General features: G+C 69.4%; 49 protein-coding genes and 3 pseudogenes. 40 read left to right on the top strand and 12 right to left on the bottom strand.

What is annotated here, in order from left to right:
• The 3 genes and pseudogenes from ACIBLC_RS40075 to ACIBLC_RS40065 form a co-directional block, all read left to right on the top strand.
• Positions 1 to 188: pseudogene (locus ACIBLC_RS40075) on the top strand (pyridine nucleotide-disulfide oxidoreductase); the annotation flags it as partial.
• 246 nt (positions 189 to 434) lie between these two features.
• Positions 435 to 803 carry a hypothetical protein gene (locus ACIBLC_RS40070; RefSeq protein WP_399216431.1) on the top strand — a complete coding sequence of 123 codons (369 nt, stop codon included), beginning with the start codon at positions 435 to 437 and terminating at the stop codon, positions 801 to 803.
• A 25-nt stretch (positions 804 to 828) separates the two neighbouring features.
• Complete coding sequence (locus tag ACIBLC_RS40065) at positions 829 to 1,569, top strand: hypothetical protein (protein ID WP_399216430.1); 741 nt, start codon at positions 829 to 831, stop codon at positions 1,567 to 1,569.
• A gap of 121 nt (positions 1,570 to 1,690) precedes the next feature.
• On the opposite strand, the gene ACIBLC_RS40060 is transcribed toward ACIBLC_RS40065, so the two are convergent.
• The gene (locus ACIBLC_RS40060) at positions 1,691 to 2,176 is read right to left on the bottom strand and encodes a hypothetical protein (protein ID WP_399216429.1); all 486 of its coding nucleotides are present in this window, start codon (positions 2,174 to 2,176) and stop codon (positions 1,691 to 1,693) included.
• Between the two features lie 842 nt (positions 2,177 to 3,018).
• On the opposite strand from ACIBLC_RS40060, the gene ACIBLC_RS40055 reads away from it, so the two are divergent.
• Together ACIBLC_RS40055 and ACIBLC_RS40050 are read left to right on the top strand one after the other, a co-directional pair.
• Positions 3,019 to 3,546: a hypothetical protein gene (locus tag ACIBLC_RS40055; protein ID WP_399216428.1), complete on the top strand. Its 528-nt coding sequence runs from the start codon at positions 3,019 to 3,021 to the stop codon at positions 3,544 to 3,546.
• A gap of 387 nt (positions 3,547 to 3,933) precedes the next feature.
• Positions 3,934 to 4,281, top strand: a complete 348-nt coding sequence (locus ACIBLC_RS40050; protein ID WP_399216427.1) for a hypothetical protein — start codon at positions 3,934 to 3,936, stop codon at positions 4,279 to 4,281.
• 475 nt (positions 4,282 to 4,756) lie between these two features.
• Here ACIBLC_RS40050 and ACIBLC_RS40045 read toward each other — a convergent pair whose 3' ends face one another.
• Positions 4,757 to 5,659 carry a helix-turn-helix domain-containing protein gene (locus ACIBLC_RS40045; RefSeq protein ID WP_399216426.1) on the bottom strand — a complete coding sequence of 301 codons (903 nt, stop codon included), beginning with the start codon at positions 5,657 to 5,659 and terminating at the stop codon, positions 4,757 to 4,759.
• 673 nt (positions 5,660 to 6,332) lie between these two features.
• Between ACIBLC_RS40045 and ACIBLC_RS40040 the strand changes: the two genes are divergently transcribed.
• From ACIBLC_RS40040 to ACIBLC_RS39960, 17 genes are all read left to right on the top strand, one after another.
• The gene (locus ACIBLC_RS40040) at positions 6,333 to 6,932 is read left to right on the top strand and encodes a hypothetical protein (RefSeq protein WP_399216425.1); all 600 of its coding nucleotides are present in this window, start codon (positions 6,333 to 6,335) and stop codon (positions 6,930 to 6,932) included.
• On the top strand, positions 6,932 to 7,552 hold the full coding sequence (locus ACIBLC_RS40035; protein ID WP_399216424.1) for a toxin: 621 nt from the start codon (positions 6,932 to 6,934) through the stop codon (positions 7,550 to 7,552). The genes ACIBLC_RS40040 and ACIBLC_RS40035 overlap by 1 nt, the downstream gene beginning before the upstream one ends.
• Positions 7,552 to 8,745 (top strand): DUF6545 domain-containing protein, encoded by a 1,194-nt coding sequence (locus tag ACIBLC_RS40030; protein ID WP_399216423.1) that lies wholly within the window; start codon positions 7,552 to 7,554, stop codon positions 8,743 to 8,745. Before ACIBLC_RS40035 ends, ACIBLC_RS40030 begins: the two co-directional genes overlap by 1 nt.
• Complete coding sequence (locus ACIBLC_RS40025) at positions 8,738 to 10,147, top strand: NAD(P)/FAD-dependent oxidoreductase (RefSeq protein WP_399216422.1); 1,410 nt, start codon at positions 8,738 to 8,740, stop codon at positions 10,145 to 10,147. The genes ACIBLC_RS40030 and ACIBLC_RS40025 overlap by 8 nt, the downstream gene beginning before the upstream one ends.
• Positions 10,148 to 11,499: 1,352 nt before the next feature.
• Positions 11,500 to 12,768 (top strand): MFS transporter, encoded by a 1,269-nt coding sequence (locus ACIBLC_RS40020; RefSeq protein ID WP_399216421.1) that lies wholly within the window; start codon positions 11,500 to 11,502, stop codon positions 12,766 to 12,768.
• 32 nt (positions 12,769 to 12,800) lie between these two features.
• Positions 12,801 to 13,187, top strand: coding sequence for a hypothetical protein (locus ACIBLC_RS40015; RefSeq protein WP_399216420.1), 387 nt, complete (start codon positions 12,801 to 12,803; stop codon positions 13,185 to 13,187).
• Between the two features lie 167 nt (positions 13,188 to 13,354).
• Positions 13,355 to 14,620 carry an MFS transporter gene (locus tag ACIBLC_RS40010; protein ID WP_399216419.1) on the top strand — a complete coding sequence of 422 codons (1,266 nt, stop codon included), beginning with the start codon at positions 13,355 to 13,357 and terminating at the stop codon, positions 14,618 to 14,620.
• Complete coding sequence (gene egtD / locus ACIBLC_RS40005; protein WP_399216418.1) at positions 14,617 to 15,633, top strand: L-histidine N(alpha)-methyltransferase; 1,017 nt, start codon at positions 14,617 to 14,619, stop codon at positions 15,631 to 15,633. Before ACIBLC_RS40010 ends, egtD begins: the two co-directional genes overlap by 4 nt.
• Positions 15,634 to 15,684: 51 nt before the next feature.
• On the top strand, positions 15,685 to 16,998 hold the full coding sequence (locus ACIBLC_RS40000) for an ATP-grasp domain-containing protein (protein WP_399216417.1): 1,314 nt from the start codon (positions 15,685 to 15,687) through the stop codon (positions 16,996 to 16,998).
• The gene (trpA, locus tag ACIBLC_RS39995) at positions 16,995 to 17,861 is read left to right on the top strand and encodes a tryptophan synthase subunit alpha (protein ID WP_399216416.1); all 867 of its coding nucleotides are present in this window, start codon (positions 16,995 to 16,997) and stop codon (positions 17,859 to 17,861) included. Before ACIBLC_RS40000 ends, trpA begins: the two co-directional genes overlap by 4 nt.
• A 19-nt stretch (positions 17,862 to 17,880) precedes the next feature.
• Entirely contained in the window at positions 17,881 to 18,912 is a 1,032-nt protein-coding gene (locus tag ACIBLC_RS39990; protein WP_399216415.1) for a GNAT family N-acetyltransferase, read from the top strand.
• 88 nt (positions 18,913 to 19,000) lie between these two features.
• Positions 19,001 to 20,029, top strand: coding sequence for a hypothetical protein (locus ACIBLC_RS39985; RefSeq protein WP_399216414.1), 1,029 nt, complete (start codon positions 19,001 to 19,003; stop codon positions 20,027 to 20,029).
• A 55-nt stretch (positions 20,030 to 20,084) separates the two neighbouring features.
• On the top strand, positions 20,085 to 20,627 hold the full coding sequence (locus ACIBLC_RS39980) for a hypothetical protein (RefSeq protein WP_399216413.1): 543 nt from the start codon (positions 20,085 to 20,087) through the stop codon (positions 20,625 to 20,627).
• A 368-nt stretch (positions 20,628 to 20,995) separates the two neighbouring features.
• The gene (locus tag ACIBLC_RS39975; protein ID WP_399216412.1) at positions 20,996 to 22,345 is read left to right on the top strand and encodes a hypothetical protein; all 1,350 of its coding nucleotides are present in this window, start codon (positions 20,996 to 20,998) and stop codon (positions 22,343 to 22,345) included.
• 137 nt (positions 22,346 to 22,482) lie between these two features.
• A complete protein-coding gene (locus ACIBLC_RS39970; RefSeq protein ID WP_399216411.1) occupies positions 22,483 to 22,704 on the top strand; it encodes a hypothetical protein in 222 nt (73 codons plus the stop codon).
• A complete protein-coding gene (locus ACIBLC_RS39965; protein WP_399216410.1) occupies positions 22,704 to 23,078 on the top strand; it encodes a fic family toxin-antitoxin system, toxin component in 375 nt (124 codons plus the stop codon). The genes ACIBLC_RS39970 and ACIBLC_RS39965 overlap by 1 nt, the downstream gene beginning before the upstream one ends.
• An 88-nt stretch (positions 23,079 to 23,166) precedes the next feature.
• The gene (locus tag ACIBLC_RS39960) at positions 23,167 to 23,775 is read left to right on the top strand and encodes a hypothetical protein (RefSeq protein ID WP_399216409.1); all 609 of its coding nucleotides are present in this window, start codon (positions 23,167 to 23,169) and stop codon (positions 23,773 to 23,775) included.
• A gap of 95 nt (positions 23,776 to 23,870) precedes the next feature.
• Here ACIBLC_RS39960 and ACIBLC_RS39955 read toward each other — a convergent pair whose 3' ends face one another.
• Complete coding sequence (locus tag ACIBLC_RS39955; RefSeq protein WP_399216408.1) at positions 23,871 to 24,080, bottom strand: hypothetical protein; 210 nt, start codon at positions 24,078 to 24,080, stop codon at positions 23,871 to 23,873.
• Between the two features lie 103 nt (positions 24,081 to 24,183).
• Here ACIBLC_RS39955 and ACIBLC_RS39950 point away from each other — a divergent pair, with 103 nt between their 5' ends.
• The 4 genes from ACIBLC_RS39950 (at position 24,184) to ACIBLC_RS39935 (ending at position 27,760) form a co-directional block, all read left to right on the top strand.
• Positions 24,184 to 24,654 carry an NUDIX hydrolase gene (locus tag ACIBLC_RS39950; protein WP_399216407.1) on the top strand — a complete coding sequence of 157 codons (471 nt, stop codon included), beginning with the start codon at positions 24,184 to 24,186 and terminating at the stop codon, positions 24,652 to 24,654.
• Positions 24,655 to 25,004: 350 nt separating this feature from the next.
• Complete coding sequence (locus tag ACIBLC_RS39945; RefSeq protein ID WP_399216406.1) at positions 25,005 to 25,826, top strand: hypothetical protein; 822 nt, start codon at positions 25,005 to 25,007, stop codon at positions 25,824 to 25,826.
• Between the two features lie 172 nt (positions 25,827 to 25,998).
• A complete protein-coding gene (locus tag ACIBLC_RS39940; protein WP_399216405.1) occupies positions 25,999 to 26,613 on the top strand; it encodes a hypothetical protein in 615 nt (204 codons plus the stop codon).
• A gap of 286 nt (positions 26,614 to 26,899) precedes the next feature.
• Positions 26,900 to 27,760, top strand: coding sequence for a hypothetical protein (locus ACIBLC_RS39935; RefSeq protein WP_399216404.1), 861 nt, complete (start codon positions 26,900 to 26,902; stop codon positions 27,758 to 27,760).
• Between the two features lie 128 nt (positions 27,761 to 27,888).
• Here ACIBLC_RS39935 and ACIBLC_RS39930 read toward each other — a convergent pair whose 3' ends face one another.
• Together ACIBLC_RS39930 and ACIBLC_RS39925 are read right to left on the bottom strand one after the other, a co-directional pair.
• Positions 27,889 to 28,338, bottom strand: coding sequence for a hypothetical protein (locus ACIBLC_RS39930; protein ID WP_399216403.1), 450 nt, complete (start codon positions 28,336 to 28,338; stop codon positions 27,889 to 27,891).
• A 112-nt stretch (positions 28,339 to 28,450) separates the two neighbouring features.
• A complete protein-coding gene (locus ACIBLC_RS39925; RefSeq protein WP_399216402.1) occupies positions 28,451 to 29,221 on the bottom strand; it encodes a GntR family transcriptional regulator in 771 nt (256 codons plus the stop codon).
• A 130-nt stretch (positions 29,222 to 29,351) separates the two neighbouring features.
• Between ACIBLC_RS39925 and ACIBLC_RS39920 the strand changes: the two genes are divergently transcribed.
• The 11 genes and pseudogenes from ACIBLC_RS39920 to ACIBLC_RS39870 all read left to right on the top strand — a co-directional run bounded on the left by ACIBLC_RS39920 (position 29,352) and on the right by ACIBLC_RS39870 (position 39,204).
• Positions 29,352 to 29,636 carry a hypothetical protein gene (locus ACIBLC_RS39920; RefSeq protein WP_399216401.1) on the top strand — a complete coding sequence of 95 codons (285 nt, stop codon included), beginning with the start codon at positions 29,352 to 29,354 and terminating at the stop codon, positions 29,634 to 29,636.
• Entirely contained in the window at positions 29,633 to 30,454 is an 822-nt protein-coding gene (locus ACIBLC_RS39915) for a hypothetical protein (protein ID WP_399216400.1), read from the top strand. The genes ACIBLC_RS39920 and ACIBLC_RS39915 overlap by 4 nt, the downstream gene beginning before the upstream one ends.
• 169 nt (positions 30,455 to 30,623) lie before the next feature.
• Positions 30,624 to 31,085, top strand: a pseudogene (lexA, locus tag ACIBLC_RS39910) (transcriptional repressor LexA); the annotation flags it as partial.
• Positions 31,086 to 31,254: 169 nt separating this feature from the next.
• Complete coding sequence (locus ACIBLC_RS39905) at positions 31,255 to 32,382, top strand: tyrosine-type recombinase/integrase (RefSeq protein ID WP_399216399.1); 1,128 nt, start codon at positions 31,255 to 31,257, stop codon at positions 32,380 to 32,382.
• A gap of 4 nt (positions 32,383 to 32,386) precedes the next feature.
• Positions 32,387 to 32,719 (top strand): helix-turn-helix domain-containing protein, encoded by a 333-nt coding sequence (locus ACIBLC_RS39900; RefSeq protein ID WP_399216398.1) that lies wholly within the window; start codon positions 32,387 to 32,389, stop codon positions 32,717 to 32,719.
• Between the two features lie 174 nt (positions 32,720 to 32,893).
• Positions 32,894 to 35,146, top strand: a complete 2,253-nt coding sequence (locus tag ACIBLC_RS39895) for a hypothetical protein (RefSeq protein ID WP_399216397.1) — start codon at positions 32,894 to 32,896, stop codon at positions 35,144 to 35,146.
• 107 nt (positions 35,147 to 35,253) lie between these two features.
• On the top strand, positions 35,254 to 35,664 hold the full coding sequence (locus tag ACIBLC_RS39890; RefSeq protein WP_399216396.1) for a DUF6153 family protein: 411 nt from the start codon (positions 35,254 to 35,256) through the stop codon (positions 35,662 to 35,664).
• A 122-nt stretch (positions 35,665 to 35,786) separates the two neighbouring features.
• Positions 35,787 to 36,413, top strand: coding sequence for a DUF305 domain-containing protein (locus ACIBLC_RS39885; RefSeq protein ID WP_399216395.1), 627 nt, complete (start codon positions 35,787 to 35,789; stop codon positions 36,411 to 36,413).
• Positions 36,414 to 36,577: 164 nt separating this feature from the next.
• The gene (locus ACIBLC_RS39880; RefSeq protein ID WP_399216394.1) at positions 36,578 to 37,099 is read left to right on the top strand and encodes a DUF4396 domain-containing protein; all 522 of its coding nucleotides are present in this window, start codon (positions 36,578 to 36,580) and stop codon (positions 37,097 to 37,099) included.
• Between the two features lie 160 nt (positions 37,100 to 37,259).
• Complete coding sequence (locus ACIBLC_RS39875; RefSeq protein ID WP_399216393.1) at positions 37,260 to 37,649, top strand: four-helix bundle copper-binding protein; 390 nt, start codon at positions 37,260 to 37,262, stop codon at positions 37,647 to 37,649.
• A gap of 835 nt (positions 37,650 to 38,484) precedes the next feature.
• Entirely contained in the window at positions 38,485 to 39,204 is a 720-nt protein-coding gene (locus ACIBLC_RS39870; RefSeq protein WP_399216392.1) for a hypothetical protein, read from the top strand.
• Between the two features lie 120 nt (positions 39,205 to 39,324).
• Here the strand turns inward: ACIBLC_RS39870 and ACIBLC_RS39865 are convergent, their stop codons facing one another.
• Entirely contained in the window at positions 39,325 to 39,696 is a 372-nt protein-coding gene (locus ACIBLC_RS39865) for a hypothetical protein (RefSeq protein WP_399216391.1), read from the bottom strand.
• Between the two features lie 152 nt (positions 39,697 to 39,848).
• Entirely contained in the window at positions 39,849 to 39,995 is a 147-nt protein-coding gene (locus ACIBLC_RS39860; protein WP_399216390.1) for a hypothetical protein, read from the bottom strand.
• An 80-nt stretch (positions 39,996 to 40,075) separates the two neighbouring features.
• Here ACIBLC_RS39860 and ACIBLC_RS39855 point away from each other — a divergent pair, with 80 nt between their 5' ends.
• Positions 40,076 to 40,645 carry a TetR/AcrR family transcriptional regulator gene (locus tag ACIBLC_RS39855; protein ID WP_399216389.1) on the top strand — a complete coding sequence of 190 codons (570 nt, stop codon included), beginning with the start codon at positions 40,076 to 40,078 and terminating at the stop codon, positions 40,643 to 40,645.
• 135 nt (positions 40,646 to 40,780) lie between these two features.
• Positions 40,781 to 41,026 (top strand): annotated as a pseudogene (locus ACIBLC_RS39850) (LexA family protein); the annotation flags it as partial.
• Between the two features lie 176 nt (positions 41,027 to 41,202).
• Here ACIBLC_RS39850 and ACIBLC_RS39845 read toward each other — a convergent pair.
• Positions 41,203 to 41,475 (bottom strand): DUF6207 family protein, encoded by a 273-nt coding sequence (locus ACIBLC_RS39845; protein ID WP_399216388.1) that lies wholly within the window; start codon positions 41,473 to 41,475, stop codon positions 41,203 to 41,205.
• Positions 41,476 to 41,547: 72 nt separating this feature from the next.
• Here ACIBLC_RS39845 and ACIBLC_RS39840 point away from each other — a divergent pair, with 72 nt between their 5' ends.
• Complete coding sequence (locus tag ACIBLC_RS39840) at positions 41,548 to 41,907, top strand: hypothetical protein (RefSeq protein ID WP_399216387.1); 360 nt, start codon at positions 41,548 to 41,550, stop codon at positions 41,905 to 41,907.
• A 153-nt stretch (positions 41,908 to 42,060) separates the two neighbouring features.
• Here ACIBLC_RS39840 and ACIBLC_RS39835 read toward each other — a convergent pair whose 3' ends face one another.
• From ACIBLC_RS39835 to ACIBLC_RS39820, 4 genes are all read right to left on the bottom strand, one after another.
• Complete coding sequence (locus ACIBLC_RS39835; protein WP_399216386.1) at positions 42,061 to 42,486, bottom strand: hypothetical protein; 426 nt, start codon at positions 42,484 to 42,486, stop codon at positions 42,061 to 42,063.
• A gap of 89 nt (positions 42,487 to 42,575) precedes the next feature.
• Positions 42,576 to 43,559 (bottom strand): hypothetical protein, encoded by a 984-nt coding sequence (locus tag ACIBLC_RS39830; RefSeq protein ID WP_399216385.1) that lies wholly within the window; start codon positions 43,557 to 43,559, stop codon positions 42,576 to 42,578.
• Entirely contained in the window at positions 43,556 to 44,152 is a 597-nt protein-coding gene (locus ACIBLC_RS39825) for a hypothetical protein (RefSeq protein WP_399216384.1), read from the bottom strand. Before ACIBLC_RS39825 ends, ACIBLC_RS39830 begins: the two co-directional genes overlap by 4 nt.
• A gap of 216 nt (positions 44,153 to 44,368) precedes the next feature.
• Entirely contained in the window at positions 44,369 to 45,385 is a 1,017-nt protein-coding gene (locus ACIBLC_RS39820) for a DNA polymerase thumb domain-containing protein (RefSeq protein ID WP_399216432.1), read from the bottom strand.
• Positions 45,386 to 45,442: the final 57 nt, after the last annotated feature.

The raw sequence follows: 45,442 nt of genomic DNA, 5'->3' as shown, positions 1-45,442 counted from the left end.
TCACCGCCACCGGCAACGGCCGCATAGCCCGCCGCTTCACCGACGTCTCGTCCCTGGAACGCGGCGCCCACGTCCTCCTCACCCCCCGTGTCCTCCGCGCCGCCGTCGCCGGCCCCCTCAAGCCCCAGCTCACCGGCCCCCCGCTCACGGCCGAGGAGTGGAAGGCCGCCACCGGCCACATCAACTGATCCAGAAGCCCGTAGCCCCCTCGCCACGACGACGGCCGAATCGTGGCGGGGCAGCGGGGCCTCTGTCTGCACCGTCACGGCGTCCACCTGCCGGAGCATCGCCGCCGGGATGCCCTCCCCTGAGGTTCGGCACCTGGGGCTGACAAGGTGCCCCCACGAGTACGAAACAGAGGGGGATTCCCTTGACTGTGCACGTATCGATCGATACAGTCACGGCGTATCGATCGATACGTGGAGGGGGTTGTTGTGGATCTCAACGTCACGTACACCGTGGAATTGCCCGGGGACAGCGAGCCGCGCACGATCACACCCGTAGTGAAGCGGCGCACGTGCCCTGACGGCGAAATGCTGATCATCATCACAGGCCTGGCGCCGCTGCTCGCAGACCATGTCGATGGCATCGCGGATGGTGGAGACCGCCTGCAGGTGCTCACCCTGCTCCAGCGGGCACGCATCGTCCTCAGCGACCGGAGCGACCCGGAGTGGGAGGTGCTGCCGCCGAGCGGTGTCACCGTCCGGGAACAAGGGCGCATCCGGGTCCAGTACCAGGACAACACTCTGCTGCCCGTCGACCGCCTCCTGGACCTCGCGGTCCGGCTGCGCGACACCCTCTGACCGCCTCACCTCACGGAGCACGCCCATGGACGTCGCCACCGAAGCCCGCGACAGCGGCCTGTATGTCCTTCAGCAGACAGGGATACAGCAGTGGAGGGAGGATCACGGCACATGGCGTGCCCACGGTGTCCGTCTGGATCTTATGGACGGTCCCCGCCGCCTGGCCGTGTGCAAGCTCGAAGTGGTCCAGCGCGAGGCGGAGGAGCGGGCGGCCGCGGTCGTCGACGGCATCCGGCCGTGGGCGTCTGCGATCCAGGCACTGACGGCGGTACGGGACGCCCGGTCGCATCTGACGATGATGCTCGCCGACGTAGTCCGAGCCACCGAGGCGGAAGAGGAAGCAAGGCCGCTCGAGGACAGCGTGCGGGACGCCCTGCTCGCGAAGGCGACTCCGGACGAGATCGAACAGGCCCGGCACGCCCAGGCATTCGAGTGGGCAGGCCTGCCGCTGGCCCGACTCATCATGGCCCGCCTGCGAAGCGAACTGGCCGCACGGCACCTGGTGCTGCTCGCTACCGCTCCGGACCTGGGGGCCCATCCGATCCACCCCGCCTGGGAACAGCCCTCCCCGTTCCATCTCCCCGCCGGCGAGAGCACGGCGCGGGGCCTGGCACGTGAGCTGCTGGCTGCATGGGCCGTCACCCGCGACCTCCGTGACCCTCTGATCACCTGGGCGGTCACCGAGGCGGGAGTGACACGGACCGAGACTCAGCAGATCACCAGCGTGTCCCGAAGCACGATCAACCGCCTACTCCCGGGCGCATGACGGAGTCACAGACCGATGGCCCGCAGCCGGTGAGCTCTGCGCCTTGAACGCGGACACGGACGTCCCCAGATGCCCGTGTCCGTCGTCAGCCAATCGAGACGTTTGACAACGAACCCAGTCGTCAGCGGGACGGGAAGGGCGTCAGAGCGAGATCCCACTGGTCAGCTGCGTGGAGCAACGCGGCTGTATCCATCTCCATCCCCACGACGTACTGGTAGATGTCGGCGCCGTCGTCGCCTTGCTGCCAAGGAGGTGCTGCCTCCAAGGACAGGTGAATGCGAATCGCGGCGGCCCCGTCCTCGCTTCGGTCGGCGAGGCTGAAGGCCAGGAGCGGTTCAATGAACCATGTGTCCGGAGACAACTGGCCTTCGGCATCAGGTTCGGTCACAGCCACCGTCCCTGCGGCCACCGCGCGAAGCCACGAGGCCACCTGGCGAGCTTCATCGGTCAGCAGACATGGATCGGCGAATGACCAGTTGCCCTCGGGAGTCGTCACCGTGCCGTCGATGACCAGCCAGTTATCGTCGTATGAGTCGCCCCGCACTGCAGCGAACTGATAGCGCACCGGGTGGAGTTCGACACTGCTAACGCGATCACTCAAGAGCATTGCGCCAGGATGCCACGCGCAAGCTGGCTGGACGGGAACGGTTGCCATCCGCTGCTGGGCCGCCTGCGGTCGGACCAGGTGATGCGTCGTCCGACCCCGCCGCGAGCTACGACCCGCAAGCCGGGGCGCCCGCCCGAGCACGGGTGTCCTGTGTCACTGAGTCGTCCCTGGGGCGGTCCCTCTGACCTGCGATGAGGAATCTTGAGCGGCGAAGTGGCCTTGATTCATGAGTGCCGCTGTTCAGGGATGCGGAGAATGTCGCCAGTGGATCTTGCTGGAATGCGGAGATGGGTGGTGAGTGCTGCTGCGGCGACTTCGATGGCGTCGGGGTAGATCGCGGCGTGTAAGTGTCGAGGTCGGTCGAGACGCTGCGGTGGTGATTGTGGGTCTGCAGTGCGAGGAGCGGTATCTCCAGTGGTGTGGGACGGCGGTCGGACATAGTCGTCGCCCAAGGGGCAGGTGTAGCGCGGCGCGGTGACCAGCTCGCCGACCGCCCGGGCCGTGCGTTTCCGGCGGACCGTGTCCTCGGGGGACGCCGAGCGGCACGAACTTCGCGGTCCAGTGCGCGGTCGCCGGGTGGGCACGGAGCAGCGAGTGCGCACCTCCGAGGCGACGACAAGGTGTGAAGCGGCGGGTACTACGGGTGCTACGCCGCCAGATGCCTAGGTGGCACCCCTTTTATATCCACCGAAAACCACCTCGCTCGTGTGCAACGAACGCATGTCGGCATGCCGTCTCTCTCTGCAACAGCACCAACACAGGGGGCACTTATGGAACCCACTCCCCAGAACCCGGCCCCTGCGCCTCGCCGCCGCCGCTTCCGGCCGTCTCGCTGGCAGGTCGTGATCGCGGCCGTCATCGCGGCCGTCATCCCCGCAGTCGTCACGTTCGCCCTGGCCGCTGACGACGACGGCAAGAAGCGCACGAGGACAGGCCCAAGTACGTCGCGTCCGAGCGCGTCTTCCCCGAGTGCGTCTCCCTCGTGCTCCTTCCCGGCAGTACAGCTCAGTGCGCCGGATAAGGCTGGCAGCACCTTCCAGACGACGGCCAAGTTGAACTGCCCGCCGCCCAAGGGGGTGAAGTACTACCTGGTTGCCCAGCTGGACAACTTCGGCGACCAAGGCACCGAGCACACCGTCTACTGTCCGAGGGATCCCATTGCGTCGGGGCAGGAGAAGAGGGTCTACACCACGACACGTGACATCCACGAGTCCAAACTCCACTCCAAGCGCGCTCTCTACTATCTGAAGGTCACCACCGATCAGGAGCAGGAGTTGCTGGCCAACCTGCAGGAGGACTGCGCGTTCGAGCTCCCAGCCGGCGTTGAGACGGTTTCCAATTCCGTCACCGTCGAGCGCGCCTGGAAGTAGGGCGAAACGCGCGTGATCGCCACAGCGGTCCGTGTCCTCGCTCAACCGATGCGAGAGGTCAGTGTGCGGCTGACCTGTCGCAGGCGGAGGATGCGCGATTCTCACTGAAGGTTGAGTGCCAGATCGCGCAGAACCGAGGCGGTACCGGTCCGGGCAAGTGCTCACCCGGTCACCTCGCCCCCAATCGAGCAAACCGTAGTGGCAACAAGCTGAGCTTGAGGAAGAATCGGTGGCAAAGAGGAAGATCAACTGTCACAGGACAACGGGGCCGAGTTCACCTTCGGCCGGGCCGACACCTGGTGTCCGGTCTCGGTGATGGTGGCGAACGGTCCGCCCAACATGGCGAACCGCTCATCAGGCGTTGTCCGTGCGCGGCACAATCGACACATGCCCTGCCAACTCATCGAGCGCATGGCGGTCTGCGACGGCTGTCGGACGCTCGCCGTCGAATACGGCATGAACTTGATCGGCTCCCGTCGCCACGGTGCAGATCCTCGCCACTGGGGGCTGGCCCTCACGACGAGCCGGATCGACTTGGACGACCACCTGATCGCCGTTCACAGCGCGTGGCTGCCCGACCGTCAGCCGGACTGCGACGTGTGTGAGGCGTGGCGCGCGGAGTACGCCATCGGCCCGATCGTTGAGCTTGAGGCGTGGCACCGGGCATGGCACCTGTGCGAGCCTCTGCGGGAGGTCTGCACCCCGGGAAACCACGAGCTGACCCACCTCATGTGAGGAACGAAGGTTCGCCATGTTGGGCGGACCTTTTCGCCACCATCGCTGAGACCGGACACCTGGGGCGAGCCGCACGCGGCGACCACCGCGACCGAGCGCTACGGACGGCCGTCGCCACGGCCTGGGACCGGCTCCACCCCAGACTGACCCGCCGGGCATTGTGGGTCGGGCATGACGCGGTCCTGCCGTTCATCGAAGGCAGCGAGAAACGCCTCAAGGTCAACCGGCCAACCGTCCGGAATTGATCGAGCGCCTGGCTCTCCTGGAGTTCCGGGTGACAGTGGTGCGGACCACCGCAGACTCTGGTCCGTGGTCACCGCAGTGACCGTCACGCGGGCGTTAACGACGGCATGTTGTCCTTCACGCGAACCCCGGTCGGCGCGTACGACTGCAGCGACGAAATCCTCGACCAGTTCAGCGCCGGCCTGTGAGCCGCGTCAGAGGACTCGCCGCGATAGCGGGGCTGATCTGCTGATCACTCATGGCGGTTGCGATAGTGCAGTGGCTGTCGTGTGGGCTCGAAGACCAGGAAGAGGAACCGGGCGCCGGGGCTTCCAAGGGGCTGCGCTGCACACATCGTCACCGTGCCGAGTTGCGAGGGGGCGTGGCGTTCACAGCACCGGTCCCTGCGGTCATCTGTTCCGTGTTGCGCGACGAAGCCGGAGTGCCTCATGTGACGCGTGTCGCCGTCTGGGTGTACGTAGGCGAGGTCGTGCCTGCGGTAGATCGGTCCCGCCACGGCGTCGTCGTTGACCTCTGTGTCCAGCTGCTGGATATCCCTGTTCTCGGGGTGGGCGGCGACCGCGGTGCGCAGCTGGGCGGCCACCGGCTTGGCCCAGCGTGTCTCCCAGTCCACCAGGTGGTGTTCGCGCGCTTCCTCGTGCAGCAGCATCCAGCGGATCAGGTTCCGCTCGGGCAGTCGTGGCGGGGCGCCTGGGCGCTGAGGGAACATCCTGACGAAGTCGTCGTTGGCTCCCAGGATGTTCCAGGCCACGTCGCTGACGTAGCTGGGCTGGCCCGAGACGTTCCTGACTGCTTGCAGCCACGCCGGGGCGACGCTCGTGCCGGCCGTGGGGTCCATGGGTACCGGGGGTTCGTGCCCCAGGGAGTACACGTACAGGGCGCTCCGCTCCGGTTCTTCCATGCGGAGCACGCGGGCCACGTTGTCCAGGAACTCCGCGGTGGGTGTCGCCATGTCACCGCGTTCGAGGTCGGCGTAGGTGCGCTCGGAGAGCTCCAGGGCGTCGGCCACCTGCGACTGTGACAGCCCCTTGGGCCGGCGCCCGCGTCCGGTGCGCCGTGGTAGGCCCAGCTCGACCGGATCGATCTGCGCTCGCTTCAAACGCAACAGCTCCTGCAGCGCTTCCCTGTTGCTCACGCCGAACCTTCCCGGGGTGCCGTTGCGCAGCTGCGCTCGCCCGACTCGATGGGGGACCTGTCCGGGGCAGCAGCGGTGGACGTCAGTTGCGTACGAGAGGTCAGTGCTCGGTGCGGACGCCCGCCCCTCTGACCGCTCAGCTTGTCCCGCTGGAGGCCGGGGGCAGGGCCCTGGGCACCCTCCGCCGATGCGGCGAGCGCCGTGTGGCCGACTGGGCCGCGCTCACGGTTCGCTGCATGGCCCCGAAGGGTGTGGCGCCGGGGTTGATGGTGAAACCGAGCGAACGCACCTCAGGGGGAGGCCAGTTGGTGCCGGGCAGTGCCTCCCCGGCACTCAGGAGCGGCACAGTGCGTTCCATCCCGTCCGCTAAGTCATGCATATGTCAATATCAGCCCCTTGGGGGAGGTTCGGAAAATCCGTCGAGGTGTCCCGCAGGTCTCTGCGAGGTAGGCGTCCGCCCGTGACGCGGGCAGTGGTGAGGGCGCGGAGTGCCGGCCATGCCGGTTCTGCTGCCGGGATCTTGCTACGGGGAAACTGCCACTGTCAACGATCGTTTCTCGACAGGCAACGATCGTACGTTGCTTGTCGAGAAACGATCGTTGCCTCAGGGGGCGGGCGGCCCGTACAGTGCGGTGCCGACAGCATCTACCGCCGACAACCCGGGAGTTCATCGGTGAGGAAGCCTCTGCCCGAGACTCTTCAGCACTTCGAAGCGCTCATCGCGAAGCAGGGCCTCGACAGGTCATCCGAGCTCAACCCGGAGACCCTGGCCAGGAAGATGGCCCTGCCGGTGGACACCGTCCATCTCCTCATCGAGGGCGGTTCCCCGCCGGCCGACACGGTCAATGACCGCGTGTGTGCGCGCATCAAGACGCTTGCCGATGCCCGGGCCGGCACGCCCCGGGACAAGACGCTGTTGGTCGCCGAGGTGGCGGAGCGTCTTGAGGTCACGGTCTGGTGGGCGCGCCAGGTGGTCGAGGGCAAGAAGACGCCCAACGTGGATGCCCTGCACCACCTGTCGGATTTTTTCGGCGTGGAAGGGGACGAGAGGTTCTTCACCGCCTCCGCCGAGGACGCCCTCACCAGGATTCTGGTCGCGCGTATCCAAGAACTCGAGGATCCGGCGGAAGACCCCCTGGACGCTGTCATGCGGGAGTTCGGCCTAGTCACCGCGGACCTGCGCCAGTACGGATCCATGACGAAGCCTCAGTTCAGGAACCTTCTGGGCGGCATCCTCAGCGGCCTCCGCGCTCCGTCCGAGGAGAGCGACTGATGGCTACACGGGGTGCCATGAGGTCCCTCCTCGCCGCCCTGAGCGAGGACGTCAGCTCTCATGTCGATCAGCCGGCGAAGCCGAGAGCCCTGATGGAGGCCTTCTGCCAGGCGATGTCCGACACGTGCAAGCGTCGCATCCGTCTCGTCTTCCAGGCTTTCCCGCCGGACGCGCCCATATCCGGCCTGCGGCTGGAGTTCGCGGACGGCTCCGACGTCATCGTCGTCGAAGAGCGCGCGGTCGCCGAGGCCCAGCTCGTCATCATCGGACACGAGCTGTGGCACGTCTACCGGCGGGACAGCCACTGCGGACATGCCTCGGGCCTGCAGGCGGCAGCCCGCGGCCTCACGGACGAAGACATGCCCGACACGCTGCAGCGGGCCGTGGATCACGTCCTGAAGGCAACAGGGCTTCCGCGGACGGGTGTTCGGGCCATGGCGGCGCGTTCCGACTCGGCCGACATCCGCGAGGAGGACGCAGAGACCTTCGGGCTCCTTTTCGGCCAGAGGGCTCGAGCGTTAATGGTGGGCCCCTACGCCCAGGGGCCCACCAGTGCAGCCACGAGGGAAGGCCGCATCAACCTCTCCCTCCTGGGGAACCGGGGCGGGCGCATCCGGTAATGGACATCACTGACCTGCATCTGCCGTACGCCCTGCCCACGACGATTCTGATCGCGGCGCTCGTCCTGAAGTCGCCGGCTTTCGTGCGTTCCTGGCGCACTCACGAGTCACGCGTGACGTGGTTCGTCATGCTCTCGGCGTCCGGGGTCTTCGTCAGCGTGGCGCCGGTGAGCCTGCACAAAATCAACGAGGTGACCGGTGTGCCGAACTTCGCGGCACCCTGGACGTACAGCCTCCTCATGTCGTTCTGCGGCGCCTGCATGACCATGATCATCACGTGGCGGGAGGACCCGTCCGAGACGAGGCAGCGCAGGATCCGATGGGTCTGGGGCATCCACGCCGCGATCATCGCCGCCCTGTGGGGCACGTTCCTGATGGCCGACGTGTCCACCGAGCGCATCTACGACCTCGACACTTACTACGCCACCACCCCCTGGATGCGCGAGCACATCGTGCTGTACCTGCTCGCCTACCTGGCCTCGACACTCGTTGCGGTCTGGATGATCTGGACGTGGATCTCCGAGGTCTCCCGCCGCTCGCTGAAAACCGGACTTGTCTGCCTGATGGTCGGCTATGCCTTCGGTGTCGGCTTCGATGTCGCCAAACTGGTGGCGATCGGCGCCAGATGGTCCGGGACGAACTGGGACACCCTGAGCGTCGACGTCGCGCCGCCGTTCGCGATCCTCGGCGCCAGCCTGGTGGGCCTGGGCTTTCTGATTCCCGTCGCTGTCCCGTTTCTGCAGACCTGGCCCCGCGATCAGGTGACGCACTGGATCCTGAGTCCCCTGGAGCGGTGCATCCGCCGGACCACCCCGTCGCTGACGAGGGCACGCGTACGCCGATGGGACCCGCTCGACCTGCGGCTGATGGAGCGCCGTCAGCGCATACTCGACGGCGTCATCGCGCTCGCGCCCTGCTTTGACCACAGCCTCTACGAACGCGCCCACCAGGCCGCCTCCTCCCGGCGCAAGGACGCGAAAGCCCGCGGCCTTGCCGGAGCAGTCGCGCTCCGCGCCGCCCTCACCGACTACAGTCACGGCACCTCGCGCGCTGCCGGCGATCAACCTCCGCAGATCGGCCCGGAGATCACCGACCACATCGTGTCCATCTCGTGGGCGCTGCTCCACCCCCGCACCGTCAGCAGCATCAGCCAGCGGGTGACCAGCGCAGAAAGCGTGACAGCCCATGCCTGAGCGGACCTTTGCCGGGCGGCCCACCACGGTCGTCATCGGCGCCAGCGCCGCCGGGCTCTTCGCCGCGGCCGCCCTCGCCGAGTTCACCGACGTCACCCTCATCGACCGCGACACCATGCCCCAGGGCCCCGAACCCCGCCGCGGTGTCCCGCAGGCCCACCACGCCCACCTCGTCTGGGGCGGCGGCGTCGCGGCCGTCAACAACCTGCTGCCCGGCCTCGTGGACGAGGCTGTGGCCAGCGGCGCCCGCCTCGTCCCCATCATGGGAGGCATGGTCAGCCGCGCGCCCACCGAGGTGTGGTTCCGCCGTTACACCTCCACCCACCACCGCAACCTGGTGTGCTCACGCCCGCTGTTCGACCACGTCCTGCGCGAACGCGTGCTGCGCGACCCCCAGGTACACCTCCTCCAGAACACCACGGCACTCGGCCTCGAGGGCGACGCCGCCGCGGTCACCGGTGTCCGCGTCAAGAACGGTGCCGGCGAATCCGTCCTGCGCGCCGACCTGGTCGTCGACGCTTCCGGACGTGGTTCCAGGGCTCCCGACTGGCTCAAGGAACTCGGCCTGCCCGCAGCCGAGGTGCGGGAGGTGGATGCGGGCGTCGCCTACGCGACCCGCCGTTTCAAAGCCCCGGGCAGAACCTCCGGAATGCAATTCCCGCTCATCAACGTCCAGGCCAATCCCGCCAAGCCTCCCGGCCGGGGCGGCATCATCCTTCCCGTCGAGAATGGCCGCTGGATCGTCACCCTCTCCGGCACCCGGGGCGGTGAACCCTCCGGAGCCGCGGACTCTTTCATCGATTTCGCCCTCGGCCTGGGCGACCCCATGATCGGGGAACTGCTGAAGGAAGCCGAACCCGACGGCGGCGTCGTGACCAGCCGCAGCACGGCCAACCGGCGCCATTACTTCGAGAGAATGCCCCGCTGGCCCGACGGATTCGTCGTCCTCGGTGACGCCATCGCCGGATACAACCCCGTTTACGGGCACGGCCTCACCGTCGCCGCACAATGTGCCGTAGCGGCCCGCGACGTCCTGCGCTCTGCTGGCCTCACCGCTCACGGCACCGCCATGCGTGTGCAGCGTGCCGCAGCCCGCCCCGTCGGCGCGGCCTGGGATCTCGCTGTCGGGCAGGACGCCCTCTATCCCGGCGCCACCGACACCCCGCCCACCCTCGTGCAGCGGCTCCTCGCCCGCTACGTCGACAGCTGCGTGAAGACCGGCGCCGCCAACTACCGTGCCCTCGGCGCTCTCCTGGACGTCATGAGCATGGAGCGGTCCCCGGCCAGGCTCTTCTCGATGGACATGCTGTGGCCCATGCTCGTCGGACGGAAACAGGAGCTCCTGGCCGGCCCGCCTCTACGAGACGATGAACGCGATGCCGTCGTGAGCGGCCCTAAGTAGCCGGGCCACTACGCCTCTTCCCGTCCTGACACCGGTGAGGCGCGGTGGCGGCCCGGGGTCCGGTACTGCGCTGCGGCGAACTTCCTGACCCCCAGCCGGCCGGCCCCGGGCATCCAGCGCCCCTGGATTCGGGGCCGTCGGCCGAGCCCGGCGTCTTCAGACGCCGGGCCTATCGGCCTGCACGGAATATTCGGCAATATGCTTCATTCCGCAGCACAAGGCCCTCCCGCACGGGACATCAGCCGGAAGCGGCTGGAGCCCAATTATTTGAACGTGAATTACCGGTAATTCGGCCGCCGTTGATAGTCGCTCAAATGTCCGACAGGATAGGCGGCAGATTCCGAATCCGATTCACCGGATGGCGGGCATACACGGCTTTGGGGAGCGATGTCGTGCAAGACATCCAGGCGCAGACGAGGTGTCACCGCGCGGACGCGGACGGCATTCCCGCGGGTGCCGACACATTCGCCGCACCCATTCCTCGGATTCGCCGCCGGGCATCCATTACAAAGCGGCACAGCGTCCCATATGGGAGAAGATTCCGGATGATGTCTTTCCGGCGGAAAATCCTGAAAGCGACAGCAGAGGGACGCTCGCTCCCCGTGCCCCTCGGCGGCGTGGAAATCCGCCGGGACATCGCACAAGCCCTCGCAGTTCCGCGTGAGGTGACGGGCGGGGAAGCCGGGAACCGGGTCCTGACGAAGGCAGAGCACGTGACCGGCCCGGTGCAGGTCCGGGTGGCCGATGCCCGGCCACCCCCGGACGAGCACGACCTCGCACAGAGCGCGATGGCCGCCCCTTTTGGCGAAGGAACGGCCATCACAGAACCACTTACGGCACCACCAGAACACGAATCCAACATCAGACCTGGTGGAGCTCCAGACGCGTGTACCAGCACGCGCCGTGCTCAGGATAGACGCGCCCAAGCCTGTCGGGGGAGCCCCTCCTCCGCGGCCGCCGGCCCCTGACGCAGGAGCTCCCCGCCCGACACAAGGGGATGCCCGCGTGCCCACACCATTCCGGCCGGCCTGCAGAGGCCCGCAGCGCATCATGCGCGTCGCAGCCACGGCCGCCGTCCCTACCGTCTCCCGCGTGACACCTTCCGTCGCGCCGCCCGACACCGCTGCGGATCCGGCTCTCGCGCCATCTCCCTGATTCCGCGCGCTCTTTGACCCCCGGCCAGAGGCCCCCGCCCGGCCGGGACCGGCCGAGTTGTGAGCTGCGGCGGCTCCGCTCGGCTACGCGTGGGGTGCTGTCGCCCCCCGGCAGCACCCCACGCACCCTTGCCGTCTCCTCCTGACCCGCGCCCGGGATCCATCACGCCGCGGCGTGCCCCCTCCATGGAGCTGCCCGTGCCTGCCGCCACCGCGCTCACTGAAACCCCACCAGCACCATCCGCCACAGGGATCCGGCGTCGATGGCCACCTGTCATCTGGACGCTGCTCATCGGTTCGTTCGCCGTCCGGGCCGGCGGGTTCGTCTACCCCTATCTCTCCTACCGGCTCGACGAGTTGGGCATGGCGACCGTGACGGTGACGTGGATCCTCGCCGCCTTCGGCGGCGGATGGCTCATCGGCCAGATTCTGTGCGGCGCCCTCGCCGACCGCATCGGCCGCCGCCCCACCCTCACCGGCGCCATGCTGCTGGCCGCGATCGCGTTCCCCCTGCTCGCAATGGCCCGCACCCCCCTCGCGGTGGGCACGGCCGCAGCAGTGTCGGGGCTCGTCTACTACGCGCCCTGGCCGATCGTGTCGGCGGTCGTGGCGGACACCGTCCCCGACGAATGCGGGCGCGCGCTGATCAGCGGCTGGCGGCACTTCGCCATCAATCTGGGCGCGGCGACCACGGGAATCGCGGGCGGCGCGCTCGCCGGACCGGTCGGCATCCGCGCCCTGTTCTTCTGCAACGGCGCAGTCTGCGCCCTGTTCGCGCTGGTCGTCTGGCGGGTCCTGCCATCCTCCGGCACGGGAGCCCCACGTCAACGGGGCGGGCTCCGGCTGGCGTTGCGCGATGTCCGGCTGTGGCTGCTGTGGCTGGCCAGCCTGTCCGCTCTCGTCCCGGTCGCCGGCCTGTTCTCCATCCTGCCGCTGCTGATGGCCCGTGACGGGCTGGATGCCTCCGCGTACGGCGCCACGCAGGCGGCGAGCGCCGCCGCGGTCCTCGTCCTGTCCCCTCTCATCAACCCCTGGCTCGGCCGCCGCGCCCGTGCGGGGGCGCCGATGGTGGGGATGATCGCGGCCAGTTCCCTGCTGCTGGGTGTGGGGATGGGCCTGGCGGGTCTGGCCTCCACCACCGTCGGCTACAGCCTCGCCGCCGCGCTCGCGGTACCGGGGGAGATCGTTCTCTTCGTCGCCGCCGCGCATGTCCTCAACCAGCTGGCGCCGACCGCCGCTCGTGGCCTCTACGCCGGGATCTGGGGCAGCACTCTGGCCGCCGCCGTCATCTGCGCGCCGCTGATGGCCGGCTGGGCCCTCACTCACGGCGGTGACCACCTCGCCGCGGCCCTCACCCTCGCCACCGGTCTGCTCGGCGCGTCCCTGTGCCTGCCGCTCGCCGCACTGATGCACCGCCCGCACCCGGCCCGGCACAAACACCAGCACGCGCCGGCCCGCACCACCTGATCCTCCCCACCACCGGAAGGGATGTCTCGACGATGAACCTCACCCGCCTCCTTCGGCGCACCGTGCCCGTCGCCGCCGGCTGCGCGCTCGCCCTCACCCTCAGCATGACGCCTGCCTCCGCCAACAGCGGCTGGTGGTCCTCCTACTACGGCGGCGCCAAGGGGTATTTCACCGCCGACGGCGACAAGACGACGGCCTGCGATGTGAAGACGGACGGCTACCTGGCGCTCGTCCAGATCATCACGATCCGCGGCAGCCTCCTCTACCGCGTCGCCGACACCTTCAACGACGGCAAGTGCACCTCGAGGAACGCCTCCTACTTCGACCTCCAGGAGGGCGCGACGTACCAGATCTCGGTCTGCGTCGTGAAAACCGGGGGCACACCACGGCGCTGCCACGCGCACGACTTCACCGCCTGACCCCCGGCGATCTGCCGCCGCGGTCCAGCCGATCCGCTCCCGCCCCCCCTTTCCCTCACGGCGCCGGCACGTTCGGCTGTCGTGCTCGTCCTGCCAGGAGTCCCTGTGCCGACCAACACGCCCGACCGGTACGTCTCCCGCACCGGCGCCTTCCCACGGGCCGCAACATGAGTGCCCCGCCCGGCACGCGCGCCGTGACGGTTGCCGAGAGGGCGGCCGGGCCGGTGCGTCCGGCCGTCGGGTACGGGGATGTCCTGCGGGTCCCGCACGCCCGGAGGCTGCTCACCGGCACGTTGATCGGCCGGCTCCCCAGCGGGATGGCTCCCCTCACGATCCTCCTCACCGGTGGCGGCAGCGGCTATGCCGCCGCGAGCGGGCTGGCCTCTCTCTACCTGCTGTCCAGTGCGGCCGGCGGCCCGCTGATCGGCCGCCTGGTCGACCACACCGGGCAGACGTTCGTGTTCACCGCGGGCGCCGTCGTGAGCGGTGCGGCTCTGGTCCTGGTGACTGCCGGGTCGTGGTGCGCGGTCGTCGGCGTGGTGGGCGCCGGGGCGGTAAGGCCCCCGCTGGAGTCGGGACTTCGCACGCTGTGGGGGAGTGGCGAAGGGTCCATGCTGCCGACGCGTGAACACCAGCGGGCGGCCCTGTCACTGGACGCTGCGTCGCAGGAGCTGCTGTACGCCGTGGGGCCGCTGCTGGCGGCCGGGATCGCCTGGGCCGCCTCTCCGTCGTGGGCGCTGTGGGCGACGGCCGCCGCCGGCATCGCCGGAACGGTCCTGGTCGTTACGGCGCCGCCGTCCCGCTCCTGGACCGCGGCACCCGGCCGCGCCGACTGGCTCGGTCCGCTCAGGTCCGCGCAGCTGCGGACGCTGTTCGTGGCCATGGCCGGCGTCGGTGTGCCGATCGGCGCGCTCACCCCCCTGGCGGCGGCCGCCGCCACCGCGTCCGGCACGCCGTGGCTGTCAGGGGCGCTGCCGGCCGCGCTGTCTGCCGGCGCGGTGCTCGGCGGTCTCACCTACGGATCCCGTACCTGGCCGTGCACCACCCATCGGCACCTGATCATTCTCTCGGCCGTGTTCGCCCTCGGATGGCTTCCGCTCACCGCGGCCACCAGCCCCGCATCGGCGTTGGCCGCAGCGGCCCTTCCCGGTCTCGTGCTGGCTCCGCTCCTCACGGTGGCGTTCGAAGCCACCGGCTCGCTGGCACCGCGCGGCACCTCGACCGAGGCCCACGCGCTGCTGGTCGCCGCTCTGGGCATCGGCTGCGCAGCGGGTGCCGCTGCCGCCGGGCTGTTCCCCACCGTGGCGCTCCTGCCGGCCGGAGCCTCGGTCGCCGCCCTGGCACTCGCCGCCCGCCGCGGCCCCACCCCGTCCCCTCCTCACCGGCCCGTGAATCCCCCCAGTCCCCTTCCTCCGAAGGAGTCCCGTACGTGAGCCCATTCCGTCTCACCCGCACCCTGCCCAAGGACGCCACGGACGCCGCCCTGCGCGCCGATGTCCGCCACGGCCTCACCCAGACGCCCAGGACGCTGCCGCCGAAGTGGTTCTACGACGCGCACGGCAGCCGGCTCTTCAACCGGATCACCGAACTGCCCGCCTACTACCCCTTCATCGCCGAGCGGGAGCTCCTGAGAGCCCACGCCGGCGACATCGCCCAGGCCACCGGAGCGCGCACCCTCATCGAGCTGGGCTCCGGCTCCTCCGAGAAGACCCGGTACCTGCTCGACGCCCTACCAGGACTGCACACCTACCTGCCGGTCGACGTCAGTGAGAGCGCCCTGCGGCACGCAGCGCAGGTACTGATCAACGAGCACCCGGACCTTCACGTGCACGCGCTGGTCGCCGACTTCACCAGCACGCTCACGCTTCCCCCGGCGCCCGGGCCACGGCTCGTGGCGTTCCTCGGCAGCACGATCGGCAACCTGCTCCCCGCCGAACGTGCCAGCTTCCTCACCTCCGTACGAACCCTGCTCTCGCCCGGTGACTTCCTGCTGCTCGGCGCAGACCTGGTCAAGGACCCCGCTCAGATGGTGGCCGCGTACGACGACACGGCCACCGGGATCACGGCCGCGTTCAACAAGAACGTGCTGAGCGTCATCAACCGGGAGCTCGGCGCCGACTTCGACCCCGACGCGTTCGAGCACGTCGCCCTCTGGGACGCCGCGCGCGAGTGGATCGAGATGCGGCTGCGGTCCCGCACCGCGCAGAGCGTGAAGATCCCGGCCCTCGACCTCGTCGTCGACTTCGCGGACGGCGAGGACCTGCGCACCGAGATCTCGGCGAAGTTCCGGCGTTCCGGCCTGAGGGCCGAACTGGCGCACTCCGGACTGGAACTGGCGGCCTGGTTCTCCACCCCGGACGCACGCTTCGCTCTCGCGCTCGCCACACCCCACGGCCGCGCAGCCACCCCTCTGCCGGCCGGCCAGGTGACCGCCTGTGTCCGCTGAACAGCCCGCCGCCAATCCCTCAAGCTCAACCGATCCCTGGAGCAGGTCCTGATGGTCTATCCCCCTCTACGCCTGGCCAGCCCCGGCAGCAGTGTCCTGGCGGCGCCCGCCGTCCCCGGCGTCGCCGCGGTGGTCGCCCCCTACGGGTCGGGCAGGCACTACGCCGCGGAGTTCGCGAGCCGGGGATGGAAGTGCGTCGCGGTCACCCACGCCGACGACGCGCTGCCTCCCCTGTACCGCGGCGCCCTCGACCCCACCGGATACCAGCGCGTCGTCGTCCACGACGGCAACATCCACGCCACCGCGCACGCCCTGCGATCCCTGCGGGTGACGGCCGTGGTCGCCGGGACGGAAATCGGCGTGCCCCTCGCCGAAGAACTCGCCCACCGCCTGCGCCTCCCGGGCAACGATCCGGCGACCTCCAGCCTCCGGCGCGACAAGGGCGACATGGCTGCGGCGCTGACGCGCGCAGGCATCGCCGCTCCGCGCAGCCTGAGCACCGACCGTCTCCAGGACGCCCTGTCCTGGGCACAGTCGCTGGACACCACCACCGGTGTCGTCCTCAAGCCGGCCGACTCCGCCGGATCGGACGGAGTCGCCTTCTGCTCCAGCCCGCAGGACATCAAGGCGGCCTGGGAGAAACTGCACCGGGTCCGCAACGTGCTGGGCGGGGCCAACGACCACCTGGTCGTCCAGGAACGCCTGGTGGGCTCGCAGTACGTCGTCAACACCGTCTCCGCCATGGGTCCCGCAGACACTGCGCGGCACACGGTCAGCGAAGTGTGGGCGGACCGCCGGGCCTTGAGCAGCCATGTGTATGACCGTCTCGACCTGCTGAGCCGGGAAAAACTGGTCCCGCGGACCCTCGCGCAGTACACGGTCCGCGTCCTGGACGCCCTGGGGATCCGTACCGGGCCCGCCCACACGGAGCTGATGCACGTGCCCGGGCGCGGGCCCGTGCTCATCGAAAGCGGAGCCCGCCCCGAAGGCTCCTACGACCCCGCGGCGATGCGGCAGGCCACCGGCAGCGATCACATCCGCGATGCCGTGCACGCGGTGGTCACCGGGACACCGGACTGCCTGGCCCCGGACCGGCTGCGCTCCTGCGTCTCCAAAATCTCGCTGATCGCGCCGCACGACGGTGCGCTCGACGAGGACCTGCTGCACACCCTGCTGACCCTGCCGACCGTGCGGGGGCACGTCGGAGCCCTGGTTCCCGGCATACCCGTCCGCCGCACCGTCGACCTGCTGACCTCCCCCGGACGGCTCGTCCTCGCCGCGCGGGACCCGCACGCCCTGGAGCGGGACTACGCCGCCATCCGCGACCTGGAGGCCGCGGGCCTGTACGGCGAGGGAGTGCGATGAGCGTCTGGAGCCAGGAAGCCGTCCCGGCGATGCCGTGGGCAGGCCCGGCGTGCCACGCCGGGGCGCGGCTGCACCAGGTCATCAACAGGGCGCAGGCGCAGGACCGCTGCGCGCTCGGCGCTTATCTGCCGGTCGGCTTCCCGGACCTGATCACCGGCATGGACGCCCTGCATCTGCTCGCGCAGGCCGCCGACGTCGTCGAGCTGGGAATCCCGCACCCCGACGGCATCCTGGACGGCCCGGTCATCCAGCAGGCGGCGCAGACGGCGCTGCACGCCGGTTTCCGGATGCGGAACCTGTTCGAGGCGGCCCGGGAGCTGTCCGCATCGTCGTCGGCCTCGCTGCTGGTGATGTCGTACTGGCAGCCGCTGCACGCCTACGGGCCGGCACGGTTTGCGAGGACGGCCGCGGCCGCCGGTATCGACGGTGTCCTGATCCCGGACCTGCCTCTCGAGGAAGCGGCACCGTGGCAGGCCGCTGCCCGGGCCAGCCACCTCGCCACCATCCCGCTCGTCTCGCCGCGCACACCCCACGCCCGGCTGGCCCGCATCGTCGCCGGGGCCACCGGCCTGGTCTACGCGCCGGCCACCGGCGGCGTCACCGGCAACGCCGAGCCGATCAGCCCGCACCTGCCCGATCTCATCGCCCGGCTACGCAATCTCACCAGCCTGCCGGTGGCGGCCGGAATCGGGATCTCCACCCCCGCCCAGGCCTGCACCGCCGCCGCATGGGCCGACGTCGTGGTCATCGGCTCCGCGGTCATCCGCCGCATGCAGGCCAGCCCGCGCGCCCAGGTCGCGGCCGTGGCCGACGTCAGCCGCCAGTTCGCGGCCGCCCTGCGATCGACCACCCACGCCGCCTGACCCCTCAAGGACGCCGATCATGATGGACGTTTCCGTGCGCGAGTACGTCGGCCCCCAGGCCATGGACGTCCTCGCCCACCAGTGGCACCAGCTGAACTCCGAGGACGATCTCGCCACGCCGTTCCAGTCCCCGCAGTGGCTCACCGCATGGGCCCGGCAACTGCCCCACACCTCAACTCCGGTGATCCTGGCGGCCACCAGCCCCAGCGGCCGGATTCTGGCTGCCCTGGCCATGGCCCGGCAAGACGGCGGCCCCCGATCCCGCTTCGTTCCGCTGTCGGCACCGCACACGGAGTGCGTACGGCTGGTCGGCCCGCACGCCGAAGACCCGGCCATCGCCCGTGCCTTCGTTTTCCACCTGCTGCTGATCGCCGAGGCCGCTGACGCCGACGTCGTCATGACCGACGTGCCGGCCACCAGCGCCCTGGGACAGTGCCTGAACCAGCTGTGTGAGGACCACGGGTGGCAGAGCACCTCGGCCGCCAGCGCCAGCATCCCCCTGCCGGTCCACTACGACACCCTGGCCCGCTCCACCCAACGCCAGCACACCCGCCGCCGGCACACCTGGACCCGCCTGGCCGCCAGCCGCACGGTCACCTACACCCGCACCCGGCACACACAGGACCTGCTGGACGCGTTCGGCGTGCTGTGCCACCTCCACCAGCGCCGCAGCCGGCCCCAAGACGCGCTCCCCGCACCCGCCATCGCCGCGGACGCCCACCACTGGCGGCCCGTCCTGACACACCTCGGCGCCGCCCACGCGGCCATCGCCACCCTCGCCGTCGACGACACCGTCATCGCCGGCCAGATGATCCTCACCCGCCAACCCCGCTGCTACTCCCGCATCCCCGCCACGGACCCCGCTTACGGACACCTCGCCGCCGGGCACGCCCTGCTCCGCTATCTCATCGCCGACCTCGCCCAAGAGGGCTTCCACACGCTGGAACTGGGACGCACCACCGGCCACCACACCACCTTCGAGCGGCAGTACGGGCCGAGGCGGACCCCAACGCTGACGGCGCTCAGCACCTCCCGCCAGACAGCCGCCTGAAGCAGCCGCCGCCATGAAGGATCCGGGCGCCCGGGGCGGCCCGCGATCCCACCACGTCCGCGCCCCGCCGTTCCAGGAGGAACACACCATGTCCCGACCTCTACCGCAGGTCCCGCGCGCGCGTCAGCTGGGCGTGCTCGCCATCGGAATATCCGTGGCGGTCATCCTCGCCGGGTGCAGTTCCGGCTCGCTCACGGGCAGCGATGCCGACGGCCGCGGCACGGCACCCACACCCGCCCCCCAAGGAGTGGTGACCACGACGTTCGCCAACTCCGTGCTCTCCACATATGTCAAAGCCAACAACGCCGCCAACAAGACCCGGGACGCGAAGCTGCTGAGCACCGTCGAGGCGGGACAGCTCAACCGGCAGTCGGTAGCCGACTACCAGCAGTGGAAGACCTGGCCCGAGAAGGACCAGAAGGAATACGGCAGCGCGTTCTCCTACGCCAACCGCACGTGGTTCCTGCCGGCCAAGGGCACGGCCACCTGGTTCGCCGTCACGGCCACCTCGACCTACGGGACCAAGAACTCCACCCTGCTGATCTTCGACAAAATCGGCGGCACCTACAAGATGGTCGCGTCCCTCTGGGCCACCGACGGGACACCGACACCCGAGATCGCCACCGACCGGCACGGACTCGCCAAGGCCGTCGACCCCTCCGACCCTGTGGGCGCCCTCGCCCCCAACGAACTCGGCGCCGCCTTCGCGGACCTGTACGAGACCGGCGGCAAGAACGACGGATCCAAACTGGCCTCCACAAAAATCACCAAGGCGGCTGTCGCCTCCTACACGGACCGCGACAAGGGCGACAACTCCGCGTACGCCACGAAGAAATACTTCGCCGCCGTGCCGGCACGCAAGACGGTGTATGCGCTGCGCCTGGCCGACGGTGGCGTGCTCGCCGTCTTCCCGACCGCGCTCACCTCAGAATTCATGCTCCGGCCCCCGTACATGAGCAACCACAAGATCAACCCGAGCGAAAAGGAGTCCGTCTACGACGGCACGAGCCGCGTCCTGGTCACCAACGAATACCAGGGCCAGGCCTACGCAACCCTGACACCGTCCGGCAGCCCCCGGGTCCTCGGGTACGAGAGCCGGCTGGTGGACTCGCGATGATCCCCACCCACCTCCGCGATGTCCGCGCTCCGCTCGCCAGGGCGGAGGCCCGTTCATGACGAGCCAGCCCGCACCACGCCCGCCTTCCGACGACGACGGCTTGCCCCCGTACACGGCCCCGGCCTGGTACACCAGACGCATACCTGTCGGCCCGGACCGGCCTGACGCCACGCCGATTCCCTGGTACGCGGTCGGTCAGGGGACTCCGCCCCCGCAATGTCACATCTGCCTGGCGCAGCCCGTCGCCGTGAAGGAGATCCGGTCCCACACCGGGCTGGTCTTCTGGGGCCGCACCCGCACGATCGCTGAGCCGCTGTGCCGGCAGTGCGGCATCGCCCTGGTGCGGACCATGACGACCAGAACCCTGTGGCAGGGCTGGTGGGGCGTACTCAGTCTCCTCTTCCACACACCCGCCGCACTGGCCCAGAACTCTGCTGCCTACCGGCAGTTCAGGGACCTGCCCGCCTCCCTGCCGCCGCCCGGAAGAAGATCCCTCGCGCTGGGGAAGCCCGTCCTGCGGCGGCCCCAGGCCTACGTGGCGCTCCTGCCGCTCGCCGGGACGCTCGCTCTGGCCACCGTGCTGATCAGGACGGCCTGAGCACCGCCACCTCCGGAGCCGGTCGGCCCGCGGCAATCCGAAAAGCGAAAGGGGCGGTCCGGCCTGCACAGGCCGGCTGCCGCCCCACAAGCCGAACGTCCGGTCCCCACCGGCCATCGGCCCAGTCCACCCGCCGGAGTGAGGGATTGCAGCCCTCACCGGCGAAAACAGGTTCTTCCACAAACCGCACAGACCGTGCCCGGCCTCGTGCTGCCGCGAGGCACCACCCCGCAACAGGAACCATGATGCCCGACCACGCCCCTACTCGCCACGCCTGCCAGAAACAAGACTCAAGCGACAACACACGCGCACCGTCCGTCACTTCATCCCAGCGCTTCACGCTCATCGACGCGCCAGAAGATCACGAGGTGCACGCCACCGCATCACGGCAGCTGCGGCGTGCTGGAGACTTCCTCGCCGCCGCCCGCCACATGATCCGCCACCACCCCAAGGCCGGGCCGACCACGCTGCGCCTGGCCGCCGCTTTCGCTTCCCGCATGCACCGCAGCCAGCACGGCCACGTGCCGTTCAACGTGGCGGCCACCGTCGAGGAACTCGGCCTCAGCCGCCGAACCGTCCTCAACCACGCCCGCTACCTGCGCGAACTCGGCCTCATCGCCTGGGTCGAGCACGGCTCCAGACGCAACGTCCTGCGCACCCGCCACAGCGGCCAGTGGCAGTCCAGCCACGGCTACCGCGGCACCGCCACGATCTACGCACCCGTCGCCCCACCCGCTTGGGACCACGCGCGGGGACACCGGATAGACGGGAGCGGGTATCGGGCCCGGCTGATCGGCGTCACCGAGGCAGGCCGGGCCCGCGCTATCGCCGCGGCCCGCCACCGCGCCCGAAACACGGGACAGCAGCGTTCCAGGCGCTGCACCCCTTCTGTCGTGGTCACCTCAGCCTCATCTCATCCGCAGGTAGTGGACAGGGGTAAGAAAGACACTCCACGGCGAAGGCAGCACCACGGCGCCCGTCGGACACGGTCGTGGGTCACCCCCGCAGAATGCCGCCACGCCATCGCCCTCACCGAGAGACTGCAGCGCGAGGTGTGGTGGCTGTATGCGGCCGGTTCCCGACCTCTCGCCTACGCACTGCGCCCCCTCATCCAGGCCGGATGGACGGAACAGCAACTCGCCGCGGAGCTGTCCACCTGGGGCGTCCCCGCACATCTCCAGGACCCCGCCGCCTACGCCCACCACGAGATCAGCCGAAGGCAGCGCCTCGCTGAGCTCCCGCCCGTCACAGAGCCGGCCGGCCACGATTCCCATGCCGACGAGGAGGGCACGCGCTACGCGCGGATGCTCCGGGACCGCTCAGGACGGCACACCCCCGCCTGGCAGCGCTACGCCCAGCAACTTCGGCCCGCGCTCCGTCGCGAGTTGGCCGAAGCCCGCCGAAAGAGCCGCCAGCAGCCCTCCGTGCCGGATTACCGGCCGGTGCTGCGCGAGAGCGAGGAAGACTTTTTCGCATCCCTGCCTCTCGAAACGTGGGGTGATGCCCCCACACCCCGAGAGATTTACGCCGCGCGTGCGGGCGGCCGGACACCTGGCCGCGGCCAGGCCCTGCCACCGGCCGATGCCCGGTCGCTGAAGGACCTGCGCGACCACGACGAGGCAGCGCGGGCATGCGCCGCTCTCCGCGCTGCATGGGCGGCGGAAGAGGCCCACCCTGCAGGCAGCGCGTCTCGCGAACCAGATCGCGGCTGCTGCTGAGATCCAGCGGCTTCCCGTAGCCCGCCCTGCCCTGCGGCACACCGGAGACCTCTACGCGGGCTGCGGAAGCTGCTCTCTGGTATGTACTCCCGTCTCATCCCTCCCCGTCGAAGCCCTGGTCCGGCTACCGTGGAGGCATGGCCAAGGAGATCCGTATTCGAATCGACGATGAGACCTTCGAGGAGCTACGCCGTCGCGCCGCCGATGACCATGAGGACCCGGATCAGTATGCGAGCCGGCGGCTGACAGACGACCTTGCGCGGACCCGGTTCATCGAGGGAGCCAAGGCGTTCGTCGACGAGCACGGGCCGGCCTTCGCCGAACGCTTCGGGACCGGCACCAGCAGCCACGCCGCCTGATGCCGCCCATTGTGGTCGTCGACGAGCGATGGCTGCTGGATATCGCACAGAACCTCGTTCCAGGTGACCCCGATGTCACCGATTACGGAGCGCTGGCCGCCGCGGTCGCCCGCCACCGGCACGAGGTCATGGGAACCCTCGTCTACCCAGCCGCGCGCCACCGGGCCGCCGCGATCCTGCACGCTCTCGCACGACTGCCTGCCCTTGAGCACTCGAACGAACTCTTCGCTGCCCAGGCCGCCTACGCCTATCTCCACGCCAGCGGCATCCAGGTCAAGGTCGCCAGCCAGGAAGCAATCACGCTGGTCGCCGACGTCGTCGAGGGCCGCCGCGACGTCCGCCAGGTCGCCGAGGCGCTGAAGACCTGGGGCTGATGTGCCCGCTCGGCGCGGACCGAGTACGCCCGGGATGGGTGACAGCAACCCTCATGGGCAATAAACCGATATGGCGGATGGAAACGCCTTGGCCGGGCTGATTGGGGTCATCGTCGGAGCCCTGGTGATGGGCTACTTCGGACCCCTCAAACTGTGGAAGCGCAACGCCGAACTGGAGAAGGCGACCGCGCGCCGGAGGGGTGCGGACGAGGAGGTCCAGCGCCTGGTCGACCTGCGCTTCACGGTGCGCCAGTGGCACAGCGCTCTGCAGGACATAGCGCAAGAACTGCAGCTCGGTCGGTCCGTGGAGTTGGAGAGGTTCGAGCAAGTAGTCCATGGACGCAGAGAGGCAGTTGCCGCGGCCGTCGACGCCTGCATCCCGGACGGCATGTTCATCGGCCAACAAACCAGCCACGTTGAGACGCACATCGGCCAACAAACCAGCCACGTTGACACTCAGAGCGGCAGATACAGCCAGTTTGATCCGGAGGGACGGCTTCTGTTGGTCCTCGATGTTCTCGAAGATGCCACGCGTCTGACGCGTGGCCTGGTGATCAAAGGCTCTGCGCTGCACGAGGCGGACCGCACGGCTCTCGACTCTGCTGATCGTAATATCTCCCGAGTCCGGGATCGCCTGGCTACCTTGATCCTGGACCACGTATCGGCGATCACCGGGCGCCCCGTCCGCCTGGTCTGAGCGAGCGGGTCGGGCTTCTAAGAGAACGCCCTCACCGTCGGGGGTCACGAGGAGGCGATGGTCAACGGTCAGTTCTGGAGGACGGGTACACGTCTTCATGCGGCGCCGAGCTGGAGGAGTTTCGGCACCCCTGGGGCTTGTTGGTAGGGCTGGAAACGGGGGAGGAGGTCGTCGATGAGCTTCACGCAGCGGGGTGCTCCGATCCGGCGGGCCAAAAGGAGTGACTCGGTGGCGGCCGCGGCGGGTTCGGGTTCTTTCTGGTCGAGGTAGCTGGCGGCACGGTAATCGTCGAAACGCCAGCCCACGCGCTCGCCACCTTCCAGGCCTGTGACCTGGACGCGGCGTGTATCGGCTCCTACCTCGTCAAACGGTCCTGACCCCCTTCTGGGGACTGCCACGCTGGAGGACATGACGACCTCCCCGCCGCTGCGGAAAGCTGCCCGCGCCGTCCTGGTCGACGCCGACGATCGCGTCCTGCTGTTGCGGTACGACGAGAACGGCGGCTTCTGGGCCACACCCGGCGGCTCCCTGGAACCGGGGGAGAACGACACCACGGCAACGCTCCGCGAACTGCACGAGGAACTCGGTATCGACGAGCAGGCCGTCGAACTGGGCGTGCAGCTCGCCGAGCGCAGCAAGGACCACCTGGTGGGCGGACACCAGGTCCGCCAGGTGGAGAAGTACTTCCTCGCCCGCGTCGACGCAGGCGCCGTCGACCCGGCCCGGGCCACGCAGCCTGACAACATTCGCGAATACCGGTGGTGGACCGTTCCCGACCTGCACCGCACCCAGGAAACGGTCTACCCCGCAGGCCTCGCCGACCTGGTTGCGAGTGTCCGTGCCGGCCGAATCCCCCAGCGTCCCGTCATGTTGGGCTGATCCCTGCCGACCGCACGGGATCAGCCCAGCACGAACGGCTCGATGCAATGCCGAACTCGTAGGCCGCTCGCATTGACGCCCTCGCCTCGGTCTCCTGAAGCACGGAGCAGCATCAGAGCCTTCGGTGCGGAGCCGAATGTCCTTTGCCGCGACACTCTGGCCCGGTGGAGACTGACGGCATGCCCAATCCCACGGCGCTGCCGGACTGGCCACGCCCGTTCCAGCACCTCGACCATGAATACGGCGGTCCCAGGCGCAAGGATCCCTGTCCCTGCGGCAGCGGACGGATCACCCGGCGGTGCCATGCGGACCGAGGCGACGGCCGATGGAGAGCTTCAGCATCGTCACCTTTGCTGGCCGACGAGCCCACCGGCTATCAACACCCGAAATGCTTCGCCGCGGTGTCCCGCGACTGCTCGGCCCGGATCTCCGCCGAGCACTGGCTCTCGGCGAGCATCTACCGCCAGATCGCCGTCGGCGGGCTGGTGACCGTACTCGGGATGCCCTGGCAGAACGGCCGGACCTCCGCGTTGCCACCCAAGGTCCTGGCCGCCAACATCCTGTGCGAACGCCACAACAATGCGCTCTCGCCGCTCGACAGGACCGTCGGCAACATTTTCCGTATCTTGCGGCACTTCCAGGACGATCAGCGTCGTGACCACGACCCGCACGGCCACGAGGCCGCGATTGTCGCCGGCGCGGATCTGGAGCGCTGGCTCCTGAAACTCCTGTGGGGCGGCCTGGCCGCCAACGCCTTCTCCATCGGCGGCAACCGGCCGGCCGGCCTGCGTGCCACCGCCGACCTGGAGGAACTGCTCGCCTACCTATTCCGGAACGGCTCGCTGCCGACAGGCTGGGGCTTCTACATGGCGGGACACCCTGACAAACCATTCAGCGCCGAGGGCGAAGTCGCCGTGCGGCCCATGAGTCACAACGGCGAGTTCTGGGGTGTCGGCGTCGAGTTCGGCGCCATCGGCCTGAGGTTCGCCCTCGGCACGCCCGACGGCAGCCCTCCGTACGTCGTGCGACATCCCCTCCAGATCGATCTCACTCACCACACTCGGCCCGAGCGGAAAGTCCTGGCGCTGGCTTGGGCCGATGAGTACGGACCACCTGTGACCGTGGTCTGGGCTGGACCTGGACAGGCCACCCGGTACCCGACTGTCCTGTGACGGTGCCCAACTGCCGTTGACGCCACCCGCAGGGCGCGGCGCCCTGATCAGGTCAGCTTGGCCATGACGCTGGCCATGGAAGCGATGCGGTCGAAGGCGCTCTGTCGGCTCGTCACGCCCGACAGGCATACTCCTAAGTCTCTGACCAGGTGCAATGAGAAGGGGGACGTTGGTGCTTAAGACATGGCTGGAGGAGTTCAAGGCCAATAGGGAGCTCAAGCGGCGCATAGAGCTGGAGAGGTGGGAGCAGGAGAAGCGCTGGCGCGAGGAAGACCGCGTGGCCACCCAAAAGGCGATCGCCGACAACGCGGTGGGGGCTGACGAGCACAGCGCGGGGATGAAGGCCGCCGCCGGCGTCTCCTACTTGACCTTGGTTTGCCACGAGGACGCCTGGACGTTCGTCGCGACTGAGGCGTTCGGCCGGTGGAAGCCCAGCTGGATCACGAGCACCCATGACCAGAACGACTTCCACGGGCCGAACGTGGCCTGGGTCGGACACCGGTGGACCGTGGATCCAAACCTTCCCGAGGGGCGTATCACCAAGGACACGGACGGCTCCGGGATGCAGCAGGTAGTCCTGTCCGGTCACAACCTGGTGCGCATCCTGGAAGCGCTGCGTGAGGGGGCGTCGACGGCACAATCTCTGCCGCACGCGTCCCGCTGCCGCACCTTCTACAGCAAGTTCGCCGACTTCGCCGACCGGGTCGATCCAGACGCCCCGGCTGGCCAGACCACTGGCATCGAGTTCCGTATCGACGACACCGTGGACCTCACCGGCCACCTGTAGGGCTGCGTCGGCGCGCATGAGGTGCGGCCCCGAGCCAGGCAACCGCCGAGCCCCGGATTGTTCGGCCTTCGGCGTCTGCGCCGTGCACGTCGTGCCAGTCCGGCCGCTCGCGGTGCCGATGAGTCGGCCTCGGTTCGGCTGCGGAGGTCAGTCGGGCTCGTGCGGGTCGACGGTGAACTCGTAGGCCACTTCCCAAGTGCGGTCCGGGACGACGATGTCGGCGGTCTCTACGGCGCGGCCGTCGCTGGCGTAGTGGGCTTTGTTCTCGTGTTGGCGGCGCGTCCGAGTGCGTCGGCCTTCCCGCGATGGTGATCTTGCCAGTGACACGGGAGGCGCCATGCGAGGTCGTCAGGACGACAGTCCGGCAGAGGACCAGGACAAGCCGTTTCTGCGTAGATCGCAGGGGGTGGTCTCCGTCGTGGGAGGAGCCGTGGGGATTCTGGTTGCCGTCCTGGGCCTGGTGTTCGCCCTCCTTCGGGGCTGCGGGGCAAATCAACTGAAGCTGGAACTGTCTGATGTGGACGTGGCACGTGAGCGGGACATCGCGGCCGACTGGACGCAGGGAGACGTGCCGCAGCCGGCCATGACGGACTGGACGTCCTCGCTGCTCTCGATCGCTGTGCGTAACCCCTCTGCGGATGAAGTGCTGGTTACGGAAGCGAGCTTTGTGATCAGTGCGGTCACGGAACTGGGCTGCCCGTACGGTGCGGGCGGCTCGGTGGTCTCGGCCCGGTACGACGTCAAGGTCCCCGATGGCCGTACGCCCCCGTTCACGCTGACGCGGCCGCTGAAGTTCGAGGTGCCGCCGCACGGTACGGAACGCCTCGGATTCACTGTGGGACCTGAGACTCTCCCCGCCGGCGCTTTGCCGAGGGTTTACACCTTCACCGCGGCCCTCTCCGGGGACGATGGGTCCCGCCTGACGACCGACCCCGTGGTCTTCATGAATCCGCAGGGCACGAAGTCAGTGCTCCAGGCGGCAGAGTCGGCCATGCGGGGTGGCTCAGGCTTCACCACCCCGGCGTGTGTGAGGGAGCAGGCGGGCAAGGCACGTGAGCTCGTTGAGGGCGCCTCCCTGGTCTCTCCCGAACTGAGCGAATACAGCCAGGAATTGGGCAGGCTGGCGGCTCTGCCCTCCTCGAACTGAACCCGTGCGAACGCTCGCGATATCGCACTCGGCGCGATCGCGATCATCGCCTTCATCAAGGTCCACACGTCCCGCCGCTGAGGCACGGCGGGGACATCCACACTGATGTCCCCGCTGGAGCAGGCGGATCAGGCGGTCTGCTCGACGTCGTTCCGGCCGAGTGCTACGGCACCCTTCGCGTACTTGAGTGCCTGCCGGACGTCGACCAAGTCCGCGCCCTTGACCCCCTCCTGGCCGCAGCGCTTCCACCAGCTGTGACTCTGCACTGCCGCGGTGGCCTTTCGCAGGTCCGCGAGCAGGTTGTCGTACGCGTCCGCCTGCTCGTCCGTCCAGCCGGCCGTCTCCGGCCGGCCCTCCCGCTCTTTGCCGCGTTCGGTCTCGTTCGGCCATCCGGGGTGCGGGTCGCGTGACCACGGCAGCGTCGCCTGGAAGGCGTGGAGCTCGGCGTACAGCTCGGCGGCCCTGCGCTGGGCGTCACGCAGGTTCGGCGGGAAGTCCTGCGGGTCGAACGGCGCGGGGGCCTTGTCCGGCTCGGTGACGGTGGGGTCCTTCGCGGCGGGGGAGGGGGAGGTGGTCATGCTTCGGAGCTTAGTTCGAGTCTCCGACAGCACTCCCGTTCCACGCGGGCGACATTCGCCTCCGTGAGGGGCCGGTGTGCGTACCCAACGGCGATCGGCGCGGGGCGGGCGGTCAGTCTGCTTCGGGCGGGTCGACGGCGAACTCGTAGGCGACTTCCCAGGTGCGGTCCGGGATGACGATGTCGGCCGTCTCCACGGGGCGTCCGTCGTTCGCGTAGTAGGTCCGCTCGATCGCCAGGACGAGGTCGCCGACGTTGAGACCGAGCAGGGCGGCCTGTTCGGAGGTGGCCCGGGAGGGCCTGGGGATCTCCACGTAGGTCTCGACGTCGATGCCGATGGAGCGCATCCGCTCGACGACGCCCTTGCCGGCGAGCGGGCCCATCTCGGGCAGCAGGACGGGGGTGCCGCCGGTGACGACCATGGGCTCCCAGCTCACGGAGAGCTGGGCGGGCTTGCTGTCGGCGAGGAACTCGTACGTCGTGCGCACGGTCGGGTCGCCGGGCCCGATGCCCAGGCGGCGCGCGATGCTGTCCGGCGCGGGCGTGCGGGCTTCGGACGAGGCCTCCCAGGTGCCGTTGCTGCCGATCTCGTACATGTCGGCGCGGAAAGGGCTGCCGCCGCGGCGCTCGCGGTGCCGGGAACGGACCGTGCGGCGCCGCTCGCGGGGCTGCGCGACGTAGGTTCCTGATCCCGCACGGCCCTCGAGGAGTCCTTCGACGATGAGTCGCTCCGTGGCCCGCTGCATGACGTTGGCTCCTACGCGGTAGTGCTTGGCGAGTTGCGCCCGGGAGGGCAGCCGCGCGCCGGTCTCCCACTCGCCGTCCTTGAGGCGGCGCCGCAGGTCGTTTGCGACCACCTGGTACGGCGGCTCGTCGTTGCCCATGCGCGGACTCCGTACTGGTCGGCGGCTGTCGTGGTGCCAGGTCCCGGGGTTCGATTGACAAGTTAATGCATCAGGTTCAAGCTAATGCATTAGGTAACGTTACGTGATCAAGCGTGTGCGGGGGAGATCCGTGAGCTCGCCGACCATCAGGGCCACCGCGATCGCCTCCATGCTTAGCACCGCGCTCGGCGTGCCCCTGGACCCCGACGATCCGGACGCCGTCCGCACCGAAACCAACGACACCGGTCTCCGCGTCTCCGCCCCAGTGCCGGCCGCCCTCAGCGAAGCGGCCCGGCTCGACGTGCTCGCCTTCCTGATGCGCACCGCCGACCGCTTCGGCCACCGCGTCCCGCACAACGGCCCCTCCGTCATCTGGGCCCAGATCGACACCGGGGCCGAAGGCACAACACCATGAACTTCCCCCCGCCCCGCGCACCCCGCGACCAGCCTGTGCCGCCCAACTCACCCTGGTCCAATCCGGCGAGCACCGGCGTCGTGCTCTACACGACCAGCCCCACCTCCCAGACCGCCGCCCACACGCTCGCGGCACTGCGCGACTTCGCCGAACAGCAGGGCTGGACCGTCGCACACGAGGCGTACGACCTGGCGCCCCTGCACGTCGCGCTCCGGCTGCGCACCGGCTGGCGCACCGTCGAACGGACCCTGGCCACAGGCGAAAGCGACGGCCTCCTCGCACCGTCCGAACACGAAGTGGCCACCACACCCGCAGAACAGACCGCCCTGCGCGGATGGCTGCTGAGCCTCCCCGCCTTCGCCGCCTACCCCCACGCCGGCGCCCCGGGCTCCGCTGTCACCGCGCCGATCGACCGGGAATGGTCCCACTCCTACGCCATGACCCCGGTGAGCCTGCGCCGTCTCCGCAGCGATGCGCGGATGCGCCTGACCTTGCTGAGGTGGCCCGGGAACATCCCCACGGCGATCGAGGTGCTCTCACGGCTGGCGCACAACGCTCTCGTTCACGCCCGGCCCGACGACGAGAGGGCCGCGGCGATGACCGTACGCCTGGCGGTGCTCGAGGACGACGTACTGCTCGTCGACGTGGAAGACCCACGGCCGGAGTTCCCGGACAGCAAGGCCGCCATCGCCGGAGGGAAGGGAAACGGCCTACGGAGCATCCGCCTGCTGGACGCGACACTCACCTGGCACCTCTCCGAAGGAAACCGCACCAAGACAGTCCGGGCCCACCTGCGGCCAGGCACCGTGTCTCCCTGACCCGCCCGCGGCCCGCGCCCACCTTTGAGCCACGCCTTGGACCTGCGGGCCCCGCGTGGTCCTGCGGCCCACCCCGGCGGTGAACCGCATGTTCGAAATAGGCGTTCCATTTGCACTGGATGACGGGTTAAGGTCACGTTCCGTAAGGATCTTGATGGAGGTGCCCGCGATGGAGAACAACGCGCCCGCAGGCCGTGGCCGTCCCCCGGGCCACGCCACCGCCGAGGGACAGCTGACGACCCGCCAGGCGGCGATCGTCCGCTACATCGCGGAGGCCGTCGCCCGACAGGGCTACCCGCCCTCGATGCGGGAGATCGGCAAAGCCGTGAACCTCGCCAGCACCTCCAGCGTGGCCCACCAGCTGATGGCCCTGGAACGCAAGAGCGTCCTGTACCGCGACCCGCACCGTCCCCGCGCCTACCGGATACGCACCTCGTGGGCACCCGCCCTCGACGGAAGGGGCGCGGCACCCGTCCACGTACCGCTCGTCGGACGGATCGCCGCCGGCACACCCCTGCTCGCCGAAGAGATGGTCGAGGACGTCTACGCCCTGCCCCGCCAGGTCGTGGGCGAAGGTGACCTGTTCGCGCTGAAACTGGAGCGCCGACGGGTTCGTTCCGCTGTCCCGTGCGGAAGTTGTGGCTGTTCATGCAGGTCGGAGGGGCGGGTAGACGCTTCACTCGATCGTGTGGGGATCTGACGATTCCTCGCAGATTCCAGGAGTTCCCTCCGTAATTTGCTTGCTTGTGACGGATTCCGGGACCCGCCGCTTCTCCCTCATCACGGGTGGCGACGCAGCTGTGCAGGACCAGCCTGGCGAGCTGCACCAGCTGGAGCCGGGACTGGCCGACGTCCTGACGCTGCAGCGACAGGCTGCGGCGACCTCGTCCGCAGAGGCGGAGCGCGCGCTCTACCAGGACTCCCTCGCTGAGTACGTCTGGGCCCGGGAGGTTGCGGGCCTGTCACCGCGCACGCTGGAGTCCCTGGTCCAGCCGGTGCTGGAGATCTGCTCGCACTACGACGTCATGCCGTGGCACCTGAGCTCGCGCCAGCTGGACAAGTACTTCGCCGGACCAGGCAAGAGCCCGAGGCACACGACGACGCGGTCGAAGATCAACCGAATCGACCTTTACTACGCCTTCCTGGAGCAGCGGTACGCCGGCGAGATCCACCGTCGATTCGGCGCCGTGGTCGAGTCGCCCGTCGATGCGTTCAACCGTCCTGTGCATCGCGGGGACTTCGGACTGCGGATTCCTCCGTCGGCCCGGGCGACGAAGGAGTTCTTCGCCGCGTGGCGGGAGTCGTTGCCGCAAGCACGGAAGTACCCGGTGGCGGTACGCAACTACGTGATGTCGAAGATCACGTACATCTCCGGAGTTCGGGCGGCTGAGCTGTGCGGCGTGCAGCTCGGGGACGTGCACTGGGAGAACGGGCAGTGGGGCCGGTTCCTGGTTCACGGCAAGGGCGCCGGAGGCTCCGGCCCCCGGGACCGCGAAGCCTTTCTCTTCGAGGAGGGCCGCGCGCTCTTGTGGTGGTACGTCGAGGAGGTGCGGGGAGAGTTTCCCGATGACCCCACCGACCCGCGGGCGCCGCTGTTCCCCTCGGAGCGGCTGGCAAAGTCGCTGGCCGGCATGGACGGCCTTCTCGCACCGCCGGTAGGGCCCGATACGTTCCGGCGCGCGCTGAAGATGGCCTCGCACGAACATCTGCGGGGCCCGGTTAGTGAGCTCTTTCCGCATCTCCTGCGGCACGCCTGCGCGACCCACAACTATGAGGCGGGGATGCCGTTGTGGGATGTGCAGGTCTTGCTCGGCCATGTCTGGGCATCCACCACGGTCGGCTATCTCGCGACCGCGAAGGGCGACCCGGAGCGGGCGAGCCTGGAGTCTTCCCGGCGAGCAGTTCGCCGGCTGAGCACGGAGGCGTGACCCATTGAAGTGGAACCTGCGCTGGGCCGCGGCCAAGCGCGACATCTGGCGCCCGACCCAGTTGCAGGTCGCCTTCCGGGAGGTGGGCTTCACCCCGTCCCTGAGCAAGGTGGCCGCCCTGTGGTCGGGCAAGCCGGTCACCGTCCGGCTGGAGGACCTCGACCTGATCTGCGCCGCCCTCCAGTGCACGGTCGCGGACCTGATGGAAGCCGAGCCAGTAGCGGCGGCCGAGGGACGCCCGGAGACCGAGCAACGCGCCGTCGGCGAGAGCGGCCCCGCACGACCGATCCCCCGGCCGGGCAGCGGCGGATCCCGGCGTCCACTGCCACCGAACTGACCGGGGGCTGGGGTGATCAGGGGAGATGGGCTGCTCGGGTCGTGCGAGACGTGCGCGAGCTGGGGAGCGGTGAACGGGAACGCCATGTGCCCTCGGTGCGCGGCGGCGTGGATCCGCGTGTCCTCCGACAGGGACGGCTGGAGCGTGGCTCCGTGCCGCCGTTGTGCCTGGACCGTGCCGGTAACACGGGCGGGGGTGTGCGGGCCCTGCCTGCTGGCTGTCCGCCTCGGGGAGGACGACCCCTGGGCCTGGGGCGAGCTTCACGACGAAGCCCTCGCCCCGGGCCGACCGCGTCAGCTCGCCCTGAACATCGACGGGATCGTCCTGCCCGAGGCACGGCCTGTTCGGATGCCCCACGGCAACTCCGGGCGGCGAAGGGCGATTCCCCCGTGGTTACGAGCCCGGCATCCCGAGCCGGTACAGGACGATCCTCGGATCTGCCCGCCCCAGGTCCCTGGGCAACTCGGGCTCTTCCCCACCCCAGCCCGTCAGTTCGCCCGCACCCACGCGGCCCGCATCGGCGACCGCAGCATCCCCGGGCTCGAGGCCGTCTCCCAGCAGCTGCAGCAGATGGCGGACGAGCGCCGCGTACGCGCCCGGACCATGTGGATCTGGCGGCTCGAAGGCTTCGCCCGCCTCGCTCTGGCCGCCCGCGACCCCGACCAGCACCAGGTCGCCGCCGAAGCCCTCAAAGACCTCCTCTACAACGGCCCGATCCTCGGACAGGCCCTGGACCGCGCCGGCCTCCTCGCACCGCCACCACCGCGCCGAGTGGTCCCGCCGCGCGGTACCGGCCCCACCCGCCAGGGCGGACAGCGGGACCCTGAGTTGCGGGGACAGTGCACACACTGTCTGGCCTGGGCGAACGATCGGCGGGTCCTGTGTGGGCCGTGCACCAGCTGGTGCTCCGAGATGCGCAAACGCGGGGGTAACGAGGCCGAGTGCGACCGTTGCCACCGCACGCTGATGGTCAGCGGCGGGATGTGCCGGATGTGCCGGATCGTCGTCGCCGAAACCGAGGTCGACACCGCCCAGATCGCGATGAAGAACGGCGATCAGCTGTGGTTCGCCGGCCCCCATGCCGCCGGACTGGCCGTCGGACGACTCCTGCCCGGCACCGCAGCGGTCCAAGGCCGCTTCGCCCACAAACGACGGCGCGCCCGCGCCCGGGCCAAGTCCGAACGCCGACCGTCCGAGCACCTTCTCCACCCCGCCCAGCTGGAACTCTTCCCGGCCCCGCCCCGGGACTGGGCCCGACTGGACACCAGCACGCCGCCAGCCCTCACCGCGGCGGCCGAGCTCCTGATCGCTGACTTCACCGCGTACATGCGCGGCCGCGGATGGAATACCGAGTTCCTCAGCGGCAGCATCCGAACCCTGCGCATCGTGAGCGGTCATCTCGGCGCCGATGTTCCCATCCAGGAGAGCGACATCCGGGCCCTGGCCTCTCTGAGAGCCGACCTCCAGGGCGCCCGCGTCATCAACTACCTCCGCCAACGCGGCCTGCTCGCCGCGCAACCGCCCAGCAACCCGTCCATCGCTCGCGCCCGGCACCATGCCACCGTCATCACTCACCCGGCCTTCTCCACAGCGGTGCACACCTTCATCGACGTACTACTCGGCCAGGGCAGCAGCGCCAGCCGGGCCCGCAGCCCCAAGACCGTCGAGAACTACGTGGCCGCCATCCTGGACACCGTCGAAGCATGGATCGCCGCCGGGCTCACCGATCCCCGCGAGATCACCAAGAAGCACATCGAGGACGCCCTGGACCCGCTCCGCGGCGACCAGGCCCGCCGCCTGCACACCGCACTTCGATCCTTCTTCAGGGCCCTCAAACGCGAACGCCTCGTCTTCCGCGACCCGGCCCGCAGTATCTCCCTCACCAGCAGCCGGTCCGTGCCCACCGCGTTGCCCTCCGACCGCATCGCCGGCCTTCTCGACCTCCTCGACGACCCTCGCGACCGCCTCATGGTCGCCCTCGTCGCCATCTACGCCCTCCTCCCCGGACAGCTCACCCACCTTCGGCGAACCGACCTCGACCGCAGCAAAGGCCGACTGCGCCTGCGCCGGGCGGGACGCCTGGACCACGTCATCTACCTCGACGCCTTCACCCTGCGCATGGCCACAGCGTGGGAACTCCAGCGCCACCGGCGCTGGCCCGACAGCTCCAACCCCTACTTCTTCGTCACCCGCAACACCGCCGTCGACGACTCCGGCCCGCCCATCAGCGCCGGCATGGTCCAGCTCCTCTTCCAGCGAGTCGGCCTGCCCGCCGGCCGCCTGCGTGTGGACCGCATCGTCGACGAGGCGCGTCACAGCGCCGACCCCGTCCGGCTCATGGAGCTCTTCGGCCTGTCCAACCTCTCCGCCACCGGCTACGTCCTGTCGGCGCACCCGGAGAGGAAGCACGGCCCCATCGCCCCATAGGTCTGGAGGGAACCTGTCGCGTTGAGCTAGGGCGCAGTCACACGGCGCATGGGGTGCCTGACGGGCCGGCGGAAGCGGCGAGCGGGCCCGGATCGTACGATGACCGCATGACCAGCAAGAGGCAGCCGTCGAGCCGTCGCCCCATGGGGCGTGGCTTCCTGCTGCTGGTGCTGGCGGTGCTGGTCGGTGTGCTGGCGATGCACGGCCTCGGGCCTGGACCGGCGTCCGCGAAGGCGCCGGTAGCTGCCAGTGGCCACGCCATGGCGATGGTCCATGACGAGGCCGCCCAGCAGGTTGCTGGTGACTGCTCGCACACTGATGGCGGAATGGGCCACGCGGACCACGCGGATGCCATGTGTGCGGCGGCCGGTGTCGGCGCTGCGTACGCGCCTCCCGTCCTGGCCGCGGCTCTCGATGCCGGGCCCGTGTCGGCGGTACTGCCCGGCAGTGCGGCCGGGACCCCGGAGAGCGGGCGTGCGCCGCCCGATCTCGCTGAGCTGCAACTCCTGCGGATATAGGACTGCCCGTACGGCACCCCCTTGTCCCGGCTTGGCCGGCGGAGGGATGCCGCGCTCCGGCACATCCTCGTTCCGTATCGGCACCTGCCCGCTCGGGCGGCGCATCAAGGAGTCGCACCACCATGAACAAGAACCTCATCCGCCGGACCGCCCTCGTCGCTGTCGCGGGCGCAGCCTCGCTCGTGCTCGCCGCGTGCGGGTCGAGCGACGACACCTCCGCCGGGCACAACGGCCACAGCCCGTCGCCCTCGGCCTCGTCGTCCGCTCCGGCCTCCCAGGGGCAGCACAACGCGGCCGACGTCGCGTTCGCCAAGGGGATGATCCCCCACCACCGTCAGGCCGTGGAGATGGCCGACCTCGCACCCACCAGGGCGGAGTCCGCCGAGGTCAAGAAGCTCGCCGACGAGATCAAGAAGGCCCAGGACCCGGAGATCAAGACCCTCTCGGGCTGGCTGACCTCCTGGGGTGAGCAGGTTCCCGCCGAGGGCGCTATGGACCACTCCGCGCACGGCGCCGACGGCGGCATGATGACGCCCGAGGAGATGGACACCCTGGAGAAGGCGTCCGGCAGGGCGTTCGACACCGCCTTCATGCAGCTCATGATCAAGCACCACGAGGGCGCGGTGGCGATGGCCAAGACGGAGAAGGCCGACGGTTCCTTCCCCGAGGCCAAGACGATGGCGGACGCCATCATCACCTCGCAGACCGCCGAGATCACCAGGATGAACGACCTGCTCGGCAAGAGCTGACCCACTCTCGCGGAGGGTGTGTGGGCCCGTCGCCCGTGCGGGCCCGCACACCCTCCGCCTTTTGCTGGGTTCAGCACCCTCGCCGAATACCCCTGGGGGGTATACGGTTGTGGTGTGGTTCCGCGGGAGCGGGGTCACACTGGACGGGATTGGGGATGACGGTCATGGACCACAGCGCACACCAGACCAGCACCGCACAGGATCACAGCCCGCACCAGGCGCAGGCGGGTCACGCCGGGCACCAGATGGGCGGGGTGACCTGGGGGGCCGCCGCGAAGGCGACGCTGCACTGCCTGACCGGATGTGCGATCGGCGAGATCCTCGGCATGGTCATCGGCACGGCTCTGATGTGGGGCAACGTCCAAACGATGATCCTGGCGATCACGCTGGCGTTCATCTTCGGCTACTCCTTCACCCTGTTCGCGGTCCGCCGGGCCGGTCTGGACTGGAAGAGCGCGATCAAGGTGGCGCTGGCCGCGGACACCGTCTCGATCGCGGTGATGGAGCTCGTCGACAACGGCATCATCGCCCTGACACCCGGCGCGATGGACGCCCACCTGTCGGACGCGCTGTTCTGGACGGCGCTGCTGGGCGGCTTCGCCGTGGCCTTCGTGATCACGACGCCGGTCAACAAGTGGATGATCGGCCGTGGCAAGGGCCACGCCGTCGTCCATGCCTACCACTGATCACCGCAGTACGAACGTGCCCGGTCGCACCTCACGGTGCGGCCGGGCGCGTTCGCGTCTCGGGGCGTTAGCTGGAGGGACCGGGGGCTTCGATGGCGGCCGCCCCGGATCCGCCGGCCTCGCGGGGAACGGAGGCACCCTGACGTCCACCGTCAAGGACATGCTCGCCACCTACCCGGCCGACCTCGGCCACATCGACCAGGCCAAGCTCACCTCCTGCATCGAGGAGTGCATCGCCTGCGCGCAGGCGTGTACGGCGTGTGCGGACGCCTGCCTGTCCGAGGGCATGGTGGGTGACCTGGCCAAGTGCATCCGTACCGACATGGACTGCGCCGACATCTGCACCGCCACCGCCGCGGTCCTCTCCCGCCACACCGGCTACGACGCCAACATCACCGCCGCGATCCTGAAGGCGTGCGCCATGGTCTGCAAGGCGTGCGCCGACGAATGCGGACGGCACGCGGACATGCACGAGCACTGCCGTATCTGCGCCGAAGCCTGCCGCTCCTGCGAGCAGGCGTGCAACGAACTCCTCGGCGCGCTCGGCTGACGCTCGCCCCGTCACCCGTCCCGCCCGGCGGCCGAAATCCCGGCCAGGCAGGTCGGGGGCCACGGACCACTCGTGCGAGAGGAAACACGCCCTACGGGCGGGCCGCGGCCGTGGTGACGCTATGCTCCCCGGCATGGTTGTGGCCCGGGCGTTCCGTAGCGCGCCGCGGTCCCGCTCTCGTGCAGCGGGCCCGTGGCGAATGTGGGTGCTCGCCGCGCTTCTCCTCACGTTGATGTACAGCCACGGTGTCAGCGCGGAGAGCGCCGCAGGCCACGCGCACCCCGGGGCGCCGACCAACACGGCAGCCCTGAACGCTCAGGACCCGGATCCCGCCGGGCACAGTCACGAAGCGCCCGAACCGCACTCCGGCCAGGGGCACACCGACCACCAGGATGCTCCGCAGCCCGACCACGCGGCTCACCAGTGTGTGTCCGGCCAGCCCCAACAGGGCGCCGCGCTGCCCGTCCCGTGCGAGGCGCAGGCCATTCATCGGCCTCCGTACGCGTACGCAGCTGGCGCCGCTGGACCCGTCACGGCCCTCTTGGCCTCTGCCCCCGTGCCGGACTCAGCGGTCCTACGCATCTAAGCCTTCACGCCAGCCAACCGGTCGACAACCTGTTGAGCACACCCGTGAGCCATCTCCGCCAGAGCACCAGCGGCGGCCCGGCCATGCCTTGCGATGCGCCTTGCGGCTGCCATGAGGTGGCGTGCGGCGCGGAGCCGTGGGCCGGCTCACGTCGCGCTGCTCCCAGCGAATCCGATCTTCGGCCCCGCCCCGCCCGCCTGCCTCGTTGAGAACCCCAGGCCCCACTGAACTTCCCTTGAAGGGTCCGCTTTGTCCTCCTCACCCAGCCTCACCACGACGACCCCGCCCCCCACCCCGCCGCAGCCGACCCGCAGCCAACGCCGCTCCAACAGCAAGCGGGAAGGCGCCTCCCTGCCGTGGCGCTATCTCGGCTACGTCGGCTACTACGTGGGTGCCGGCCTCATCAGCGGAGCGGTTGTCCACCACCCCATGGCGCCCGCCCGCTACTCGATGATCGCCGCGTCCGGCGTACTGGTCTTCCTGCTCGCGACCGTCCTCAACGACATCATCCTCGCGACCGAGAGGCAGCCCCTGTCACGCATACTGCGCGTGCTCGGCACCTCGACCATGCTCTCGTTCGGCCTGGGCATGCTCAGCGGCGGCATGCAGCACTTCGCAGACCTCCCAGAACGCTGTGCCGTGCTGATACCGCTCGGCATCGTCCTGTCCTTCGTCGCCTTCTTCCTGAAGGAAGCCAAAAGGCCCTGGCGGCGTATCTTCAGCCTCATGGGCCTGGCAATTCTCGTCGTGACGGCCGTCACCTTCCTCGGCCTGCGCCATATCGCCCCCACCATGGCCGAGTCCGGAGGACATAGCCACAGCGATGTCGTGCCCGAGAAGGGAAGCGACGAAGGCAAGGAGGGCGGCCACGGCAGCGACAGCACCAACCCGACCTCCCAGCCCACCGCCTCCCCGAACGCCACCCACCCCAGCAAGGAGCCCGGGCACGACGACGGACACCAGCACTGAGCCGACCTGCTTGCGCCGTCACAAGACAGTCAGAGCCGAACCCGGCACGTCTGAGGCAGTGCGACCCCAGTGCCTGACCAGTCGGTGAGCGGATTGATCCGCTGGCAGAGCGGGCGCGGGTCAGCGCGGCTGTGGGACTTGCTCGCGCTGGCGGCGGCGTCCGTAGCGGGTGACCCCGCGCGGCTTGAACACCGACAGGGCGGCCGCCGTGAGCAGCACCGCAAGGGCGGCGGCCGCGTCCGCGATCAGCTGGATACGCATGCCCTGAAGCTGGCCGCCCGTGAGGGCGGCCCGTGCGGCCGCGTCGGCGAGGTGTCCGACCGGCTGCATGTGGACCAGCAGCAGAACGGTCGCGCCCACGGTGATCAGCAGTTTTGCGATGACCCAGTAGTGGCGCAGCAGCCCCCACACCGTTCCAAGGGACTGCACCAGGCCGGTCAACAGTGAGGCGGCGCTGAACGGGACGATCACGTACCAGCCCACTACATCCATAGCCAGGTAGGCGCCCCGGACCGTCTGGGGCGCGCTGCTGCTCAGCCCAGCGACGGCGAGCGCGAGGAAGGCCGCGACCGCGCCCAGCCAGCCGACCGAGGCAGTGACGTGAAGCGTGAGGGTCAGCTTGCGCAGCCGCGGCGGGAACGGGGTCAGGGCGCGTGCCCCGCCATGCCGCCGCCGGCCAGGTGCACGATCACGAACACCACGATCAGCACCACGGCGACCGCCGCGGAAACCTTCACCCAGCGCGGTGCCCCCTCGCCGTCGTCATCGTGACGGTCCGGTGAGCCTGCCATGACGCCTCCCTCTTTTTCGATACACTCTGTCTCTACCTGAAACCGAGTGTATGCCCTGTGGACGTCCGTATCCTGGGTGGGTGCCGAAGCTGTGGAACGAGACGATCGCCAAGCACCGCGCCGCCGTGCGCGAGGCCATCCTGGACACCACCGCGAAGCTGGTGGCCCAGAGCGGCCTGCGGTCGGTGACCATGTCCCAGATCGCCGAGCAGACCGGCATTGGCCGCGCGACGCTCTACAAGTACTTCTCCGACGTCGAAGCCGTCCTGCTGGCCTGGCACGAGCGCCAGGTCACCGCCCACCTCCAGGAGCTCGCGGGCATCCGCGACGAGACTGGCACCGCCGTGGAGCGCCTGAAGGCGGTGCTGGAGGCGTACGCAGGCATCGCCCGGCAGCGGCACGGCGGCGAACTCGCCGCCCTCCTGCACCAGGGCGAACACGTCACCCACGCCGAGCGGCACCTGCACGGCATGCTCCAGCACCTTCTCGCCGAGGCCGTCGAGGCCGGTGACCTGCGCTCGGACGTTCCCCCCGCTGAGCTCGCCCAGTACTGCCTTCACGCCCTGACCGCGGCGGCCACCCTGACTTCCCAGGCGGCTGTGACCCGCCTGGTCGCCGTCACCCTCGACGGCCTGCGCCCGGTCCCCTGAACCGGGCAGTGGCCTGCGGTCGCCGTCTCGCCAGGCATCCGAGCCGAACCCACGCCAGACTCTCCGCGAAAGCGAAGAATTGACGCAGGTTCCCAGGCAGAGTCCTCCGAGATTCGACGAACCCGTCGGTTTCCGGTCTCCGGCGATTCGATGATCGACGCGGCGATCTGCGACGGCGACATCGTGACCGTACGGCGCCAAGACAGCGCCGACCACGGAGACATCGTCGCCGCACTCCTGGACGACGAGGCCACCGTCAAGGTGCTGCGCCGACAGGACGGGCAAGTGTGGCTCATGCCCCGCAACCCCGCCTATTCGCCGATCGCCGGCGACCACGCGCAGATTCTCGGGAAGGTCGTCGGCGTCCTGCGTCTGCTCTAGGTGCGCCGACTGAAGCGGCCGCCGTCCTCGCCCTGCTGCGTGCCGGCACGTACTGCGTCCGAGAAGCCGCGCTATCCCGCGGCGAGTTCACGCGCAGAGCACACGCGTTGGCGGCGGGTGTGGCACTCGCGACTTCAGGATGGTCCGTCACTTCCCCCGTAGCGGCGGACCACGTCTTACTCCGGGCCGGTGGCCAGCGCCTGATCCAGGAGGGAGGTCTCGATCAGGACCTCCCGTAGATTCGTGTACATCCGCAGCCGCACACCGGGCTGGCCGACATCGTGAGTGGTGCGATCGGCGGTCGCGGTCCCCCACATGCGGCCGATCGCGTTCTGGAAGGCGAAGACGGTGTCGTCGTCCAGGCCCGCCACGTCGATGACGAGCATGCCGGGTTCGGACAGATGCGTTTCTCGGATCGGGTCCACGTATGTCAGTACGTGTTCGTGCACGACAGGGTTCTCTGCAGGCTCCGGATTCACCCGACCGGAGCAGCTGTCAGTGGCGGCGGCTACCGTCCTGACATGACCAGTTCGCCGAACTCCCGGGAAAACGCATGGGTGTTGGAGGCCACCATCTGGACGGCACGGGCCGCCGACACTCACTGGCAGGAGCAGCTGAACACCATCCGCCCGGTCGCAGCGTACGACCCGGAGACGCAGACGTGGCGTGCGCGCCTCGGTGCTCTCGACCTGCCGGGACTGGAGATGCTGCAGATCCTCTTCGATGCCGCGCGCACCCACGGCACCGAAGTGCGACTCGCACCGGTGGCGGTCCCGCCGCAGTGGACCGGCCCTGTCTTCACGGCGGATTCTGAACTGGCGGCCCTTCTTGACGCCCAGGCCGACCAAGGGCGGGCGATCGGCCAGCTGCATCTCGGCTGAGCGTTCCGGGACCGCGCGGACTTCCAACGCGGTGTCGGCCGTGTGGAGGTACGGGCAGTCCGTCTCCCGCCCCGCACAACGGAAAACGCGTCGGTCCCGGACCACTCTCGTGGCCCGGGACCGACGCGTCCCCAGGAGTACGCGGGCGGAGCCCTACCGGACGGGCGGCAGCGCGATGGCGGCTGCCCACGCGCTGGCCGCCGCGCTGAACATCTCGGTGCTGCCCGGCAGGCCGTTCATGAACAGGATCGACGCGACGATGAACGAGAAGACGCCGAAGATCACCAGTGTGACGCGGGTAGCCGTGCGCGCGGCACGAAGGGCTCGGCGGCGCAGGATGCGCCGACGGGAGGAGCGCTGACGACGCTTCAGGAGACGTACGTCGGCCTCGATGACGGCGATCTCCTGCAGTTGGCGCCCGAGGACGGCCTCCACCGCGGAGGCCTCGCCGCGTCGCCGCAGCAGTTCACGTTCGGCCTCGGCGAGGTACTCCGTCACGAAGCCCCTTCCGTCGTACGGGTTCTGGCCTCGTACCGGCGTGCCGTACGGCTGACTGTCCGGGCAGTTGTGGGACGACATCACAATCTCCTCGTTGCATCGAAGGCCCGGACGGAAAGTGGTCTGTGCCCGGCCGGGACAACTCCCAGTCGGGTCACAGACCTCATCCGTTACACCTGGCCCTCTGTACTGCAGAAGCATTCGGTGTCCTCGGCTCCTGCCGGTGTTCCGCCGTCATCCCGGCGCTCGGCGCCGCTGGCGGGCACCACGTCGCGGATCACTTCGAAGAGGGGCGGGAAATCGAGGTGCCCGAGGTACGTACGGAAGTACAGCGTCTGACGATCTGCCAGCGGCTTGATTTCGTCCGGCAGTTCGTCTCGGTCCGGCAGTACGGCGCCGTCAACCAGGACAGGAAGAACGGCCAGGCGCCGCTCGAAGGCCATGGCGATCTCCATGCGGACCCAGTCGCTGTCGCCGTCGATGGAGCGGTGGTCCGTCCCTTCGGCCTCCGATGCCCACGGCCGGCCCACGATGACGAGGAGGATGTCGCATTTCCCCAGGTTCCGCGTGATGTCGTGGGGGAAGTGGGTGCCCTTTGTGATGAAGCGCTGCTCACCGAAGACCTTTTCCTCGCCGAACTCCCGTCGAAGCGCGGTTTCGATGTGCGAGCCAGCCACGTCGGTGTCACCGCGGAGGCGGGCGACGAAGATGGAGGGGGACCTGGGGATTTCGCGCGCGGTGCCCTGCTGGTCGGGGGGCGCGATCTGGTCGGATCCCTCGGTGCTGGCCTCGGCGTCCCCGGCGCGATGCACCTGTCCTCCCGGGCGGGCCTTCGCTCTGGCCGCAACGATCTCCTCACCACGTCGGATGACGGCGTCGAGCCGCGCGGCTTTCACCTCCTCGCTCGCCGGGTCCTCGACCGGCTCGGTGAAGAATTCCGCGAAGTCCGCGGTCAGCTCGGGCTCGTCGGCCACACCCGCGATCGTGGAGATGGAGAACTCGGCGGAGTCCGCGTCCGGCTCGGGCACGTCGAACCCGCTGATCGTGGGGTTGTTCACCGGCTCCAGCGTGGCGAACTCGCCGTCGGTGAACGCATCAAGATCCGGGTACCTCGGCAGGGTCGTGGGTGGGATGTCGTCACGGTCGTTGCTCATTCGGTCGCCCCTTCCTGCTCACGTTCGGCCCTGATCTTCTTCATGGTGGCGCGGCCTCGGTGGAGATCCACCCTTTCGTTGCTCTCCTGGATCCCTTTGATCTTGGCTCTTTCCCTGGCGGAGTAGCCGTCGTGTTCCAGCGCGACACTCCGCCGCTGCCGCTCGGGGAGCGCGGTCAGGATGTCCGCCGCCTCGGCCAGGGCTTCCGCCGCTGCGTACGCCTGCTCGGGCAGTTGCTCGCCATCGGTGACTTCCGGCTCCCGGCCACGGCTGACAGCCAGGCTTGCGGGGACGTGACCTGTCGCCGCGTCCGCGGCGAGTTTGCGGTGGCGCACGTTGCTTCGGATGATGTCCACACTCCGGCACATCACGATGCGGAAGTAGAGCCTCTTGCGGTTGTCCTCTTCCTTCGGGAAGGAGGGCTCAGGCCACATCACCCAGAGCTCCGCCAGTGCCTCGGAGGCTGCGGCATGCGCCTCCCACTCCTGCAGCCGGTGCCGCCGGCGCGCGTACCTCACCCCGTTCATGTACCACCGCCTGAAGAACGCTTCATATTCGGGATCTGCATCCCGTGGTTGGTCGGGCCCGCTCATGTGCCCCCGCTCTCCGGACCGGCCATCAAGGTCTCACCGTTCACTCGTCCACGGGCGACACGCGCCCCGATCCAAGGAAGTCGTGCGCAGCACCTGGTTCGTTACACGCTTGCGGGTTCTTTCTGCTCCGCATCCGATACCCGGGCCAGTACGCAGGTCAGCGAGGGCGTCGCGGCGAGGAGTTCCGTCACGGTGGCCATCTGTCACAGCGGGGCTTCAGCTCCGCACGTCCCGCCGACGGGTTTCGGCGCCGATCGCGAGAGAGGCGGGGTAGAGCAAGCTGTGCCCGTACCGGGCCCGGGCGCGGTCGGCGACGGCTTCGATCGCGAGGGGCTTGTCGTCCCTCGCGTCGAGGGTGAGTTGCCGGGTGGCCCGGTCGGCGGGGCGCAGGGCGTCGGCTCGCAGGGCGATGCTGCGGACCCGGGCGCGCTGGAGCCCGAGGGACTCATAGACCGCGTAGGCGGTGCGGGCCAGGAGCACGGTGTGCTGGGTGGCTTCGGGCAGGGTCCGGCTGCGGCGGGTGTCGCTCGAGTCGGCGTAGTGGACGGTGCAGGTCAGGCCTGTCGCGATCTGGCCGGAGCCGCGGAGGCGGGCGCCGAGGTTGTCGGCGAGGGCGAGCAGGGCGCGCTGGTGATGGGCGGGGTTGAGTTCGTCGCGGCCGAAGTGGTGTTCGGCGCTGATGCTCGCCGGTGTGGGGGTGGGGTCGACGATCTGGGTGTCGTTGCCCTGGGCGTGGTTGTGGAGCGTGCGGCCGGCGCGGGCACCGAGGAGGCGTTGCAGGGTGAGTTGGGGTACGTCGGCGACGTCGCCGACGGTGTGCAGGCCGAATTCGGCGAGCGTCGTGGCAGTCTTCGCGCCCACGCCGGGCAGTTCCCGGACCGGTCGGGGCCGCAGGAACGCGGTGATGGCCTCGGGGGAGTCGTCGATGACCGTGCGCCGGTCGAGCGGGGTGAGGGCGCAGGCCATCGCGGCGAGCATCCGGTTGCCCGCGCACCCCGCGGCACTGTTCAGGCCGAGATGGGCGAGCGCGCGCAGCTGGACCAGTTCGGTCAGGCCGCGGGCGTCGCGGCGCCAGTAGGGGAGCGCACCGGTGAGGTCGAGCACGGCCGAGTCCGGTTCGATCATCTGCACGCGCGGCGTGATGTCCTCCAGCAGGCGGCGCAGCCGCTCGGGAAGGTCGGCCTCGTGGCCGGCAGGAACGTCGAAGCGCAGGTGCAGGATGTGGCGGCCCATGGCGGTCACCCCGGAGAACCCGGGCTGCGGTGGCCGAGCCGGCCCAGGTCGGCGGAG

Origin of the sequence: Streptomyces sp. NPDC050535 (assembly GCF_044457665.1) — a bacterium.
Classification (GTDB): domain Bacteria; phylum Actinomycetota; class Actinomycetes; order Streptomycetales; family Streptomycetaceae; genus Streptomyces.
This window is presented reverse-complemented; position numbering and strand designations above follow the sequence as displayed.

Bases quoted from the DNA above. Each gene is read 5' to 3' on its own strand.
- ACIBLC_RS40065 (WP_399216430.1), top strand. From the start codon at position 829: ATGGACGTCGCCACCGAAGCCCGCGACAGCGGCCTGTATGTCCTTCAG.
- ACIBLC_RS40060 (WP_399216429.1), bottom strand. From the start codon at position 2,176: ATGCTCTTGAGTGATCGCGTTAGCAGTGTCGAACTCCACCCGGTGCGC.
- ACIBLC_RS40050 (WP_399216427.1), top strand. From the start codon at position 3,934: ATGCCCTGCCAACTCATCGAGCGCATGGCGGTCTGCGACGGCTGTCGG.
- ACIBLC_RS40035 (WP_399216424.1), top strand. From the start codon at position 6,932: ATGGCTACACGGGGTGCCATGAGGTCCCTCCTCGCCGCCCTGAGCGAG.
- ACIBLC_RS40030 (WP_399216423.1), top strand. From the start codon at position 7,552: ATGGACATCACTGACCTGCATCTGCCGTACGCCCTGCCCACGACGATT.
- ACIBLC_RS40025 (WP_399216422.1), top strand. From the start codon at position 8,738: ATGCCTGAGCGGACCTTTGCCGGGCGGCCCACCACGGTCGTCATCGGC.
- ACIBLC_RS40015 (WP_399216420.1), top strand. From the start codon at position 12,801: ATGAACCTCACCCGCCTCCTTCGGCGCACCGTGCCCGTCGCCGCCGGC.
- ACIBLC_RS40010 (WP_399216419.1), top strand. From the start codon at position 13,355: ATGAGTGCCCCGCCCGGCACGCGCGCCGTGACGGTTGCCGAGAGGGCG.
- ACIBLC_RS40000 (WP_399216417.1), top strand. From the start codon at position 15,685: ATGGTCTATCCCCCTCTACGCCTGGCCAGCCCCGGCAGCAGTGTCCTG.
- trpA (WP_399216416.1), top strand. From the start codon at position 16,995: ATGAGCGTCTGGAGCCAGGAAGCCGTCCCGGCGATGCCGTGGGCAGGC.
- ACIBLC_RS39990 (WP_399216415.1), top strand. From the start codon at position 17,881: ATGATGGACGTTTCCGTGCGCGAGTACGTCGGCCCCCAGGCCATGGAC.
- ACIBLC_RS39985 (WP_399216414.1), top strand. From the start codon at position 19,001: ATGTCCCGACCTCTACCGCAGGTCCCGCGCGCGCGTCAGCTGGGCGTG.
- ACIBLC_RS39980 (WP_399216413.1), top strand. From the start codon at position 20,085: ATGACGAGCCAGCCCGCACCACGCCCGCCTTCCGACGACGACGGCTTG.
- ACIBLC_RS39970 (WP_399216411.1), top strand. From the start codon at position 22,483: ATGGCCAAGGAGATCCGTATTCGAATCGACGATGAGACCTTCGAGGAG.
- ACIBLC_RS39965 (WP_399216410.1), top strand. From the start codon at position 22,704: ATGCCGCCCATTGTGGTCGTCGACGAGCGATGGCTGCTGGATATCGCA.
- ACIBLC_RS39950 (WP_399216407.1), top strand. From the start codon at position 24,184: ATGACGACCTCCCCGCCGCTGCGGAAAGCTGCCCGCGCCGTCCTGGTC.
- ACIBLC_RS39930 (WP_399216403.1), bottom strand. From the start codon at position 28,338: ATGACCACCTCCCCCTCCCCCGCCGCGAAGGACCCCACCGTCACCGAG.
- ACIBLC_RS39925 (WP_399216402.1), bottom strand. From the start codon at position 29,221: ATGGGCAACGACGAGCCGCCGTACCAGGTGGTCGCAAACGACCTGCGG.
- ACIBLC_RS39915 (WP_399216400.1), top strand. From the start codon at position 29,633: ATGAACTTCCCCCCGCCCCGCGCACCCCGCGACCAGCCTGTGCCGCCC.
- ACIBLC_RS39890 (WP_399216396.1), top strand. From the start codon at position 35,254: ATGACCAGCAAGAGGCAGCCGTCGAGCCGTCGCCCCATGGGGCGTGGC.
- ACIBLC_RS39885 (WP_399216395.1), top strand. From the start codon at position 35,787: ATGAACAAGAACCTCATCCGCCGGACCGCCCTCGTCGCTGTCGCGGGC.
- ACIBLC_RS39880 (WP_399216394.1), top strand. From the start codon at position 36,578: ATGGACCACAGCGCACACCAGACCAGCACCGCACAGGATCACAGCCCG.
- ACIBLC_RS39875 (WP_399216393.1), top strand. From the start codon at position 37,260: ATGCTCGCCACCTACCCGGCCGACCTCGGCCACATCGACCAGGCCAAG.
- ACIBLC_RS39865 (WP_399216391.1), bottom strand. From the start codon at position 39,696: ATGGATGTAGTGGGCTGGTACGTGATCGTCCCGTTCAGCGCCGCCTCA.
- ACIBLC_RS39860 (WP_399216390.1), bottom strand. From the start codon at position 39,995: ATGGCAGGCTCACCGGACCGTCACGATGACGACGGCGAGGGGGCACCG.
- ACIBLC_RS39840 (WP_399216387.1), top strand. From the start codon at position 41,548: ATGACCAGTTCGCCGAACTCCCGGGAAAACGCATGGGTGTTGGAGGCC.
- ACIBLC_RS39835 (WP_399216386.1), bottom strand. From the start codon at position 42,486: ATGTCGTCCCACAACTGCCCGGACAGTCAGCCGTACGGCACGCCGGTA.
- ACIBLC_RS39830 (WP_399216385.1), bottom strand. From the start codon at position 43,559: ATGAGCAACGACCGTGACGACATCCCACCCACGACCCTGCCGAGGTAC.
- ACIBLC_RS39825 (WP_399216384.1), bottom strand. From the start codon at position 44,152: ATGAGCGGGCCCGACCAACCACGGGATGCAGATCCCGAATATGAAGCG.
- ACIBLC_RS39820 (WP_399216432.1), bottom strand. From the start codon at position 45,385: ATGGGCCGCCACATCCTGCACCTGCGCTTCGACGTTCCTGCCGGCCAC.